The sequence below is a fragment of the Thioclava nitratireducens genome, assembly GCF_001940525.2.
In the GTDB taxonomy this organism is placed as follows: domain Bacteria; phylum Pseudomonadota; class Alphaproteobacteria; order Rhodobacterales; family Rhodobacteraceae; genus Thioclava; species Thioclava nitratireducens.
This window is the reverse complement of record NZ_CP019437.1, coordinates 589,232-644,295: the sequence shown is the minus strand read 5'-3', so window position 1 is coordinate 644,295 and position 55,064 is coordinate 589,232. Positions and strand designations below refer to the sequence as shown.

Here is a 55,064-nt window from a genome sequence, read left to right as displayed (position 1 = left end):
CACCCTCAACATGCCCGATGGCAGCCAGGCCTATACGCGGGCGGGTACATTCCAGCTGAGCCCCGAGGGACAGATCGTGTCCCTCGACGGCTACGAGGTCGCGCCCGGGATCAACGTCCCGGCGAACACTACGAATGTCGAGATCAACCAGCAGGGCCTCGTGATGGCTTATGTCGGCAAGGACCCGACCCCGGTTCAGATCGGCCAGCTGACGATGGCGACCTTCGTCAACGAGGCGGGGATGAAACCGCTTGGAAACAACCTCCTGCAGGCGACGACCGCGTCGGGCGATCCGACCGAGGCGCTTCCGGGCGATCCGGGCGTGGGCATCCTGCGTCAGGGTTATCTCGAAAGCTCGAACGTCAACATCATCCAGCAGATCACCGATCTGATCTCGGCGCAGCGCGCTTACGAGATGAACTCGAAGGCGATCGAGACGGCCGACCAGATGATGTCCACCTCGAACCAGATCAAGTGATGCCATGAGCCCGATACGCGCCTCCGCGACCGCCGTTCTCGCCACGCTCGCCGCCGCGCTTCTCGTCGTCCCCGCGAGCGCCGAATCCGTGCGCGTGCTGATCGCCGAGAAGGCGGAGCAGTCCTGGGGGCTGGAGATGCCGCCGAGCGGCCATTTCGAGATCACGCTGCAAGACAGCGACCCGGGCGACGCGGAGATGATAAGCGACTTCTGGATGGACCGCTCCACGGGGCAGTTCCTGGCGAATGCGGTGGAGGCCTCGGGCGACGTGCGCCGCCTTGCGGGGCTTGCGCTGCTCAACGTGCCCGTCCCGGTGCCGACGCAGCAGTTGCTTCCCGGCAAGATTCTTTCCGGAGATGATTTCCAGGTCGTCGACCTGCCCTACGGTCAGGTGGGCGCCTATGCGGTGACGCGGCTCGACCATCTGGAGGGGATGCAGGTGCGCCGCGTGCTCGCCCGCGGACGCCCGGTGATGAGCCAATCCATCACCGAGCCGGTCATCATCTCGCGCGGCGACCCGGTCTCGATCGAATATTCGAAAGGCGCCATGTCCCTGACCGCACCCGGCAAGGCGATCTCCGACGCCCATGCCGACCAGTCAGTGCGCGTGGTCAATCTCGTGAGCAACAAGATTGTCGAAGGCATCGCCAAGCCCGACGGCAAAGTGGAGATTCAGAAGTGAGACATCCGTTCTACATCCTGCCGATGCTCGCACTGGCCGCCTGCGGTTCCGGCACGGCCTTTGAGCGCGACCCAAAAGTGAGCGACATGGTGGTCGATGGCGACACGATCCCCGAGGTGAACCGGGTGAGCGTACCGATGCCGCCGCTCGAGCCCACGCGCATTCCGCAGCGGGCCGAGGCCGCGTCGCTCTGGCAGACCGGCTCCACCGGCTTCTTCGGCGATCAGCGTGCCGACAAGGTGGGCGATTTGCTGACAGTGGATATCAACATCAAGGACGAGGCGCAGCTTCAGAACGCGTCCCAGCGGAGCCGCGACGGCAGCCAGAGCGTCGGTTTTCCGACCTTCCTTGGCTATGGCGGCAAGATCGCCAAGATCCTGCCCGGCGTCAGCGAGAAGGACTTGCCCACCGGCAGCAACATCGTCGATCTCAGCTCGCAATCGACCTCCAACGGCAGCGGTTCGATCAAGCGCAACGAGACCATCAGCCTGAAGGTCGCGGCCCTCGTGATCCAGAAGCTTCAGAACGGGAATTTCGTGATCGCGGGACGCCAGGAGGTGAAGGTCAATCACGAGCTGCGCGAATTGCGTGTGGCCGGGATCATCCGGCCCGAAGACATCCGGATGGACAACACCATCCCCTACGAGAAGATCGCCGAGGCGCGCATCTCCTATGGCGGGCGCGGCCAGATCAGCAAGGTGCAACAGCCCCGCTACGGGGAAGACGCGCTCGACGTCGTCCTCCCCTACTGATCGTCTCCGATGCCGCGCTGGAGAACACTCGTACTGCTTGTCGTGGTGGTGCCGATCGTCGCGGCGGGGCTGGGCTATCTGGGCGGAAGCCAGATCGCGCCGCGACCTGCTGCCCCAGAAGCGCCGCCCGAACCCGCGCCGCGTGACGTCGCCTTGGGGCCTGTCACGGTGCCGGTCTACCGGGCGCGTACGATCAGCTATTTGAACGTCGACGTAACACTGGTGCTGAAGGGAGACGGGCTTCCCGATGGCCCCGCGCTGGTGCCGAAGCTGCGCGACGAGACACTCGACCTTTTGAGCAAGCTCGCGGATAACCGGATGTTCGATCCCGATACGGTCAAACCCGAGGACCTCGCCACCCTGCTAGAGCGCGGCCTCGCGGACCGAGTACCCGGCCTGCAAGCGGCCAAGGTGAACAGCGCCGAGCCGTTCAAGCAGGGATAGGAAGCCTCCCACCACGGATCGCGCCCGGTGCAGGCGTGTCAGCCCGACACCGCGACGATGAGCGAACTCGGCACTTCCTCGCCATTGCGAAGAACCAGCGATTGCCCCTGCGAAGAGAAGCGCACCTGCTCCACCTGCGTGCTGGGATAGGTGTCATACGAGACCGCATTGCCATCGGCGTCCTGCGCGTCGATCTCGACCCGGAACGTGTCATCCGGCACCGGCAATCCCGCAGAATCGCGCCCGTCCCATTTCAGCGCGATCTTCTCGCCCGCCCGTCCGGGCAGGCCAGTAATCCGGCGCAGTTCGGTCCCGTCTTCCGTCTTGATGATCGCGGTCACCTTGTCGGCGGGTGCGGCAAGCTCGTAGCTGGTGCTGGCCTGACCGTCGCGCAACTCGATCCGGTCGGAGGCGAGCGACACTGTCTTGCCCATCAGGGCCACATCCGACATCGCACCCATTGCGCTCAGCTTGGCATCGATGGTCTTGAGGTTGGTATTGGTCTGCACCGTTTGCTCGACCTGACTCAGCTGCGCCAGTTGCGAAACGAATTGCGTGGAATCCATCGGCTTCAGCGGATCCTGATTTCGGATCTGCGCCGTCAGAAGCTGCAAGAAGCTGTTGTAATCCGCCGAGATCTTTGACTGCGCCGGGTTCGCCTTGGCGTCGGCCGCGGTCGCAGCGGGATTGGTGCTTGTCGGTGAGATGCTCATCGGTGGCTCCTCAGGTCCTGATATCCAGTTGTCCGTCGAGAATGGTGGGCTGCCAGTCGGCGCCCAGCACGGGGATGTCTTCATCTGCGGTAACATGCGCGCCGGACGCGCGCTCATCGCCCCGTTCGCCGTGACCGCCGAACTGCTCGAAATCGAGCGCGCCGCTATCCATCTGCAGCCCCTGCCCGGCGAGGATCGCCGCCAAGGTCTCGCGATCGCCGCGCAACGCACTCAGCACCGCCGGGCTCTCGGCGCGCACGACCACGTTGACCTGACCACGCTTGTCGCGCTCCACGTCGATCTCGATATCGCCGAGCCCGCGCGGGGTCAGCGCCACGCGGGTGCGTCCTTCCTGCAAATCCGCGCGCCGAAGCTGCGTCGCGACGAAGGCCGCGAAGCGCGGCGAAGGTTGGGCCGCCGTCTGCGCCGATTGAGCAGCAGCGTCGCTGCGCGCAACGTGACTGGCGTCATGCTGCGTGAGCCGCGCCACCGCGGTTTCGGGCAAGACGCCTGCACGGGCGGCCTCGGCAAGAAACTGGGCGGGCTTGGGGTCGCCCTTGCTCTGCGCTGCAGGCAGAACCGCGGCTTGCGCCTCGACCTTGCCGGTGTTCGTGGCGCCGTTGGCGGCAGCTTCCAGCACGGCGCGCACCCGCGGGTCCATGTCGCTCTGCTGAATCTCCGCCGTGAGCGGCGCTGGAATCACCCCGGCAAGCCCCTGCGGAACGGCGATGATCGCCTGCGCCTGCGACTGCGTCTGCGTTGCCTCAAGCTTCGGCTGTGCCGCCGGAGAGGATAGATTGCCAGCAGAGTGCGCGGGCATGCGCCCCGCTACCGACGGGATCTGCGCACCACCCGTTTGCGGCGATGCCGTCCCAGATGGCTTCGCTTGCAGACCGAGCGAGACCAGAAGGCTCGCGAAGACCGCGTCAATCGTGTCGCTTTTGTCGCTCGCATGATCCGAGGCGGGCTTTGCCCCCGCGCCGTCAGTTTGCAGCCGCATACCTTCAAGTGCCCGCGTCAAACCTTGCTGCAGCTTCGTGCCATGCGCCGCGTCGAACTCCGTGAGGACCGTAGCCAGCGACGCGCCCAGCTTTTTGAGCACCTCGCTCATTGACTTGCCCTGCGCCAGCTCTGCCAGCGCGCCGTCGCGAACCGTTTGCAGCTTGCTGGCCAGCTCGGCCTGAAGCGCTGGATTGTCGGTCAAGGCGGACGCTGCGCCTGCGCCAGCCTCCGGCGTCGCGGCCGCCGTGGCAGCCCCCACGCCCGAAGCTGCAAGCCCATCCGCCGGCACGCCCTGCACGAGCGATCCGAAACCGGTCCCCTCTGTCGCGGATTTGCGCCCGGTGCCTGCGGCCGACGCCGTTACCTTCAGCAATGTCGCGGCTATCGCGTCCATCTCATCACCCTCGTCACACGAAACTCATACGCTTGCTCCGGGGCCTCGAGGCCGCCTGCCACGCCATGAACGGCGCGAACCAGTCGCGATCCTTTTCGTAGCCCAACTGCTCGAGCAGGTCGAACAGCACCGGGAAGCGCGAGAATTGATCGAAAATCCGCGCCCGATGCTCTTCGTCGAGCCACTTCGCACGCGCCTTTTCCACCGGGCGCACACCGTTGAGCGGGCCTTGCAACTCCTCGGGAATTTCGGCGGCGCCGAAATCGGAAAAATGCCCTTCGAATTGCAGACCGAGCGCATCGCGCAACTTCTGCTGAATCCTGTCGGGATCATTGACCAGGTCTTCGTATTTCAGGAGGAATACACCCTGCGGGAAAATGCCGGATCTCAGCACGGTCCCGATCGCCTCGTGAATCTGCAGGAACCCCGGCATCACCGGCGCGGGCGCATCCGGACCGCCGATGAAATACATCGCGTCCGCCGAGATGAAATAATCGTCCGGCACCGCCGAATGACGGCTCACGAGGATGTCGCGCGGGTCGCGCAGCGGCACGATCAGATCGATCCGCTTGCTACGGACATTCGCCCGCGCGACATTCGCGACCTGGAAAATATCGAGCGGCCGCTTGCTGACCCAGTCGCCCGGCTGCCCGATCGTGGAAAGCGCGCTGGTCTCGCGCGGCGGGATTTCGAAACCTTTGAGAGTCTCGCGCAGCATGTTGTAAAATAGCGTGGTGCCTGCGCGCCCGTGCCCTGCGATCATCAGATGACGTGCCATCGCCCTTCTCCTCAGTTCAGCATCGCGGGGCTGAAGCCGCGTTTTTCGAGACACCGCTTCAGCCGGAGGAGCGCACGCTTCTCGACCTGTCGGGCACGCTCACGGCTGATTCCAAGATCACGGGCCAGATCGTCGAGCGACTCCGGCGGTGTCTGCAATTTGCGCCGCAAAACGATCTCGCGATCCGGCGCGTCCAGATCATCCAGCGCACTGCTCAGCACCTCATGTGCAGCCTGCGCGGCGGAGGACGCCAGCGTCTGTTCCTCGGGTGTGAGATCGGGGCTGGGCATCATCTCCATCAGGTCGGCGTCACTGTCATCGAAGGATTTGGCGTCCAAAGCGACGAGACCGGTCAGAAGCTGGCTCGCCTCGGGGTTGTCGAGCCGCCCCATCCGCGCATCGAGATAGACCCGCGCCGGCACGTCGATCACCGTTTTGATCCGGGCGAGGGCGTTCAGCACGCAAGTCATCACCCACCAATGCGAGTAGGTCGAGAACCGGACATCCTGCGTCAGATCGAACCGTTCGGCGGCGCGCATCAGACCGATGATCCCTTCGGCCACGAGGTCTTCGAGCTCGACCGGATTGGACGCCCAGCGACGCGCCTGCGCGTAGGCCTGCCGGACATGCGACCGCAGCAGAATTTCAAGCGAGTTCTGATCTCCGTATTCCTGCCACCGGGAGATCGCCTGCCGCTCTTCTTCGACATCGAGAAACGGCGCATCAAGTGCAGCACGAAAGCTCAATGCAAACATTACCCGCCTCTATTCACTCTATTCTTGCTGAACAGAAGACCACGGCGCCCTGTTTGGAGAAAGCTTTACTTGATTAAAAGCGAGTTAATCGCGGTGTTTTCTGGTTAACCCTAGATTAACGCCCCAAAAGGCAGCGCCGCCCCAAGGGCGGCGCTTCGTATTTCCAACGATGTCGCGGTTGCACGGCCCACCCGCCGAGCAGCGCGTTCATACCGAGCTTTCGGCACTGTACTCACGTTCAGAGATAGCCGCCCATCGCGGTTGCGCTGCAATCGCGCGCATCTTCGTGCACCGAGAACTCGCTCCGGGGCCGCGACGCCATGGCCGGCAGGCGGAGGTTGATCGCGCGGTCCCCAAAACCATGCTTCACCTCCGCGGCATTCGCTGGCTCGATGACCACGAGGCTTCCATAAGGCACCTCGATACCCAGTTCTTCCACGAGCACGTCGCCAAGCGAAATACCCGGCAGAAGCTCTTCCGACTCGGGCAGCACGAGCAGGCTTGCTTCCTTGTGTGTCGAACGCAGCACCACGGTCTGCGCAGGCAGAAGCGCAGCCGCCACCAAACTTCCCTGAGAACCTGCTCCGGCTGACACTTGCTTCACCGAGCCTTCCCAAATTTGCGCTAACAAATTGTTACTTTTCATGGACATCCCTAATCCCCAAGTCCCCCAAAGTCAGTGGCTGCAGATTACCAGCGATTCCCTTTCCCGTAAGGTTAAGGATTGTTAAAACTGTAAGGCGAGTAAGGATAGTTCCTGCCCAAAAGGACAACTTGCCGCCGCGCCGAGTTATCCCCAGGCGAACCTCGAAAGAAGCGTCGATGACCCAATTTTTCATGGCCTCTTACGCTACAAGTTGTGGCTACAACTTCAATCATCCACAGCTTGTCGACGGTTCCGCTACAAATTGTGTACTCACGATCAATCGCTGAGATGTTAACAATTCAGCGCTTGACAGGCACTCTCTCGAAACCAGTTTCGGAGGATCGACGAATCAACCTTAGGTTGCAAAGTCTGAGGGCTTTCGCAGGGGAATTTCATAGAACGAGTATCCGGCGGATCGCACCGTTTCGACGACATATCGGTCGCCGAACGCATCGCGCAGCTTCTTGCGGATCTTGGTGATGTGAACGTCGAACTTCCGGTCGCCATAGACCCACATAGTGTTGTCGATGCGGCGCGAGAGCGCGTCGCGTGTCACGATTCGACCGCCGCTGCGGATAAGCTCGCACATGATCTCCCGCTCCATGGGAGTCAGCTGGACAGCTTCAGTCGCGTCCGGGCCGGTGAGCCGGTTTTCCTCGTCTATCTTGAGGCGCGCGACCCGCTTCTCTTCTCCCGGAAAACTGATGGGCAATCTGCTCCCCGCCCGAAGCCAGAGGCGCGCCGTCAACTCCCTGTCGGAATAGGGCTCCCGGAGCACGTCATCGGCGCCAGCGAGGATCATCTCGGCAGCGAACACTCCGTCGCTCGAGGGATCGACGAAAAGGATGAGGCTCTCGGGCGTACTGACACGCGAGGTGCGGATCAGATCCGCTGCGCCCTCGGGCTGCGCAAGACTGATCATCAACAGGCACGGATTGCCATGCAGCAGGATATACTGCTCCGCCTCCACCGCCGTCGCGAACGGTAAGGAACCCCAACCACAGCACGCAAGAAAGAAGGCAGCCAACTTGGCTTGCTTCGCGTTTTCTTCCGCTACGACGATAACGTTCTGTCTCCGCATGGCGCTCGAGCCAAACAAAAGGCAACTCCCCGTATCTCACTGCGCGTCGACGCGAACCTTAGGTTTCGCGCCGCCCCCATCGCGCAGCCCTTTTTTTGAATAGCGCAGCGCCAAGCTGAAGGAGAGAGCGTAAATCCGCCTGCCCCGGCATGTTCGCGTTTTCAAATTTTTTTACCTGCATTATGCAACTAATTTACGTGTTTACACCTGACAAGCCCGACCAGTCATTTGACATGGACCGCGCCTTCGTGACGTCTCGCGGGAAAAGTTGATTTCTTTGACCTAACTTTAAGAATTCCTTCAATCTTTCTCCCGTAGGACAAAAACATGTGAGGATAGACATGACGCAACATTCCCCGGACCGGTCCGGCGAGCCTGCGACGTCCCGCGTCCCTGCGGTGCCAATCTCGGAGAGCGTCCTACCAGACCGACTGATCTGTCTGGAAACGGGCCGCCCAATCAAGATGTTGAAGCGTCACCTCCAAAACCTACTCGGAATGACCTTCGAGGAATATCGCGCGAAATGGGGGCTTCCGCCGGATTATCCGACGACCGCGCCGAACTACCAATACGCCAAGCAGCGATGGCGCACAAAAGGCAAGCTCCATTGAGCAGCCACAGGACAGGCGAAGCACTCAGTGAAACAATCCTGTGCAGAAACAGTGTTTTCTCCGGAAACCCAAACACAGATTCACGCGTTCATTGACAGAAACGCGCCTCGCACTTAACTTTCTCTACTAATCCGGGGAGAGTGCAACTTTAAGCATTGGAGAGACCAGATGTCGAAGGACCGGCCCACGGATGCAGCAAACATTATCGCGACAGTTGCTGCGGCCTATGCCGCGCGTTCGGATGTGACGGCGGATCAGGTGGTCGACCTCGTGGCGAAACTCTCCGCGCAGTTCGGCGAGGATCTGCACAACGCGGCCGCCAATCACGCGGCAGAGGCGCCAACGGCTAGCTCCAGTCCCGCGCGGCCGCAACCGGCGCTGCCCGTGAAAGAGGCCGTCACCGAAGACAAGGTTTTCTGCCTGTGCTGCGGACGCGGCTTCAAGATGCTCAAGCGCCACCTGGGCTCGGAACACGGGCTCAGCGAAGACGAATATCGCGCCCTGTTCAACCTGCCTGCTGACATGCCCCTCGTCGCACCGAGCTACTCGGCCCGCAAAGCGGCCTATGCCAAGAAAGTCGGATTGGGCAAACACAGCCGCGACGACTACGAAGCATCTCTCCACGACGCCTGAGGAAGGGTCGGCGGGCACGAGTTCCGCCACTCTCGGCAGGATGCCAAAGCGGTCGGCCAGCATCTTTGTTTCCAGATCATGAACGATTATCGCCCTTTTTTGGCCCATTTTTAAGCCGACAACCCACACTCAAGGGCTGCAGAAAACGCATGCCCAGAGAAGACTGCTGGCTCCTGCCAGCGAGGTGGGAAAGGGCAACTCATGGCACGGTCGAATCAGGCGCCGATCATCGTGAAGCGGAGCGATGACGATCACGAATCCGAGCATCACGGCGGAGCGTGGAAAGTCGCCTATGCCGATTTCATGACCGCGATGATGGCCTTCTTCCTGCTGATGTGGATTCTCTCCGTTTCGGACGAGAACCAGCTCACGGGGATCGCCGATTACTTCGCCCCTGCGAAAGTCTCGATGCAGGCCCCCGGCGGCACCGGCCCCCTCGCCGGCGAGACGATCGGGCCGAAAGGGGTGCTGAACGCCTCGCGCGCCGACGACACGATTCCCGCCAATCCCGGCGCCGGGAGCGAGACAGCCCCCTCGACCGAGCTGGCCAACGCCTCCGGCGGCTCCAAGGAGGCCACGCCGGACGCGACGACGAATAAAGTCGCCGACGCGGTGCAGGCGACGGCAGAGGCAGGCGACACAACCGGCGCGAAGACTGCTGCAGCCACACCGCATGCCGTCGACGACGCCCGCTTCCAGACGCTTCAGACCCGGATCACGCAGGCGATCCAGCGCGTTCCGGACCTGCGTCCGCTGCAGCAGAACGTCCTATTCCGCCGCACGCCGGACGGGCTGAATATCGAAGTCGTGGATCAGGCGGGCAAAGCCATGTTCGCCTCGGGCAGCGCGAAGCTCGATGGGCCCACGCTGGCGCTGATGGATCAGCTCGGCCGCGCCCTCTCCGATCTGCCCAATGACGTGCTGATCGCGGGGCACACCGACTCGGTCCCCTATCAGAAAGCGGGCGGTACCTATGGGAACTGGGAACTGTCCTCGGACCGCGCCAACGCGACGCGCCGGGCGCTCGTGGCCGCCGGTGTCGCCCCGGAACGGGTCACCCGCGTCTCGGGCCTGTCGGATACCGATCCGCTGAAGCCGGCCGATCCGCGCGATCCGTCGAACCGTCGGATCACCGTCACCCTCGCCTATATTCAGCCCGAGGCCGACACGAAAACGCCGACCGAGGCAACGAGGCCGCGTCTCGAAGCGAATGCCGAGCAGACCCCGCCGGCCCCTGCGGTCGAGCAAGCGGCGCCCGAAATCGTCACACCCGCGGCGGCCACCCCGTCGGATCAGCCTCAGAAATACAGCTCGATCGCGATGGATGACCTGCGCAGCGCTCTGCAGTAAGCTTCTGGACACAAAAAAACGCCGGCGCGAACCCTATCGCGCCGGCGTTTTCTTATTCGGTGGAGGCGAAACTCAGATCAGACCGGCATGGACCATTGCCGCGTCGATCGCGGTCTTCGTCTCGGGCAGCAACTCGGTCAGCGGGAGGCGCACCTCGGCCGAGCACATGCCCAGCTTCGACATCGCGTATTTCGCACCCGCCACGCCCGGCTCGAGGAAGATCGCCATGTGCAGCGGCATCAGCTTGTCCTGATAGCTCAGCGCCTTGGCGTAATCGCCGGCAAGCGTTGCCTCCTGGAATTCCGCGCAAAGCTTGGGGGCGACGTTCGCCGTCACCGAGATACAGCCCACGCCGCCATGCGCATTGAAACCGAGCGCCGTCGCGTCCTCGCCCGAGAGCTGGATGAAATCGGACCCGCAGGTCGCGCGCTGCATCGAGACGCGCTCCAGTTTGCCGGTCGCATCCTTCACGCCGACGATACGCGGCAGCTTCGCCAGTTCGCCCATCGTCTCGGGGATCATGTCGACCACCGAGCGGCCCGGAATGTTGTAGATCACGATCGGCAGTTCGCAGGCATCGTGCAGCGCGCGGTAATGCTCGATCATGCCGCGCTGCGTCGGCTTGTTGTAGTAGGGCGTCACGACGAGCGCCGCATCGGCCCCGGTCTTGCCGGCGTGCTGGATCAGCCGCACACCTTCCGCCGTCGAGTTCGAGCCTGCGCCCGCGATGATCGGAATGCGGCCCTTCGCGGCTTTCACGACCTCGGTGATGACCGTCATGTGCTCGGCATGGCTCAGCGTCGGGCTCTCACCGGTCGTGCCGACCGGCACGAGGCCGTGGCTGCCCTGATCGATATGCCACTCGACAAGTTTCTTGAGCGTGTCCAGATCCAGCTCGCCGTCCTTGAACGGCGTGACCAGTGCGGGAAGAGACCCTTTGAACATGACACGCTCCTTTTTTGGTTGGGCCGGGGGGTTGAGTCGTCCCGGCGGAAATCGGCCGGGTTATAGGCGGTTGCGCGGCTGTTGCCAACTTGTGATTCATCCCCATCTGTGAGAGGCCCGTAGCAAAGGGACAAACCCGCGACCACGAGCAGCCATGATGATCCGACGCCAGTTCCTCGCCGCGCTTGCGGCTTCGAGTTTCGCGCTCTCGCCGGCCGCGCTTCGCGCTGCGAGTTCCGCGCTGTCCGATGCCTTCGCGGCGGCCAATTCCGGCGATTGGGACGAGGCCGAAAATCTCGCGCGTCGCGTGGGCCCCCTCGGCTTCGATGTCATCGAGTGGAAGCGCCTGCGCGATGGCGAGGGCGACTTCGCCGACTATCTCGATTTCGCCACACGTCGCGCGGATTGGCCCGGCATGCCGTGGCTGCGCGAGAAAGGCGAGGCCAAGCTCGACGGCATCCCGCCGCGCGAGGTGATCGCCTATTTCAAGCTCGGCCCGCCGCGGACCGGCACCGGCGCGCTGGCGTTGATTGGTGCGCATCTCGCCCTGGGGCAGAAGGCGCAGGCGGCCGAGGTCGCCAAGACCGCCTGGCGCCAACTGCCAATGGAGGAAGACGAGCAGGCGAAGTTTCTTGCCGACTATCCCTCGCTTATCTCCGCCGATCATGGCGGGCGGATGCAGAACATGCTCGATCGCGGTCACCTGTCGGATGCGCGCCGGATGATCGATCTGGTCACGCCCGGCACCAAGGCCGTCGCCGAGGCGCGGATCGCCCTGCAGGCGCGCGAGCAGGGCGTGGACGATCTCGTGGCCGCCGTCCCCGGCTACATGGTCGAGCGGTCCGCAGGGCTTGCCCGCGACCGCGCGATGTGGCGCTGGCGCGCCGGGCTGGAAGACGGCGCGGCAGAGCTGATCCTCGAGCGGTCGAAATCCGCGACCGATCTGGAAGATCCCGACCTTTGGGCCACGCTGCGCGGCTATCAGTCGCGCTGGGACCTGCGCGCGGGCAATACCCAGCGCGCCTATGATCTGGCTTCCTCGCACCACTTGGAACCGGGCGGGGCAGATTACGCCGATCTCGAATGGGTGGCGGGCTATGCCGCCTTGAAACTGGGCCGTGCCGACACGGCGCTCGGCCATTTTCACAATCTCGAGAAAGCGGTGGACGGGCCGATCTCGTCGTCGCGCGCGTGGTACTGGCAAGGCCGCGCGCTCGAGGTTCTGGGCCGCAGCGACGAAGCCAAATCCGCATGGCGCAAAGGCGCGGAAAATCAGGACGCCTATTACGGGCTTCTGTCGGCCGAGCGGCTGAACCTGCCCTTGCCAGCGAATTTCGCCAAGGGCCCCGACCTGCCCGACTGGCGACGCTACAAGCTGCGCCATTCTTCCGTCTTCAAGGCCGCGCAACTGCTTTACGAGGCGGGCGAAAACGAGCTGGGCGCGCGCTTCGTGCTGCACCTCGAGGAGAGCCTCGGCCCGGGCAATTTCGGCGCCCTGACCCAATACGCGTTGGAAGAGGATGACACCTATCTCGCGCTGATCATCGGCAAACGTGCCGCACTGAAGGGCGAGATCATCGCGCAGGCGCTCTGGCCGATCCCGGGCCTGACGAGCCATGACCTGGGCGTGCCGGAGGAACTGGTCCTCGCCGTCGCCCGCCGTGAAAGCCAGTTCGCGGTCGGCGTCGGCTCTCCGGTCGGCGCGCAGGGCCTGATGCAGCTGATGCCCGGCACCGCGAAGATGATGGCGGAGAAAACCGGCCTGCCCTACGAGAAGGCGCGGCTGACGACGGATGCGACCTACAACCTCAGGTTGGGCGGCGCCTATCTCGCGGAGCTGCGTGACGAGTTCGGCGCATCCTCGGTGCTTGTCGCCTCGGGCTACAATGCCGGTCCGGGCCGCCCGCGAAGCTGGATAGAGGATCGCGGTGACCCCCGCGTTGGGACTGTCGACGTGATCGACTGGGTCGAGATGATCCCCTTCACCGAGACCCGCAACTACGTCATGCGCGTCTCCGAGGCGATCCCGCCCTACCGCGCGCGGCTGGGCAAGGAGGAGGTGAAATTCACCGACATCCTGCGCGGTGACGTGAAAGATTGAGGCGCACTTCCCCTCGGCCTCACGGCCTCCCCCGGGATATTTGAACCAAAGCGAAAGAGGCGGTTAAGCCTCTTGGGCCACCCGCGCGCGCCAGAGGGTGAAGAGCCCCGCGCTGACCACGACCCCAGCCCCAATCACCACGTTCCATTCCAGCGCCTCGCCGAAGACGACGACGCCCAGGGTCGAGGCGAAGACCAGCTGGAGATAGGCGAAGGGCTGGATCGCGGAGGCCTCGGCCACCTCATAGGCCTTGATCAGCAGGAAATGCCCGGTCGCGGCGGTGAAGCAAAGCACGACCATCCACGCCCAATCGGATGGGATCATGTTTTCCCAATGCCATATGCCCACCACGGTGATTACCACGGCGCCGATCACACCGGTGTAGAAGAAGGAGACCGAAGCCGGATCGACCCGACCCACGTAGCGCGTCATCAGCGAGTAGAGCGCGAACAGTGTCGCCGCCGCCAGCGGGATCAGCGCATAGGGGGAGAAAACACCGAAACCGGGCTTGAGGATGATAAGCACCCCGATGAAGCCCACGCCGATCGCCGCCACGCGCCGCCAGCCGACCTTCTCGCCCAGCACCGGCCCGGAGAGACCCGCGACCAGAAGCGGGTAGCAGGCGAAGACCGCATGAGAATGGACGAGCCCGAGATAGACGAAGGCCTGCACCATCACGATCACCTCGGTGATCAGGACGACCGAGCGGAAGACCTGCGCCCAAGGCAGGCCAGAGCGCGTCGCCCGCTTGATCCCGCCCGGGCTGCGCGCCGCGATCGCAAGCACGAAGGCGGCGAAGAACCAGAACCGCACCATCAGCGCCATGTAGACGTTGTAGGTCTCGGCCAGGTGGCGCGAGATGCCGTCCTGGATCGCGAAGATGAAGGTCACCGCGACCATCAGCGCAATGCCGCGGCGGGTCGATTGTTCAACCATGTTTCACCCCGAGCGACATATGGCGTTTGCGCCCGAAACCCGGGCCACGGCTGACCTCGAAACCGGCGGCCTCGAGCGCGCGGCGCACGAAGCCCGCCGCCGTATAGGTCGCGAATGTGCCGCCCGGCACCGTATGCGCGCCGACCTCGGCCATCAGACCCTCGCCCCAAAGCTCGGGGTTTTTCGCGGGCGAGAACCCGTCAAGGAACCAAGCATCGGCAGCGCCGTCCCAAGCGGGAAGCGCCGTGCGCGCGTCACCTTCGATGATCTCCACCGCCACCGGACCGAGTTGAAACTGACGCTGTCCCGCAGCCCAGGCGTGCAGATAAGGACCGGCGACGGGCGCAACTTCCGGAAATGCATCCAGCGCCCGTGCGATCTCGTCCGCCTCCATCGGATAGGCCTCAAAGGAGGTGAAGCGGATCGGGCAGTCCTCGGGACAGGCCAGCCGCAACGCAAGCAGGTTCAGCCCCGTGCCGAAGCCCAGTTCTGCGATATGGAAGCCAGGCTGCAGCCGCGCAGGCAGATCGTTGCCTGCCAGAAAAACGTGCCGCGTCTCGTCCAGACCGCCTGCAAGGCTGAAATAGGGATCGTCGAACCGCCGCGAGACCGGCACAAGGTCATCGCGCCAATCGAGATCGGCTTTGCTCTGGTCAGGGGCGTTCATCGGGGATAGTCCACAGTCTCCGGCCCAGCCTTGAAGCAGGAGGCGCGAAATGACAAGCGGCAGACACGACATAACCGTGCGCGGCGGCGGCATCTTCGGCCTCGCGATCGCCTTCGTCGCGGCGAAGCGCGGCGCGAAGGTGCGGCTCATCGAACGCAGCCGCATCGGCGCGGGCAGCTCGGGTGGCCATGTCGGCGCGCTCGCCCCGCATGTGCCGGAGAACTGGAACCCCAAGAAACAGTTTCAATTCGAGAGTCTCCGAATGGCCGAGGATTTCTGGGGCGAGGTGCAACGCATCGGTGGCGGCGATCCGGGCTATGCGCGTCTCGGGCGGCTGCAGCCGCTGGCGGATGAGGCGCAGATCGCACGCGCCAAGGACCGCGCGGCGGGGGCGGCCGAGCTGTGGCAGGGCTTCGCCACATGGCGCGTGGCCGAGACTGCGGAGTTCGGCGCCTTCGCGCCCCCCTCGCCCACCGGGCTCGTGATCCATGACACGCTCACGGCGCGCGCCAATCCGCGCGCCGCCGGGGCCGCGCTGGTCGCGGCGCTCGAAGCGATGGGTGCGGAGATCGTGATCGGCGAGGCCGACGAGGTTGGTCCGGTCATCCACGCGACCGGCGCCGAAGGTCTGGCCGAGCTGAACGCGGTGGTCGGCAAGACCATCGGCAGCGGCGTGAAGGGCCAATCGGCGCTCTTGAGATACGCGGCTGGCGACGTGCCTCAGCTTTTCGCGGAAAGCCTCCACATCATCCCGCATTCCGATGGAACGGTCGCGATCGGGTCGACCTCCGAGCGCGAATTCGCCGCCCCAGACACGACCGATGCGCAGCTCGACGCGCTGATCGAGAAAGCCCGCGCGCTTTGCCCGCCCCTCGCCGAGGCCCCGGTGATCGACCGTTGGGCCGGGGTGCGCCCGCGCGCCAAATCGCGCGCGCCGATGCTGGGTGACTGGCCCGACCGTCCGGGCCATTTCATCGCCAATGGCGGCTTCAAGATCGGCTTCGGCATGGCGCCGAAAGTGGCCGAGGTGATGGTCGATCTGGTGCTGGAGGGGCGCGACACGATCCCCGAAGGCTTCCGCGTGACTGACAACCTGTAAGGGGCGCCGCCCCCGGCTTGCGGCCTCCCCCGGGATATTTCAGCAAGCCCGAAGAGGCAGACCGCGCGCTTTTTCGGGCTTGTCCAAATATCCCGGGGGGCGCGCGTCAGCGCGCGGGGGCAGCGCCCCCTCCGACATAACCCGCCCGCGAGACTTCGGCCTCGGTGATCCCGAAGCGCGGCGCGAATTTCTCCCGTGCCGCGATCAGGCGCGGATCATCGGGGCGCAGGCCGAGGGTCCGGATGAACTCGACGCGGCTTTGTGTCTTGAGCTGATCGCGCGAAATCGCGGTGCCCATCAGCCGGTCGATCACCTCGCCCCCTGCCGTGACGTGGAACCATTTCGAGAAGTCGCGGAAATGGTGCTGGTTGTGCAGCGTCGAGACATGCCGCTCGATCGCGGTCTTCTTCACCGTCACATGAGCGGTGGTGTGGAACCATTCATACGCGAGGAAGGTGGCGGCTCCACCCAGCGGCACGACGGCCACGGCGATGTCGAACGCATGGGGCGCGCCGATCAGCGCCAGCACCGCCCAGAGAAGCGCGGTATTGCCCACGAGCACCGGCACGATCACCGAGAGCGGCGCAAACAGAAGCGGCCAACAGGTCGGGAATTCGTGGTGTCCGTAATGCACCCGGTAGAGCCAGTTGAAGGCCCATTGCCGTTTCGGGGGCGTCATGTGGAAGATGTAGCGATGAAGCCCGTATTCGTTGAGCATCTGCGCCGGGATGCCGAGCAGCGCGACCGCCCAGAGCCACCACGGTCCCTGCGCGGTCCAGTAGAGCGCCGCAGCGACGACTGCGATCATCACCCAGATCGACAGATGGGACAGCATCAGCCGCATCCGCATCGCAAAAATCTCCCGAAATCTCCTCCGGAGATCAGCCTGCCACGGCTTACGCCCACGTCAAAGCATTTCGCGGCGTCAGGGCGTCAGTCGTTCTCGTGCGGGATGTTCTTTTCCCGCTCGACCGCCAGCTCGCCTTTCGAGGTATCGGCATCGGCGGTATGCACCGCCCAGTCGCCCTCGCCGGCGGGTTTCGGCAGTTTCTCGGGCGGCCAATCGCGGAAGATATTCGCCTTCGAGATGAAATGCGCCGTGATCGGGGCCGTCAGGAAGATGAAGATGGTGACCATCAGCTCGTGCAGGGTCACGTGGCCCTGCTTCACCGCGAACCAGACCATCGAGGCGATCAGGATCGCGCCCACGCCCAGCGTCGCGGCCTTGGTGGGCGCATGCAGCCGGGTCATCGGGTCGGGCAGTTTGACCAGCCCGAAGCTGCCGACGAGGCCGAAGATGCCACCGATCACGAGCAGCGCCGAAATCAGGATATCCCAGAACAGTTCCATCACGCCCTCACTCGATAATGTCGCCGCGCAGGATGAACTTGGCGAAGGAAACCGTCGCCACGAAGCCCGTCATCGCGTAGAGGATCGACGCCTCGAAGAAGAGCGCGGTCCCCTCCCAGATGCCGAAGAGCACGATCATCGCGATCGCGTTGATCGCCATCGTGTCGAGCGCCAGAACCCGGTCGGTCACGCCGGGCGCCTTGACGACCCGGAAGAGGTTGAACAGAAGCGCCATCGAATAGCAGGCGATGGCGAAGATCAGGGCATAGGTGATCATTCGAAAATCTCCTTCAGGCGGGCCTCGTAGCGGGACTTGATCTCGTCGCGCACCTCATCGGCATCCGGCGCGTGCAGCGCGTGGACCAGCAGCGAGTGACCGTCGGCGGCCAGTTCCGCCGTCAGCGTTCCGGGCGTCATCGTGATCGTGCCCGCCAGCACCGTCACCGCCTCGGGCGTGACAATGTCGAGCGGCACGGAGACCCAGGCGGGGTGCAGCTTGGAATTGGGCATGAAGAGGACGATCTTCGCCACCGTGATATTCGCGACGATGATATCCCAGATCACGATGAAGATGTACTCGATGATCTTCAGCGGCTTCGCGAAACTCGGGCGCGCGGGCCAGTAGGGTGCGGTGATCCACGGGATCACGAGCCCCACGAGGATCGCGAAGACCAGCGAGTTGAGCGTGTAGCTATTGGCCAGCATCAGCCAGACCATCACCAGCGTGACGGTCAGGTAGGGGTGGGGAAGGATCTTGCGGATCATATCTTTGCTCCCCTCAATGCGCCGCGGCGGGGGCATCCTGCCCCGTCTCGCTGTGGGTGTCGGTCTGACCGGCCGGTTGACCGTCGGCAGCGTGCGGGTCCGCGACACCGGTGTCGCCACCATGCCCGTCCTCCGCCTGCATCTCCTCGCTCACTTCCATATGGCCATGCTCATGCGCGCCGACCTTCGCCGCCTCCTGCGCGCGTTCTTCGGCGCCCGCGAGAACCGCGTCGATATATTGCGACGGCGTGAAGAGTTGCGCGGCGGTGCCCTGCAGCCAGTTGCTCGCAGGTCCGGCCAGCACGGTCAGCGCCACGGAGCCCGCCAGCAGGATACCGGTCGCGGTGAAGGCGAGGCCCGGCGCGCTCGCATCCTTAGGCCCGGGCGGCAGCTCGTCCTCCTCGGCCTCGACGGCGTAGGAACGCCAGAACACCTGGCTACCCGCCCGGGCATAGCCCACGATGGCGATCAGCGAGGTCACGAGAACCGTGGCCCAGAGCGCCCATTGGCCGCGCGTCGCGTCGAGGATCATCAGCTTGCCGAGGAAGCCCGACAGCGGCGGCATCCCCGCCATCGCGATCGCGCCCACGAAGAACATCCCGGCCATCAGCCCGTGGTTCTTCATCAGAGGCGCATCGGTATAGCCGAGCCCCCAACGGCCGCGCCGCTCGCGCACGAGATCGGCGATCAGGAACATCGCCGCGGCCACCAACGTCGAGTGAACCATGTAGTAGAGACCGGCCGAGGTCGCCCCTTGGGTGAACTGCGCGAAGCCCAGCATCATCGTGCCGACCGAACCGATCACCGCATAGGCGACCGTGCGACCCAGATCGCGCGCCCCGAAAATACCGATCATCCCGATCGCCAGCGTCAGGAACGCGGCGGGCAGCAGGATGTCATGCGCAAGCGTGCCGGTGGTGCCGGTGATCGGAAAGATCAGCGTGTAGACGCGAACGATCGCGTAGGTGCCCACCTTGGTCATGATCGCGAACAACGCCGCCACCGGGCCGGGCGCGTTGGTATAGGTCGCGGGCAGCCAGAATTGCAGCGGCACCAGCGCCGCCTTGACCGCGAAGACCACCATCAGCAGCGCCGCGCCGACCTTGATCAGCGCCGTCTGCTCGACCGGCATCTGCGCGACCTTCACCGCGAGATCCGCCATGTTGAGCGTGCCCGCCGTCGCGTAGATCGTACCCAGCGCGAACAGGAACAGCGTCGAGCCCGCGAGGTTGTAGACGACATATTGCACGCCCGATTTCAGCCGCGCGCGCCCGCCTCCATGGATCATCAGACCGTAGGAGGCGATCAGCAGAACCTCGAAGAAGACGAACAGGTTGAACGCGTCGCCCGTCAGGAAGGCACCGTTGATCCCCATCATCTGGAACTGCATCAGCGAGTGGAAATGCCAGCCGCGCTTGTCCCAGCCCGAGCCTATCGCATAGAGCACGATCACGAGGCCGAGGATCGAGGTCAGCAGCAGCATCAGCGCCGACAGCCGGTCGAGGACCAGCACGATGCCGTAGGGCGGCTCCCAGTTACCGAGGCGGTAGACCTCGGGCGGGTTCATCGAAGCCGAGGTCATGAGCACGATCGCCAGCACGACCAGCGCGGACATGCCGAGGATCGAGGCCACGCGCTGTGTGACCAGATCGTAGCGCATCCACAGCACGATCAGCGGTGCGAGCATCGCCGGGATCAGGACAGGCGCGATGATCCAATGTTCCATCATCGGCCGTCCTCCTCTTGCTCGAGGTCGATGCGGTCATTGCCCGCCTCGATGAAGGCGCCAAGCGCGAGCATAACGACCACCGCCGTCATCCCGAAGGAGATCACGATCGCGGTCAGCACCAGCGCCTGCGGGATCGGGTCGGTATAGGAAGTCACGCCCTCGCGCAGGATCGGCGGCTGGTTGATTACCAGACGACCGGTGGCGAACAGGAAGACGTTCACCGCGTAGGACAGCAGCGACATGCCCACCACCACGGGGAAGGTGCGCAGACGCAGGATCATGTAGATGCCGGCGGCGGTCAGCACGCCGATGGCCGATGCAACGAGCACTTCCATCAGTGATCGCCCCCGTGGTTCTTCTTGTTCTCGTGCACGATGTCACGTTCGTGCTGGGTGGCTTCGCGCGCGGCGCGGGCGGTCTTCCACCAGCGGCGGGGCACTTTGGCGTCCGGTGGATATGGCCCGGCCGAGAGTGGCGCGAGCACGCGGGCTTCAGGTTTCTCGGCGGCGATATGCGCACCGTCCTCGCCGCCTTCCTCACCCATAGCGGCACGGCGTGCGAGGCGCGACAAACCGCCAAGCGCCAGCATCACCGAGCCCACGACGCCAAGGAAGACGCCAAGGTCGAAGCCCGCCGCCGTCGCCAGCTCGAACTTGTCTAGGCCGGGCAGTTTCACGTAGCCGAAATCGGAGGTCAGGAAGGGCATGTCGTTGAAGAAGGCCCCTGCCCCGGTGATCCCTGCGACCAGCACGCCGGACGCGATCAGCACGTGGTAATAGACCTTTTGGCGCGCCTGCGTCCACGCAAAGCCCGAGGCCATGTATTGCGTGACCAGCGCGATCGCGATCACCAGACCGGCGATGAAGCCACCACCGGGCGCGTTATGGCCGCGCAGGAAGATATACAGGCCCACGACCAGTGCGATCGGCATCATCACCCGCGTCACGATCAGCAGCATCAGCGGGTGCTTGTCGCCGCCGCGCGGCACGTCGGGCCGCCATGCGATCAGCTTGCGCGACGAGGCGCCCTGCAGCAGCGCCTCGGTCAGCGCGAAGATCACCAGCGCGGCGATGCCGAGCACCGTGATCTCGCCAAACGTATCGTAGCCACGGAAGTCCACGAGGATCACGTTCACCACGTTATCCCCGCCCGCGAGGTTGTAGCTGTTGTCGAGCATGTAGCCGGACATCGTCGGGAAGGCGAAATCGCGGGTCAGCAGCGCGTAGATCAGCCCCGAAACCGCGACGCCCGCCACGACCGAGAGCACCACATCGAAGCTGATCTTCATCCGGCTCGACTCGATCGAGGTAATCTTCGGCAGGAAGTTCAGTGCCAGAAGCATCAGCACCGTCGTCACGACCTCCACCGAGATCTGCGTCAGCGCGAGATCGGGCGCGGACAGGAAGATGAAGGAGACCGAGACGGTCAGGCCGACGATCCCGATCAGCACCAGCGCGAGGATGCGGTTGTGATGGAAGGCGACGATGCACATCGTCGCGGTCAGCAACAGCAGCCACGAGGTTACCGCAGCTCCATTCACCGGCGTCAGCGCCCGCGTCTGGGGGCCCAGCGTGCCGCTCGTGAAGGCGTAAAGACCGACGCCGACCGAGGTGATCGTGAACAGCATCAGGTAACGCGCCATCGCACCGTTATGCAGCGCCTGCGTGATCCAGCCCGCCAGACCCTGCGCGCGCGCAATCACCCAGTCGAACATCGCCTTGGCCTCGGGACGCGGCGTGGTGTCCCAGAGGCGCTGGAAGGGACGATGCGCAGCAAGCAACGCGATACCGCCGGCGACCGCGATGGCTGACATGATCAACGCCGGCGTGACGCCATGCCAGATCTTCAGCTCGTGCATGTGATAGCCGCCACCGACGACCGCATTGGTCGCCATCTGGACATAACCGCCCGCCACCGCCATCGGAAACAGGCCGATCGCGATCACGAGGAAGGACAGGAAGGCAGGGCTGATCCACATGCCGAAAGGCGGATCATGCGGAGTCTTCGGCAGATCCTGAGGCGGCGGGCCGAAGAAGCCGTGGCTGATGAAGCGGAAGGCATAGGTGGCCGAGAACAGCGCCGCGACGGTCGCCAGAACCGGGATCAGCCAGACATTTTCGAGCCATTTGGTATGGGCGGCGGCTTCCAGCATCATCTCTTTCGACAAGAAGCCGTTGAACAGCGGAATCCCGGCCATGGACAGCGCGGCGATGGTCGCGATCACGAAGGTGATCGGCATCAGCTTGCGCAGCCCCGAGACGCGGGTCAGGTCGCGCGTGCCCGCCTCGTGATCGACGATGCCCGCCGACATGAAAAGCGCCGCCTTGAAGGTCGCATGGTTGATGATGTGGAAGACGGCGGCCAGCGCCCCGGCCTCGGTCCCCAGCCCCAGCATGAAGGTGATCAGACCAAGATGCGAGACGGTCGAGAAAGCCAGCAACGCCTTCATGTCATGTTTGAAGATCGCGATCTTGGCGGCGATCAGCATGGTGATCAGGCCCACGCTCGCCACGATGTAGAACCATTCCGGCGTGCCCGAGAGCACCGGCCACATCCGCGCCATCAGGAACAGCCCCGCCTTCACCATCGTCGCGGAATGTAGATAGGCCGAGACCGGCGTCGGCGCGGCCATCGCGTGCGGCAGCCAGAAATGGAACGGAAATTGCGCGGATTTGGTGAACGCACCGCCGAGGATCAGGAGCAGGGCCGGGATGTAATAGGGGCTCGCCTGAATGGCGTCCTTGTGCTGCAGGATCTCGGAGATGTCGTAGCTGCCCGCGATATTGCCGAGGATCAGCATCCCCGCGATCATCGAGAGCCCGCCCAAGCCGGTCACGGTCAGCGCCATGCGCGCGCCCTGACGGCCCGCGGGCAGGTGCTTCCAATAGCCGATGAGCAGGAAAGAGCTAAGCGAGGTCAGCTCCCAGAAGATCAGCAGCAGCAGGATGTTGTCGGACAGCACGATCCCCACCATCGCGCCCTGGAACAGAAGCAGGTAAGTGTAGAACTGGCCAACCGGGTCCCTGTTCGACAGGTAGAACCGCGCGTAGAGGATGATCAGCAACCCGATCCCGAGGATCAGTGTCGCGAAGAGCATCCCCAGACCGTCGATCCAGAAATTCACGTTCAGGCCCAGCCAAGGCAGCCAGTCGATCTTCGTCTCGACGACACCCCCCGCCATCACGGTCGGCAGGTTGAGCAACAACCCAAGCAGCGCAAGCCCCGTGAACAGGGCCGAAACCGCTGCGGCATTGGTGCGTCCGGTGCGGATCAGGATCGACGGCATGGCTGCGCCCAGGAAGGGCAAAGCGGCGATCAGGGCAGGCGACATCTTCTCTCCGGTCCGTTCTCTGGCGGGCCTTGGGGCGATGGATGCGACCGCACTCTCCCCCCGCGCAAGCTTTACTTTACCTGCGCACAGGGGACATGGCTGTCAAGCTTCACGAAGACGTTTCCTGACCAGAATCGCAAGGCATTGTGCCGGTGCCGCCCGAATGCGACAGCGACCCGCCCGCGCGGCGCCCTTTGCAGGCGCAGCAATCTGCGGCGGAAATGTCGCGGAATCGGCGGGAAATTGCGCTTTTCGATGCATGGATGGGCGGTGTTATGCGAGAATCGCATGGCTCGGCCCTGTCCGCCCCAGCGGCCTCGCTTCGCCTCTTGCAGTTTTTCAAGTCATGTGGATATGCAAATTGCAGCACGGCCCTTGTGAGGCCGTGCGAAGCGACTGTAATCGCAGGGAAACAGATGTCTCATTCCCGCACTGTGCAAGTGCCCCGCCTTTCCCGCCGTCAGCTCCTCGCCGCCGGTTCCGCTTTTGGCGCGCTCGGCGCGACGGGAGGCTGGCCGAACCATGCGCTCGCGCAAGATAGCGCCGCCCCGGCCGAGCCCTCGACCGCCCCTGCCCCGGCTCCCGCCGCACCGCAGCAATCGCCGTTTTCCTTCGACGATCTCGCGGCGCGGATGCAGAAAGCCGCCAAGGGCGAAGCTGTCCCGCCGGAAACCAGCTCGGCCGATTTCCTGAGCAAGCTGGATTACGACAGCTACCGGATGATCCGCTTCGACCCGGACAAGTCGCGCTTCGAGAATATCGAGGACACGCGTTTCGAGTTGCAGGCCTTCCATCTGGGCTGGCTCTTCAAGGAGCCGGTGCATCTCTCCAGCGTCGAGAACGGGCAAGCGCGCCCGATGACCTTCTCGACCGACGATTTCATCTATCAAAGCAAAGCGCGCAAGATCGTTCCCGAACATGCCGATCTGCCGGGAATCGCGGGCTTCCGGCTGAATACGCCGATCAACCGCCCCGATGTCATGGACGAGTTGATCGCGTTTCAGGGCGCATCCTATTTCCGCGCGCTCGGGCGCGGCTCGGCCTACGGGCTCTCCGCGCGCGGGCTGGCGGTGAATACCGGCGTCTCGGTCGCCGAGGAATTCCCGCGCTTCACCCAGTTCTGGGTCGAGACGCCGACCTCGGGCGCGAACTCGATCACCGTTTTTGCAGAGATGCATTCGGCCTCGCTGACGGGGGCCTACAAATTCGTCATCACGCCCGGCGAGGCGACCGCGGTCGACGTGACCGCACGCCTCTTCATCCGCGAGGATATCCAGCAGCTCGGCGTGGCGCCGTTGACCTCGATGTTCCTCTTCGGACCGCGCAACCGGCACGATTTCGACGATTACCGCCCGCGCGTGCATGACAGCGACGGGCTGGCGATCGAGCAGGCCGATGGCGACAAGCTATGGCGGCCGCTGCAGAATCCCGACACGCTCGCCTCCTCCTATTTCGCGGAGAGCGCGCCGAAAAGCTTCGGTCTCTATCAGCGCGAGCGCGAGTTCGATCACTATCAGGACGCTTCGGCCCGTTACGAGCGCCGCCCCTCGGTCCGCGTGACGCCGCAGGGCGACTGGGGCAAGGGCATGGTTCGCCTGGTCGAGATTCCCTCGAAACTCGAGGTGAACGACAATATCGTCGCGTTCTGGGTGCCCGAAGCTCCGGCAAAAGCAGGCGATGCGCTGGAATTCGCCTATCGCCTCGAATGGGGCGACCTTCCCCCCGATCCGAGCGATCAACGCGCCTATGTCGACCAGACATGGGCCGGAACCGGCGGCGTGTCGGGCGTCGAGAACACTAAGGGAACCCGGAAATTCGTCATTGATTTCAAAGGCGGAGAGATTTCGCGCCTCCCCGCATCGGCTGTCGACGAGATCAAGCCGGTCACCCACGCGAACAAGGGCAAGATCGTGACTCAAGCCCTGTCGAAGGTCGAGCAGGACAATGTCTGGCGTCTCGTTCTGGATATTTCCGCCGATGGCGAAGCGCCGGTGGAACTCTCTGCGACACTAGCCGGTTTTGGACGGAACCTATCCGAGACCTGGCTCTATCAGTGGACCAAAGCATGAAATCACACCTGAAGCTGCCGGCCGTGCCGGCGCTGACCGACCAGCCGAGCGCCCTGCGCCGACTGGCCCCCGAAGACCTCGTTGAGGGGCCCGCCGCGCTGCCGGTCGCCCCGATGTCCATGCCTGCGCAACAGATCGAACCCGATCTTCGGCTGAGTACCCGGCTCGCCCGGATGCTGACCCGCCGCCCGGTCGGGGAAGGCACCTGACATGTCCGCGCTAGCGCGCCCCCGTGGCGCATTGCTGATCGGCCTGCGCGCTCTGGCGCTCGGGCTTGCTGCGCTTGCGGGCATCGGCGCCTTCGTACTGTTCATCCAGTTCGGGCAGGCCGATGGGCTGCAGACGCTCGACGTGGTGCGCGCGCTGCTGATCCTGATCTCGACGCTCTGGCTCGCCTGGGGCGCTGTGCAGGCACTGATCGGCCTCACCTCGCGTGCAGAACCACCGCCGCGGGTGGACCCCCATGCGCGGATCCAAGGGCGCACGGTCGTGCTGGTGCCGGTCTATAACGAAGACCCGGTCTCCACCTTCTCGCGCGTGGCCGCGATGGATGCCTCGCTCGCCGCGACCGACGACGACGCGGAGGTCCATTTCGCGATCCTCTCAGACACCCGCAAGGACGACATCGCCCATCGCGAACTGCAGGTCTTCGCCCATCTCGTGGAAGAGCGCGACGCGCTTGGCCGGTTCTTCTATCGCCGCCGCACCAACAACGTGGGCAAGAAGGCGGGCAATATCGAGGATTTCATTACCCGTTCCGGCGCGGCCTATGATTTCACGCTGATCCTCGATGCCGACAGCCTGATGGAAGGCGAGACGATCCTGCAGATGATCCGTCGGATCGAGGCCGAGCCCCGCCTTGGCCTGCTGCAGACCCTGCCGAAAGTCGTGCGGGGTCGCTCACGCTTCGCTCGGGCGATGCAATTCTCGGCCAGCTTCTTCTCGCCCGTCTTCGCGCGTGGCCTGGCGATGCTGCAGGGCAAGACCGGCCCGTTCTGGGGCCACAACGCCATCGTGCGTACCCGCGCTTTCGCCGAAAGCTGCGGCCTGCCCGCGCTGAGGGGGCAACCGCCCTTCGGCGGGCATGTGATGAGCCACGACTATGTCGAGGCGGCACTTCTGGCGCGCAATGGCTGGCTTGTGCGGCTCGACGACGATCTGGAGGGCTCGTTCGAGGAAGGCCCGGAGAATATCGTCGATCACGCCAAGCGCGACCGCCGCTGGTGTCAGGGCAACCTGCAACATGCGCGCATCATCGGCGCGCCGGGGCTGCGTGGCTGGTCGCGCTTCGTATTTGCGCAGGGCATCATGGCCTATATCGCGCCTCTGTTCTGGCTGGGCTTTCTCGTGGCTTCGATCGCGGCACCGCTGTTCGTGCCGCCGCCAGATTACTTCCCCGAGCCCTATTGGCCCTTCCCCTATTTCCCGCCGTCGGAGGCCTCGAAGGCGATCGGCCTCGCCATCGGCATCTTCGGCCTGCTGCTGGTGCCGAAACTGCTGATCGCCGCGCGCGCCGCGATGAACGGCACGGCGCGCGGCTTCGGCGGCGGCAACCTCGCCTTCGCCTCGACGCTGAGCGAGCTGCTCTTCTCCTCGCTCACGGCCCCGGTGCTGCTGGCCTTCGCCACGCGCTCGGTCTTTCAGGTGCTGTTCGGAGCGGATGGCGGCTGGCCCACCAATAACCGCGGCGACGGACGGCTGAGCGTGGCCGACGGGTTCAACGCGGCGTGGTGGATCGTCGCCATCGGTGCTGCGGGCCTTGCCGTCACGTGGTGGCTCGCGCCCGGCCTGCTGTTCTGGCTGCTGCCGGTCGGTCTGCCGATGATCGCCGCGCCGTGGCTGATTTCGTGGTCGTCGCAACCCTCGGCCTCGCAGCTGATGCTGGTGCCTAGCGAGATCGACACGCCGCGCATCCTGCGTCTGCACGACGCGATCTTCACCCGCTGGGAAAACGCTTTCCCGGCCCCCGAGGGCGACCGCGCCGGTTTCGCGGACGCCCCTCACCGGAGCCCCGCACATGCGTAATATCGCGCTGATGAAACCCGGGCGCGACCTGCGGATCGACCTGTTCCGCGGCCTCGCGCTGGTGATGATCTATATCGATCACATCCCGGGCAATCTCTACGAGAACTTCACCTCCCGCAATCTGGGCTTCTCGGATGCGGCGGAGGGTTTCGTCTTCATGTCCGGCCTTGCCGCCGCGCTGGCTTACGGTCCGGCGCTGGCCAAGGGGCTGAGCTGGGAAGGCACGTCGCGACTTTGGGGCCGGGCGTGGCTCCTCTATCTCGTGCATATCCTGACTGCAGTCTGGGCGATCGCCATCGTCTCGGCCGCCGTGCAGTTCTGGGGCAACGAGGCGATGCTGTCCAAGAACGCGATGAAGATCTACGGCACGGACCCGTTTGGCTTCCTGATCGGGATCGCGACGCTGGGTCACCAGCTGGGCTATGTGAACATCCTGCCGATGTATATGGCGCTTCTCTTGATGGCGCCCGCGCTTATCCGGATCGGTCAGCGCAGCAAATTGGCACTGCTGGCGACCTCGGTCGGGCTTTGGGCGGCGACGGGGCTGTTCCGGCTGAACCTGCCGAACTACCCGATGGAAGGCGGCTGGTTCTTCAACCCGCTGGCGTGGCAACTGGTGTTCAGCCTCGGCATCCTGACGGGCCTTTCGCTGCGCCAAGGCAAGCGGCTCGTGCCTGTGAAAGGCTGGATCATCGCGCTTGCGGCGGGCTGGCTGGCACTGACCTTCGTGTGGATTCACAACGACTGGATGCTTAAGAATTTCGGCCACGCGGTCTGGCAGTTGCGCCAGTGGAACGTGCCCTTCTTCATCGCGGGCTTCGACAAGACATTCGTGTCGCTGCCGCGCCTGTCGCACCTGCTGGCGCTCGCCTACATCCTGTCGCTGCCGGGGATCGTCCCGGGCATCGCCGAGGCGCGCGTGCTGGAGCCGATCCGGATGCTGGGCCGCCACTCGCTGCCGATCTTCGCGCTCGGCACGGTGCTGGCGATCGCCGGTCAGACGGTGAAGCAGGTGCATCCGGGCGGGATCTGGCAGGACAGCGTTCTGATCTTCGGCGGGCTCGCGCTGCAATTCGCCTTTGCCTACGGGCGCGACAATTTCGGCGCGAAGGCTGTGGCCCGGCGCCGGAAGGCCCGCGACGAGACAGAGCCTGCGCCCGCTCCGGTCCGGCGGCTGCACGCCGCAGAATAGCTCAGTTCAGGATCAGACCGTCCGAGCGCGCCGCCTGTTCCTTGATCGCCTTCACGGCGGCCTGAACCTTCGGCGTCCGGTGCAGATCGACATGGGTCACCAGCCACAGGTTGGTGTCCCAGGTATCATAGGGCTTCACCACCTCTTCGAGCGTCGGATCGGCGCGCCCCATCGGCACGGTCAGGAAGCCCAAGCCCAGACCCGCCTTGATCGCATCGACCTGGCTCTCGTGCTCGTTCGCGCGGAACACGACCTGCTCGTCCGGGACGTTGTCGCGCAGCCAGCGGTAGAACGGCGCACGGCTGTCGCGGTTGTCGTTCGACACGAAGCGATGCTTTGCGAGTTCTTCCTTGGAGCGCGGAATCCCGAAGCGCTCGACATAGGCGTGGCTCGCATAGAGCGCATTCTGCATCCGGCCCAGCGACTGCACGACGTTGTCGGGCTCGGTCGGGCGGTTGCCGGCGCGGATCGCGACATGCGCCTCGCCATATTCCAGCCGGAACACGCGCTGATCGGTCAGATAGCGCAGCCGCAGCCCGGGATATTCGCCCAGAAGCTTTTCCATCGCGGGCAGCACTAGCACCGAAACCGCAGTCAGCGACGTCACGATCAGCTCGCCCGTGACTTCGTCGCCCGCGCCCGCGATCCGGGCGGCGAGTTGGCTGAACTGGTCCTCGGTCGCCTGCCCCACGGAGAGCAGTTGCTGCCCTGCTTCGGTCGGCGTGTAGCCGCGCGGATGGCGCTGGAACAGCTTCGTGCCCAGCTTGTCTTCCAACGCGTCGACATGACGGATCACCGTCGCGTGGTGAACGCCCAAAACCTCCGCTGCACCCGAAACGGTGCCGATCCGCGCCACGTGAAACGCGGTACGGATTTCATCCCAACTGTCAAAGCTCATGCTGTGCGCCCGTGAACATAATCTGCTCGATCATGCCCGTTGCGTTCTGGATTGCAAGGGACAAGTAAGGCGCAGAACGAAAATCACGACCCCACATCGAACACGTTTTACGGAGTCCTCCCCATGACCAAGACCCTTCGTATCGACAGCTCCATCAAAGGCGACGCGTCGATCTCCAAACGCCTCACGGACAAGATCGTCGAGCGGATCGGCGGCGACGTCACCGCCCGCGACGCGACCGCCATTCCCGCCATCGACGGTGCATGGATCGGCGCAGCCTATACCCCGGCCGACCAGCGCAGCGACGAGCAGAAAGAGCTGCTCGCCCTGTCCGACGAGCTGATCGCCGAACTCAAGGCCGCCGACACGATCGTCATTGGCTGCGGCGTCTACAATTTCGGAGTCACCGGCCCGCTCAAGCACTGGATCGACATGGTCTGCCGCGTGGGCGAGACCTTCCGCTACACCGATGCCGGCCCCGAAGGCCTCGCCGGCCCGAAGCGCGTCATCATCGCCTACTCCTCGGGCGGCGTGCCGCAGGGCTCCGCCTTCGATTTCGCGACGCCCTACATCAAGCAGGTTCTGGGCTTCATCGGCATCACCGACGTGACCGTGGTCGCAGCCGAAGGCGTGAACCTCGACGAGGCGGCGGCGATCGCCAAGGCCGAGACCCAGATCATCGAGCTGGCAGCCTGATCCCCCAGCCTGCAAAGACGTTCCCTACCTCTCCCGAATGGCCCCGTGGTTGACTCCGCGGGGCCTTTGTCATAGTTCACGCGAGATTTCCCCGGAGGACGAATCCCTCCGGTCCCGGCATGAGGTCGGGATCGCCACCAGTCAGCGCGTTGCGCCCACTGGTGCGCTTGTCGTTTGTCCCGGCCCCAATCACAGGAGGGTGGCCCATGTTCGAAAGTCTATCCGAGCGCCTAGGCGGCGTCTTCGACCGGCTGACCAAACAAGGTGCGCTTTCCGCCGATGACGTGAAAACGGCCATGCGCGAAGTGCGCGTCGCGCTTCTCGAAGCTGACGTTTCGCTGCCGGTCGCCCGTCAGTTCATCAAATCGGTCGAGGGCAAGGCCACCGGCGCCGCGGTCACCAAATCGGTCACGCCGGGCCAGCAGGTCGTCAAGATCGTTCATGACGAGCTGATCAAGATGCTCGCGGGCGAAGAGCCCGCCGATGCGCTGAAGATCGACAACCCGCCCGCGCCGATCCTGATGGTCGGTCTGCAGGGCTCTGGTAAGACCACCACCACCGCCAAGCTCGCCAAGCGTCTCAAGGACCGCGAGCACAAGCGCGTGCTGATGGCGTCGCTCGACACCAACCGCCCGGCGGCAATGGAGCAGCTGCAGATCCTCGGCACCCAGATCGGTGTCGACACGCTGCCGATCGTGAAGGGCGAAAGCGCCGTGCAGATCGCCAAGCGCGCCAAGCAGCAAGCGACGCTCGGCGGCTATGACGTCTACATGCTCGACACGGCGGGCCGTCTGCATATCGACGAAGTGCTGATGGACGAGGTTCAGGCGGTGCGCGATGTCGCAAACCCGCGTGAGACGCTCCTCGTCGTCGATGGCCTGACCGGTCAGGATGCCGTGAACGTCGCGACCGAGTTCGACGAGAAGGTCGGCGTCTCGGGCGTCGTGCTGACCCGGATGGACGGCGACGGTCGTGGTGGTGCGGCGCTCTCGATGCGCGCGGTCACCGGCAAGCCGATCCGCTTCGTGGGTCTGGGCGAGAAAATGGACGCGCTCGAGACCTTCGAGGCCGAGCGTATCGCGGGCCGCATCCTCGGCATGGGCGACATCGTCGCCCTCGTGGAGCGCGCACAGGAAACGCTGGAACAGGAACAGGCGGAGCGCATGGCCAAGCGCTTCCAGAAGGGCCTGTTCAACATGAACGACATGAAGAACCAGCTTGAGCAGATGATCAAGATGGGCGGGATGCAGGGCGTCATGGGCATGATGCCGGGCATGTCGAAATACGCCAAGCAGGCGGAAGACGCCGGGCTGAATGACAAGACGATCAGCCACCAGATCGCGCTCATCAACTCGATGACCAAGAAGGAGCGCGCCAACCCGCAGATCCTTCAGGCGAGCCGCAAGAAGAGGATCGCGGCGGGCGCGGGCCTCGAAGTGTCCGATCTCAACAAGCTGCTGAAGATGCATCGCCAGATGTCCGACTCGATGAAGAAGCTCTCGAAGATGGGCAAGGGCGGCATGATGAAACAGGCGATGAAGATGATGGGCGGCAAAGGCGGCGGCGCGCCGGATCTGGCAAACATGGATCCCTCCGAGGTCGAAGCCGCCGCCAAGGCGATGGGCGGCAAGATGCCCAAGGGCGGCATGCCCGGCCTGGGCGGCGCGTTGCCGCCGGGCCTGTCGGGCTTCGGCAAGAAGAAGTGATCGAGATGACCGTCGCGCTGTCCCCCACGCCTGTTCTCGAGACCGAGCGTCTCGTGCTCCGCGCCCCGAAGGCTGCGGATTGGGCGGCATGGCGCGATTTCTACATGTCCGAGCGCAGCCACTGGTTTCGGCCGGTGAAAGAGCCGACCCCCGAAGCCGCATGGCGCAGCTTCGCGGCGATCGCCGGCCATTGGGTCCTGCGCGGCTGGGGCATGTTCGTGATGACCGAGCGCGGCTCGGATCAGGGTTTCGGGGCGCTCGGCCCCTGGATGCCCGAGAGCTGGCCCGAGGCCGAGATCGCCTGGTCGGTCTGGTCGCAGGAGGCCGAGGGCAAGGGCTACGTGGCCGAGGCTGCGCGCGCGGTGATCGCTCATGCGTTCCGCGACCTGAAATGGTCCACCGCTGTCAGCTATATCGACCCGAACAACACCCGTTCGACCGCGCTGGCCGAGCGTCTGGGCGCGCGCCCCGACCCGCAGGCCGCCTATCCCGGGGAGCCGCCGATCGTCGTCTGGCGTCACCCCGCCCCGAAGGAGGCCGCCGCATGAGCGATGCAACCACCCGTGCCGCTGAGTTGCTGAAAGAACATCGCGAGAGCATCGACCGGCTCGATGCGGTGATGATCTACACGCTGGCCGAACGTTTTGCCCAGACGCAGGCCGTCGGCAAGCTGAAGGCAGAGCACGACCTTCCGCCCTCCGATCCCGATCGGGAGGCCAAGCAGATCGCCCGGCTCGAAAAGCTGGCGAGCGATTCCGGGCTCGACCCGGAATTCGCGAAGAAGTTCCTCAATTTCGTGATTTCGGAAGTCATCCGGCATCACGAGAAATTCCAGAAATGACGGGCCATCCGGCCCATCACCAGCCATCCAAAGGAGACAACTGACATGGCTATGAAAATCCGCCTCGCCCGTGGGGCTCCAAGAAGCGTCCGTTCTATTCGATCGTCGCTACCGACTCGCGCATGCCGCGTGACGGCCGCTTCCTCGAGAAGCTGGGCACCTACAACCCGCTGCTCCCGAAGGACAGCGAAGACCGCGTAAAAATGAACATCGAGCGCGTGAAGTACTGGCTCGACCAGGGCGCACAGCCGACCGACCGCATTGCGCGCTTCCTCGAAGCCGCTGGCGAGCGCAGCAAGGCGACCCGCGCCAACATGAAGAAAGCCGTTCCGGGCAAGAAAGCCCAGGAGCGCGCCGAACAGCGTGCCGCCAAGGCCGCCGAGGCGAACGCCGAAGAAGCACCCGCCGAAGAATAATCGGCAGCTATGGATGGCTGGTGGGCCGGGCGCGATATGTGCCCGGCCCCTGCCCCATCCGATCTAGCACAGAGGATCGCATCATGACCCAACCCGAACGCGTCTGCGTGGGTGCCATTGCCGGAGCTTTCGGCGTGCAGGGCGAAGTGCGCCTCAAGAGTTTCTGCGCCGAACCCGAGGATATCGCAGGCTATGCCCCGCTTTATACCGAAGACGGCGCACGCCAGTTCGACGTAACGCTGACGCGGGGCCTGAAGAACGGGCTTGGCGCACGGCTGTCGGGCGTGGCCACGAAGGAAGAGGCCGATGCGCTGCGGGGCACGACCCTCTGGGCCGACCGCGACAAGCTGCCCTCGCTTCCTGACGACGAATTCTATCATGCCGACCTGATCGGGCTGACGGTGGTGGACACCGGCGGCGCCAAGATCGGCACCGTGCGCGCGGTCCACAATCACGGCGCGGGTGACATTCTCGAAATCTACGCGCCCGGGCGCAAACAGGCGCTGCTACTGCCCTTCACCAAGGCCATCGTGCCGACCGTGGATCTCGCCGCGCAGCGTATCGTCGTCGATCCGCCCGAGGATCTGTAATCGGATGCGTGTGATCGTCCATCCGGGCTTTCACAAGACCGGCACCTCCACGATCCAGACCGGACTGCGCGAAGTCAGCGCCCATCTGCCCGATTGGGTGATTGCGCTGCGCGAAGACATTCCCGACGCGGCCGCCGCTGCCCGCGCCTATTCGCTGACGCGGGACCCGTTCGAGTTGGGACTCTATCAGGCCGCGCTCGCCAGTTGGGCCGATGCCATCCCCGAAGACACCAGGCAAGCCGTGATCTCGATCGAAGGGCTCGCAGGCCACATGCCGGGGCGCGATGGCGTGCTGGACTATTCCGCAACGCCAGCCCTGATGGGCGCGCTGGCCGAGATGTTCCGCGCGAAATACGAAGACGCGTTGGAGTTGCAGCTGTTTCTGACCACCCGCGAGAAGACCGCATGGATCGACAGCCTGCATTGGCAGCACGTGCGCAGCGGCATGCTGACGGACTCGCTCGACACCTTTCGCACTCGACTGTCGGGCTTCGATCTCGCCCCCGTTCTGCGTGAGATCGTAAGCGCCGTGGCGCCTTTCCCGGTGAACTGGGTCATGCTCGACGAAGCCCGCGATAATCCTCACGGCCCGCTGACGCCGCTTCTTGATCTGATGGGCGTGCCCCCCGAAATTCGCGCGTCGCTTGGCGTCGGGACCACGGCCAACGCGCGCCCGCGGCGGGTGGATCGGGCGGCGCTGGCCGACCAACTCGCTGCGATCAACGCCGAAGGGTTGCCGCGCGAGGCCACAAAAGAGAAAAAGCGCGCCATATTGCGAGCGGCATGGCGCGAAGAGGCAGAGGCGAAATCCGATGAGTGACGACAAACCCAAGCTCGCGACCAAGTCGCATGGCCGCCTGACGATCTCGCCGACGCGCAAGCCCAGCTCGCTGATGGACGAGCCGCTGCGGCTGAAAGGCGCGTGGACCGCGAAGATCGTCACGCTCTTCCCTGAGGCCTTCCCCGGCACGCTGGGCCTGAGCCTTCTGGGCCGCGCCCGCGATCTGGGTCTCTGGGCGCTTGAGACGATCGACCTACGCCCCTTCGGCATTGGCAAGCACCGCAATGTCGACGACACGCCCGCCGGCGGCGGCGCTGGGATGGTGCTGCGCGCCGATGTGGTGGGCGAGGCGCTCAAGCAGGCCGCCCGCGGCACGCCGGATGACCGCGCGCGCTGGCCGGTCGTCTATCTCTCGCCGCGCGGCAAGCCGCTGACGCAGGAGATGGCGCGCCGCTTCGCCGAGGCCGATGGCATGACCCTTTTGTGCGGGCGGTTCGAGGGCGTGGACGAGCGTGTGCTTGAACATTTCGGCGTCGAGGAAGTCTCGATCGGCGATTTCGTCCTGACGGGTGGCGAGGTGGCCGCCCAAGTGCTGATCGACGCCACCGTGCGGCTGCTGCCGGGCGTTCTGGGCAATGCCGAGAGCGCGGTGGAGGAAAGCCATTCCAGCGGATTGCTGGAGCACCCCCAATACACCCGCCCCGCCGAATGGGAAGGCCGTTCGATCCCCGAAGTGCTGACCTCGGGCAACCACAAGAAGATCGAAGACTGGCGCCGCGAGATGAGCGAGAAACTCACGCAGGAACGACGGCCGGATTTGTGGGAGAAGCGAGGGGAGTGAGGGCCAGTTGAAGGCCAAGGCGCACCTAGAAGCCTCGCACCCCTTGGCTCAACACTTTGAATCTAGACCTAAATACAGACATTATCGGTCCGGCTTTGTGTAATCCGAAGTGTAGATTTTTTCCCGATTTCCTGACATTTCAACTCCGCCGCCTCTGGCGTCATTAGATCACCGGTGGCTGTCGAGCCTATTATCACAGGGCCGGAATTCAGGGATGGCGTACAACCGACCGCTGCGATTGGTAGCACGCATACAAGCAAGATAAGTCCTTTTGGTTGCACTGTATGTTCCTCCCGGCTTTTGTTTGCTTTCCAATCAGATTTTCGCAGGCGCCTAGGTCCGTCGAACCTCAGGTTCTCAAATGATACCAGATGTTCGCCTCGTCCGCATAGCGAACCTCGCCACCCCCACTTCCCCCTTGATCCGTTACCCATTTCCCCGTAATACGCGCGGGTCCGGAGCCGGAATCGGCCCTCGGACCCTTTTGCTGTCGCCAAGCGGAGCCTTCTTCGGTCCGCGTCACGGCACCGGCGAAGGGCGCAAAAAGCGAAAGACGACCTGAAATCTCCCGCGGGCGCGACCCTGAAAAGGCGACCGGACCCGATGAAGACGCGGAGCTCTGAGGCGGCGAAACCTTCACGGGACAAACCGTGAGCATGTGAAAGGACGTTGCGATGAACCTGATCGCACAGCTCGAGGCGGAACAGATCGCCGAGCTCAACAAGACCATCCCGGATTTCAAAGCCGGTGACACCATTCGCGTCGGCTACAAAGTGACCGAAGGCACCCGTTCGCGCGTGCAGGCCTATGAAGGCGTCTGCATCTCGCGCAAGGGCGGCGACACGCTTGCGGCTTCGTTCACCGTGCGCAAGATCTCCTTCGGCGAAGGCGTGGAGCGTGTGTTCCCGCTCTATTCGACCAACATCGACTCGATCGAAGTGGTCCGCCGTGGCCGCGTGCGTCGCGCCAAGCTGTACTACCTGCGCGCCCGTCGCGGTAAGTCGGCTCGTATCGCCGAAGACACCCACTACAAGCCCAAAGCTGCGAAATAAGGAGCGGGACCATGAAAGCCGATACCCATCCCGACTACCACACGATCACCGTCAAGATGACCGACGGGACCGAATACCAGACCCGCTCGACCTGGGGCTCCGAGGGCGACACCCTCACCCTCGACATCGACCCGACCTCGCACCCGGCGTGGAACGGCGGTTCGTCGCGCCTCATGGACACCGGTGGCCGCGTGTCGAAGTTCAAGAACAAGTATGCCGGCCTCGGCTTCTGAGCCTGAGCTGCATGACTGTTACGGAAAAGGGCGCCTCGCGGGCGCCCTTTTTCATGTGTGTCGTCATGTGCATAGCCGCGAGGGTCACCGCCCCCCGCGATAGACCTTGCGCAGTTCCGGCACGGCGATGACGATCAGCAGCGCCGCCGCCAGCGCGAAGACCATCGGGCCGATGCGCTCATATCCCAGCACGCCTGCGATGCCGCCCGCGAAGAACGAACACAGCGTCGCGACATGCAGCAGGAGCCGCGATCGCAGCACCTGCCTGGTCTCCGCATCGCGCGCACCCGGCAACAAGGCGGCCAGCTCCAGCCCCAGATCGGTCGCGATGCCGGACACGTGGCTCGTGCGCACCCGCCCGTCCGAGATTTTCGTGCTCGCCGCGTTCTGCAGCCCCATCAGGAAGCTGAGGCCGATCATCATCAGATGCTCGCTCATCGCCGCGGCCCAGACCATGTCCAGGATCGTCAGCACGATCAGCAGTCCAGCTTCCAGAAGGATCGACAGCGCGTAGATCCCGTGCAACCGCCGGCGCTGCCCCACGTCGATCAGCACGCCAGACGCAAAGGCGCCGAAGACGAAGGCCAGAAGCAGCAGCAGGAACCAGATCGCCGTGCCGAACCGCCCCAGCGCGAGCAGGTCGGTCGCGGTCGAGACATTCCCGGTCATGTTGGCCGAAAAATAGCCGAGCGCCCGGAACCCGGCCGCATTCACCGCACCCGCGACCAGCGACAACCAGACCGCCAGCGCGAGGTCGATCGAAACGCTCCGATCGTCTCCGGCATGTATCAGCACCGCCTGCCCCCACGCTTTTGCACTCTCGCCCCGACTATCGACGCCACCCGCGCAAAAGCAAGCCTTGGACGCGCTCGCCCTCTTTGCACTCGCCTTTTATCAGCGCGCCGGCACCGAGACATGACGCGAAACCGATGGCGCAATCGGCAAGGTCTACACCCTCGACTGATCGCAAAGCCGCAAGCGGGCGCGTCTCGGCGCTCCCCCCTAGCCCTTCGCATGATTCCCTAGTAAACCCGCGCCCAAACGCTCCACAGCAAGAGGGTCCTACATGGCGCGCCATCTCATTACCTCGGCCATTCCCTATATCAACGGCATCAAGCACCTCGGCAATCTCGTGGGCTCGCAGCTGCCGGCTGATCTCTTCGCCCGCTACCAGCGCGCGCGAGGCAACGAGGTGATGTTCATCTGCGCCACCGACGAGCACGGCACCCCCGCCGAACTGGCCGCAGCGAAAGCGGGCAAGCCGGTCGCCGAGTATTGCGCCGAGATGCACGAGGTGCAGGCGAAGATCGCGGAAGGCTTCCGCCTCAGCTTCGATCACTTCGGGCGCTCGTCGAGCCCGCAGAACCATCGCCTGACGCAGCATTTCGCCGTGAAGCTGGCCGAGGCCGGGCTGATCCGCGAAGTCTCGGAAACCCAGATGTATTCCAAGGCCGACGGGCGCTTTCTGCCCGACCGCTATATCGAAGGCACCTGTCCCAATTGCGGCTTCGAGAGCGCGCGCGGCGACCAATGCGACAACTGCACCAAGCAGCTCGATCCGGTCGACCTGATCAACCCGCATTCGACGATCTCGGGTTCGACCGATCTGGAGATGCGCGAGACCAAGCACCTCTTCCTGCGCCAGTCGGCGATGAAAGATCAGCTCGATGCGTGGATCGACAGCAAGACCGACTGGCCGGTGCTGACCACCTCGATCGCGAAGAAATGGCTCCATGACGGCGACGGGCTGCAGGATCGCGGCATCACTCGCGATCTCAGCTGGGGCGTGCCCGCGCAATTCGAAGGCGCGCCGTGGTCGGGCATGGAAGGCAAGGTCTTCTACGTCTGGTTCGACGCGCCGATCGAATATATCGCCGCGACCGAGGAATGGACCGAGAAGACGGGCGGCGATTGGGAGCGCTGGTGGCGCACCGACAAGGGTGCGGAGGACGTGACCTACACGCAGTTCATGGGCAAGGATAACGTGCCCTTCCACACGCTCTCGTTCCCCGCGACGATCCTCGGCTCCGGCGAGCCGTGGAAGCTCGTCGATTACATCAAGTCGTTCAATTACCTGAACTACGATGGCGGCCAGTTCTCGACCTCGCGCGGTCGTGGCGTCTTCATGGATCAGGCACTGGAGCTTCTGCCCGCCGATTACTGGCGCTGGTGGCTTTTGTCCCACGCGCCCGAAAGCGCGGACGCCGAATTCACCTGGGAGAATTTCCAGGTCTCGGCGAACAAGGACCTTGCCGACGTGCTGGGCAACTTCGTCAGCCGTATCACCAAGTTCACCCGCTCGAAATTCGGCGAAGCGATCCCCGAAGGCGGCAGCTGGGGCGAGCAGGAAGCGGCGCTGATCGAGGAACTGACCACCCGCATCCGCGCCTACGAGACGCATATGGAAGAGAAGGATATCCGCAAGGCGGCGATGGAGCTGCGCGGGATCTGGGTCGCGGGCAACGAATACCTGCAGGCGTCGGCACCGTGGTCGGTGTTCAAGACCGATCCCGATCAGGCGGCAGCCATCGCAAGGCTCGCACTGAACCTTATCCCGATCTACGCGGTGCTCTCGGCGCCCTTCATTCCCGATGCGGCGAAGATCATGCTCGAGGCGATGGGCGACGAGGATCGCGACTGGCCGGGCGATGTGAAGACCGCGCTAGAGGCGCTGCCCGCGGGCCATGCCTTCACCACGCCCGAGGTGCTCTTCCGCAAGATCACGGATGAAGAGCGCGAAGAGTGGCAGGAGCGGTTCGCGGGCACCCGCGACTGAGGCCATCAGGGGGTGCTGCCCCTCTAAGCTTTCGCGAATTCATCCCGGGATCTTTGGGCAAAAGCGAAGACGGACAACGCGCTCGTCTTCGCTCTTTCGAAATATCCCGGGGGGGGTCACAGGGCGCGGGGGCAGCACCCCCTACCCGTTCTGTTTCTCGCCAGACCGCCACGCCGAAAGCGCCGCGTTTTCCTCGTCCGGAGGAGTCGCGAGCTCTGCGGGAGGCACCGCCGGCACCTTCTTCATTCGGAAGTAATGCGCCTCGCGCGCGCCGAAATAGAAACTGACCACCGCGCCGAGAAGCCACCAAAGCGGCTCGGGTACGTAGCCTAGGCCCACCATCCGTTGCGCGAAGCCGACCGGGTCGAGCATCGCATAGACGAAGAGCCCCACGATCCCGAAAGCGAGCACCGGGCGCGGCAGGCGGTTGAGGCCGTTCACGATGCGATCGAAGCGACCGGGTCGGATATATTCGAACTCCGCGCCGTGTTCCTGCAGCGCCGCAAGATAAGCGGTCTGTGCGGCTTCGAGCTTCTTCGTGGCATTGGGCACGAATACCTCCGCGACGGAACTGGCGGCCTCGCCTGCTGCCTTCACCGTGCCCGCACCGCCGAGCAGTTTTTCGATCAAGCCCATTTCGCCACCCGCTTGCGATGCTCGCCCTCGGTCAGGTGATAGCGTGGGGAAATGAATTCCTCGGCGCGGCGGATCCAGCCGCCCTTCGCGCCCGCTCGTGTCGTGGCGTATTTGCGGCTGGCGGGGCGCACATCGGCGAGCCGGTAGTAGTAATTGCGCCGCGCGATCCCGTAGGCATCGGCGAAATAGCCGGGCGCGGCCGCATCTGCGAGTTCGGCGGCCGCGATGGTCTGCGGGCCGATGATCCCGTCGACCACGACACGCTGACCCATGTCGCCCAGCAGACGCTGCAGGATCACCACCGCATTGCCGCCTGCATTCACATACATGTCGAAGACCGAGGCCTGCACCGTGGGTGGCAGCCGGTCGATACGCGGACCCTTGTAGTAATGCTCGATGAAGATCTCGGCAGCCTGCGCGGGGTCGAGCGCGCGGACATCCATCTCGTCCACCCGGCCATCGCCGGTCAGATCGCGCCCCAACCGGCGCAGGGTTCCGAGCGTGACGCCGTGCTTGGTCGCGCCGCCCGGATCGTCCGGATCATCGACATAACCGCCTTCGCGCGCGACGATCTCCGCCGCGATCTGGGTGACCGATTTCATGGCCTGCCTCCGTTGATGACAACGTCAGGCAGGCTCGGGCCGTGCGGTTAACAGTGCTGCAAGCGAGCGTTCGCCGGGGTGGGGATCAGGAGGACGGGCCCTCGTAGACGCCCTGCTCCTTCAGCGCGTCGACGACTTCCTTGGGCATGTAGTTCTCGTCATGCTTGGCGAGGATTTCCGAGGCCAGGAACGTATCCCCTTCCATCTTGCCTGTGCCGATCATGCCCTGTCCCTCTTTGAAGAGGTCCGGCAGGACGCCCGCGAATTTCACCGGGACGGTCGCGCCGCCATCGGTGACCTTGAATTCGATGACCTCGCCCTGACCGCGCTTGAGCGAGCCTTTCTCGACCAGCCCGCCGAGACGGAAGACTTCGCCGGGCTGCGGCGGTTCGGTGGCAAGCTGCGAAGGTGCACGGAAGAAGTTGATGCCGCTCCGCATCGAGTACCCGATCGTGCCGGTCGCTATCACCAAGGCCAGCGCCGCCACGCTGAGCACCTGGATACGACGTTTCTTCTTCAGACTCTTCATCTCTTCGCCTCCTGAGATGCCGTTTCGTCTACCTCACCGCGCCGGCCTTGCCATTGACGCGGATCAAGGGAAGACGGGGGCGAGCATCAGCCCTTCGCTTTCCTCCAGCCCGAGCATCAGGTTCGCGTTCTGGATCGCCTGTCCCGACGACCCCTTGCAGAGGTTGTCGATCGCGACGACCACGAGCGCGCGCCCGGGAATTCTGTCTCCTGATACACCAATATGGGCATAATTGGAGCCAGTTACAGACCTGGTGGACGGAACTGCGCCGAAAGGTAGCATTTCGATGAAGGTTTCTTCCGCATAGCGGTCGGCCAGCGCCTTGTAGACGGCCTCGGGCTCGCCCTTCACATAGGCGGAGGCAAGGATGCCGCGATTGAACGGCGCCAGATGCGGGGTGAACTGCACCATCACGGGGCGGCCCGCCAAGGCGCTGAATTCCTGATCGAATTCACCCAAGTGACGGTGCTTGCCGCCCTGCGAATAGGGCGCGACACCGCCCGACAGCTCTGCGTGCAGCAGGTTTTCCTTCAGCGACCGGCCCGCGCCGGAGACACCGTTCTTCAGATCGAGGATGATGTCGTCGAGATCAATCACGCCAGCTTCGATCAGCGGACGGATCGCAAATTGGCCCGCAGCGGCATTGCAGCCCGTGCCCGCCACCAGTCGCGCTTCGCGAATCGCATCGCGGTAGAACTCGGTCAGCCCGTAGACCGCCTCTTTTTGCAGCTCGACCGCAGCATGAGGCTTGCCGTACCACTTCTCGTATTCCGCAGGATCGCGCAGCCGGAAATCGGCCGAAAGGTCGACGATCTTCAGATCGCGCGGCAGCTCCTTGATGACTGCCTGCGAAGTCGCATGCGGCAGTGCGCAGAAGGCCAGATCGACATTCGAGAAGTCGATCTCTTCGATTTTCACCAGATCCGGCAGGCCCAGATGGCGCAGATGCGGGAACACGTCACCCATTGCCATGCCCGCCTTACGCTCGCCCGAGAGGGCCACGATGTCCATGTTCGGATGGGTGGCGATCAGCCGGACGAGTTCGGCGCCGGTATAGCCCGACGCGCCCAGAATCGCGATTTTCTTGGTCATTTGGTCCTCCGCGCTTGTCGCTCGGCTCTCCCTTACCCTAAGCTCACACTCAAATAAACTCCGTGTGAGACGGGTCGACGACCGACAGTGAACGAGGCAGGCCGTGGCAGAGCAGTGGTATTACGCCGATGGGAAGGATCCCGTCGGCCCGTTCCCCCGGAACATATGATGGATATGGTGCGGGGAGGTCGTATCAAGCCCGAAACGATGGTTTGGCAAGACGGAATGGAGGGATGGGAGCCTGCGGGCGATCACTTCTTCCGGCGGCCGCCCGACACCTCGGCAGCCAGCACCGATCCGCATAGCGGCGCGACGAATTACGCCGCCCGCATCGCACAGCGCCATCAGCAGGAGGGCAAGCTTTCCTCCGCCGATCCGCGTGCCTATGCCGAGGCCTCGATCGAACGCGACCGGACGCAGCGCGGGATCGGCTCGGACGGGCTTTACGAGGGGGCCCCCTCGCGCAGCTTCGTCGAGGCGATCAAGGTCTGTTTCCGGAAATACGCGACCTTCAAGGGTCGGGCGAGCCGTTCGGAATACTGGTGGTTCGCGCTCTTCGTCATGCTGGCGAGCATCATCGGCGCCATGGCCGAAGGCTCGATGGGCGAGGACGGCACGGCGATCAGCGCAGTGATTTCCATCGCGACGTTCCTGCCATCGATCTCGGCGCAGATTCGACGCCTGCACGACACCGACCGCTCGGGCTGGTGGGTCGGCGGCTACCTTCTAGCGAGCGTGTTCGGCGGCCTCGTGATCGGCCTGACGGTCATGTCCTACGGCGTGCAGGACCCGGCAGCCATGGCAGGCATGTCCGCAGCGCTTCTCGCGATCTGGGGGATCGTGATGCTGGTCTGGGGCATCGCGCTCTTCGTGTTCATGGTACAGCGCGGTACGCGCGGGCCGAACCGGTTCGGCTGAGGGCCACGACGATCAGGCGCCTCAGGCGGCCTCGAAGCGGATCGCGTAGCGCAGGAATTGCGTCGCGTGGCTCGAGACCGAGGCCGGATCGCCGGTGGTCAGGAATTTCGATTCCGTCCCCGCACCTTTGAACTCGGGTCGACGCTCCAGATAATCCGCGAGGCTCTCGGCCACGAGGTTGGCCTGGCTGTAGACGTCGACGTTCGGCCCCAGTGCTTCCTGGAAGGTCTTTTGCATCAGCGGGTAATGGGTGCAGCCGAGGATCGCTGCCTCGGGTTTCGGCATCCGACGCTTGAGCGCTTCGACATGGGATTTCACCAGCGCCTCGGCGAGGATTTCGTCGCCAGTCTCGATCGCATCGACCACGCCGCCGCAGGGCTGCGCCTCGACATCCACGCCGATCGCGCGGAAGGCCAGTTCGCGCTGGAAAGCGCGCGAGGCCACCGTCGCGGGCGTCGCGAACAGCGCCACGTGCTTCACCGCAACTTCGCGCGGCGGGGAGTTGTCGCCCCATTTGCGTTCGGTCAACGCTTCGATCATCGGCACGAAGACGCCCAGCACGCGCTTGCCCTCGGGGATCCAGGTTTCCTGCATCCGCTTGAGCGCGGCGGCCGAAGCCGTGTTACAGGCGAGGATCACCAGATCGCAGCCCTCTTCCCACAAACGCTCCACGCCCGCGCAGGTCAGGTTGAAGATGTCATCGGCGTCGCGCACGCCGTAAGGCGCATGGGCGTTATCGCCGTAATAGCAAAAGGCCATATCCGGCAGCCGCCTGGCGCAGGCATCATAGACCGTCAGTCCGCCCAGACCTGAATCGAAAACGCCTACCGCCATGCTCGCGCCCCTTGCCCGTCCGGGCCGCGCACGGACACCGGTCAGTTTCTGTATTTCGCCTCGAACTCGAAGCCATAGCCGTAGGACTTCAAGGGAGTCGGCGACAAGTCATACGTCGCACGGCGCAGGAAATCCATCATCTGTTTCGGACGCTCACGCAGCGGTGCGAGATCGGCCTGCGGGACCGGCTCACCCACGCAGAGCCGCACCGGACGATTGGCGTGACGTTTGAACTCGCGGATCATCAGCCCCATGCGCAGGCTGTAATGTAGATGGCTCGCCAGCTGGAACAGGCGACTGTTATGGCCCTCGAAGAAGACCGGCACCACGGTCGCATCGGATTTCGCGATCATCTTGGCGGTGAAATTGCGCCAGCCCGGATCCATCGGTGCCCCGAAGGGCTTAGCGGCGGTCGAGACCGTGCCGCCCGGAAACACACCGATCGCACCACCTTCGCCGAGGTAGCGCAGCGCCTCGGCGCGGGTGCGCAGGTTGGCCCTCGCGGCCTCTTTGGTTTCGGAGAAATCCACCGGCAGGATGACCCGGTCGATCTCTTCGGCACGCTTGAAGACGTTATGGGCGAGGATACGGAAATCGCCGCGAATGCGCGACAGCAGCAGGCCCATGATCAGCCCGTCGAGAATGCCGTAAGGGTGGTTCGCGATCAGCACCAATGGCCCGGTCTGCGGGATATTGGCGAGCGCGCCGCGGGTCACCTCGATCTGCAGCCCGTAGCGCTCGGCCATCACCTGCCAGAAATCCGCACCTTGCGCGATGTCATGCTCGTAGCCGCGTGCTCGCCGGATCAACCCGATCCGCCCGGTCGCGTTCTCCATCGCGCGGATCAGCATCCGCGCGCCTTTCGAGCGCGCGGACCAAGCATATGAGATTTCCTGTGTGGCGTGGCGGACAGGCATCCGGGGGGCCATCGGGGTGGCGGTCATCTCGTACCTCCGCAACATGGGCTGGCTTCACTCTGCCAGCGCCATGTCACGAAGGTACGACACTCAGATGACAGCCCTCACTCGGCGGCCATTTTCTGCGGAGCGCCACCTGCGCGGAAAGCGGCGAGCAGTTCCTCGCGCCGCTTCGCCGCCATTTGCTCGGCCTGCGCCTTGACCGGGCCGAAACCGCGGATCGTCAGCGGCAATTCGGCCAGTTCGCGCGCGATCTCCATCGTGTCTGGCGTGACCTTGGGTAGCACTTCGGCCATGTCGGCCTCGTATTGCTTGATCAGCGCCCGCTCCATCTTGCGCTCCTCGGCATAGCCGAAAGGATCGAACGGCGTGCCGCGCAGCCCTTTCAGCTTCGCCAGAAGACGGAAGCCACGCTCCATGCCGGGGCCGAATTCACGCTTCTTCGGACGTCCGTCCGGGCCTTCCTTGGACAGGATCGGCGGGGCGAGATGGAAATGCATCTCGAAATCGCCCTCGAACTCGGCCCGCGCCTTTTCTGCCGTCGACAGATGCAGACGCGCGACCTCGTATTCGTCCTTGTAGGCCAGGAGCTTGTGATAGCCCTTCGCGACGGCCTCACGCAGCTCCGACGGCGCCTCGTCCACCAGCTTGCGGAAACGCTTGGCGAGCCGCTTGTTCTGGTAGTCGACGAGATGGTTGGCCCGGAACTCGACCGGATCGACCGGGGCCTGCACGACCTCCGCCGCCATCGCCTTCGCAGCCTCCTCCGGATAGGCCATCGCCCAGCGCCCCAGATTGAAGGCGCGCTTGTTCTCCTCGGGCTTTGCGCCGTTCAACTCGATCGCCCGGAAGATCGCCTCGAGGGTCAGCGGCACGTAGCCTTGCTGCCAGGCAGCCCCCAGCACGACCATGTTCGAATAGATCGAGTCGCCCAGCATATGCCGCGCGAGTTCCGACGTGTCGGCAAAGGCCACCCGGTCCTTCAGCCGCGCCTTGAGGCTCAGCCGAAGCTGTTCGCCCGGCAGGCGGAAGTCGCGGTTGCGGGTGAACTCGCCGGTGACGATCTCGTGGCTGTTGATCACGGCGCCGGTGCGGCCCGTCGTCATGAGCCCCAGCGTCTTGGCACCGGCGGAGACCACCAGATCGCCCCCGATCACGCAATCGGCCTCGCCCACCGCGACGCGGATCGCCGAGATATCCTCGGGCTTGTTCGCGATGCGCAGGTGGATATGCACCGCCCCGCCCTTCTGGGCGAGACCGGCCATCTCCATCATGCCTGCGCCCTTGCCGTCGATATGGGCGGCCATCGCCAGCACCGCGCCGATGGTCACGACGCCCGTGCCGCCGACGCCGGTGATCACCACGTTATGGGTGCCGTCGATCGCGGGCAGCGTGGGCTCCGGCAGGTCCGGCAGGTCGAGCGCCTGCGCTTCCGCCTTCTTCACCTTCGCGCCGTGCAGCGTCACGAAGCTCGGGCAGAACCCGTCGAGGCAGCGGAAGTCCTTGTTGCAGGACGACTGGTCGATCGCGCGTTTGGTGCCCAGTTCGGTCTCTTCCGGCACGATGGAGACGCAGTTCGACTGAACCCCGCAATCGCCGCAGCCTTCGCAGACGTCGGTGTTGATGAAGACGCGCTTGTCCGGATCCGGGAACTTGCCGCGCTTGCGGCGGCGGCGTTTCTCGGCGGCGCAGGTCTGAACATAGATCAGCGCCGAGACGCCTTTCGTCTTCGCCAGCCGCTTCTGCACGTTCATCAGCTCGGCCCGTTCGACCTTCTCGACGCCAGCGGGGAAGGTGGACAGGTCCAGCTCTTCCTTCTCGTCATAGACCACCACGACCGGCTTCACGCCCATCGCCACGATTTCCGCCGCGATCTGCTGCGAGGTCAGGTCGCCCTCGTTCTCCTGCCCCCCGGTCATCGCGACCGCATCGTTGAACAGGATCTTGTAGGTGATGTTGGTGCCGGCTGCCAAAGCCGCCCGGATCGCCTGCGCGCCCGAGTGGTTGTAGGTGCCGTCGCCAAGGTTCTGGAACATATGCTCACGCGTCGAGAACGGGGCCTCGCCGACCCAGTTCACGCCCTCGCCGCCCATATGGGTGAAGCCTTCCGTGTTCCTGCCCATCCACTGCACCATGTAGTGACAGCCGATCCCGGCATAGGCGCGCTCGCCCTCGGGCACCTTGGTCGAACTGTTATGCGGGCAGCCCGAGCAATACCATGGCGTACGGGTCGCGATCTCAGGGGCGTTGTCGGCGCGTTGGGCGGCTTCGATCTTGGCGATACCCGCCTTGATCGCGTCGGTCCCGCGGCCTTCCTCGATGAAGATATCGCCCAGCTTGCGCGCGATCATCACCGGGTCGAGCGCGTAGCGCGTCGGGAACAGCTCCACCTGGCGGCCGTTCTTCCATGTGTCGCCCTTGTGCCAGCCATAGACGCGACGGCCACGACGGTCGTCGAAGATCGCTTCCTTGACCTGCACCTCGATCAGCTTGCGCTTTTCCTCGACGACGATGATCAGCTCCAGCCCCTCGGCCCATTCGTGGAAGCTCTCCATGTCGAGCGGGAAGGTCTGGCCGATCTTGTAGGTGGTAATGCCGAGCCGTTCGGCCTCGGCCTCGTCGATCCCCAGCAGCGAGAGCGCATGGGTCAGGTCGAGCCAATTCTTGCCCGCAGCGACCAGACCGATCTTCGCGCCGGGCTTGCCCCAGACGCGGTTGTCGATGCGGTTGGCGCGCGCGAAAGCCTCTGCCGCGTAGCGCTTGAAGTCGATCATCCGCGCTTCCTGAGCCACCGGAGTGTCGCCCAAGCGAATGTTCAGCCCGCCTTCGGGCATCTTGAACTCGGGGATCACGAAGTGTTGACGGAAGGGATCGCCATCGACGACTGCAGTCGCCTCGACCGTATCCTTCATCGTTTTCAGACCGACCCAGACCCCGGCAAAACGGCTCAATGCATAGCCATAGAGCCCGAAATCGAGGATCTCCTGCACGCCCGCGGGCGACAGCACCGGCATGTAGGCATCGACCATCGCCCAGTCGGACTGATGCAGCACGGTCGAGGACTCACCGGTATGGTCGTCGCCCATCGCCATGAGGACGCCGCCGTGTTTCGACGTGCCCGCCATATTGGCGTGACGCATCACGTCGCCCGAGCGATCTACGCCCGGACCTTTGCCGTACCAGAGGCCGAAAACGCCGTCATACTTGCCTTCGCCACGCAATTCCGCCTGCTGCGAGCCCCACAGCGCGGTGGCCGCGAGGTCTTCGTTCAGGCCCGGCTGGAAGCGAACGTCGCTCTCTTCGAGCACGGTCTTGGCGCGCGCCATCTGCAAATCGACAGCGCCCAGCGGCGAGCCGCGATAGCCTGTCACATAGCCGGCCGTATGCAGCCCCGCCGCCTTGTCGCGTGCGGCCTGAGCCAGAACCAGACGCACCAAAGCCTGCGTCCCGTTCAGCAAAACCGGAGATTTCGTTAGGTCGAACCGATCCGCTAGGGATATTTCTTGCCTTCCCATTAAGCACCTCCCCTTGCTAACTGGGCATGAAGACATGGTAGGTCATAATATCTGACCTAGAAAGCGGAAAATTGTTACTTAGCGGTTTCGTAAATCCTCGAGATTAATGTAAAGAAACTTGCGCGGAACAGCAGATGATACAGCGAAAGTGACCTTGATGGATTGGGACAAGCTCAGAATCTTCCACGCAGTGGCCGATGCGGGGTCTTTGACTCATGCCGGCGATGCGCTGCACCTGTCTCAATCTGCCGTGAGCAGACAGATCCGGGCGCTCGAAGAGGCGCTTGGAACGACTCTGTTTCACCGTCATGCCCGCGGACTGATTCTCACCGAGCAGGGGGAGTTGCTGTTCGAGGCCACCTCCTCGATGGCGAAAAAGCTCGACAGCGCCTCCGCACGCATCCGTGACAGCGAAGAAGAAGTCTTCGGCGAGCTGCGCGTGACGACCACGACGGGCTTCGGCACGCTCTGGCTCGCGCCGCGCCTGACGAAGCTTTACGAGAAATATCCCGATCTGAAGATCGACCTCATGCTGGAGGAGCGGGTGCTCGACCTGCCGATGCGCGAGGCCGACGTCGCCGTTCGCATGAAAGAGCCCGCGCAGGCCGACCTGATCCGCAAGCGTCTGCTGAACATCCGTATGCGGCTTTACGCGACCTCCGAGTATCTCGCGAAATGGGGTGCCCCCGAGAAGATCGAAGATCTTCGCAAGCATCGCCTGATCTGCCAGACCCCGCGTACACCGCAGGTACAGGCCGGTGCCCAGCTTGCGCGGCAGGTGCTGGCCTTCGATCAAAGCTCGACGCTGACGGTGAACAACTACTTCGGCGTATTGCAGGCCGTGCTGAACCATATCGGCATCGGCATCCTCCCCGACTACCTGACCGCCGATTTCAACGATCTGCAGCGCGTGCTGCCTGATCTGGAATCGGTCGAGATTCCGATCTTCCTCGCCTACCCGGAAGAGCTGCGCTCCTCGCGCCGCGTGACCGCGTTCCGCGACTTCATTCAGGAAGAGATCACCAACTATCGGCGCTTCCAGGCAGGCGATTCAGCCTAGGGTTGCAGCGCGACTTTACCGCAACGCATACCGGCCATGATGCATTCGCAGCATGTTTTCCCTTGATGCGTTAACAAACTGCCCATAAATGAGGCTCAGAAGGGTTGGCCGTGCCGAAAGGCGCAGCACCTTCTACCTCCCTGTTGGACTTTGGCCGAGCTTTGCTCGGCCTTTTTTTTGCCCGACGCCTAGATGCGGTTTTCACGCACGGCGCGAGAGCCCCCGACATCAGCCTCGGTCTCACGAAATTTCACGCTGACGCGACCGCGCAAGCCCCGCGTTACGCACAGCTATCCCCTTCGGTTCATTTAAAAATCCGCGATGTCACTCACAATTATTTCAGTGAACTTTCGACGATTCCACCCCGTTTCCTCCCCGACGCCGATAACGGCGCAGGATTTGGTAACCAGTTGAAAGGATACTGATATGACCACGACGAAAAACATCTTTGCCGCTTCGACCGCTCTTCTGGGTGCGATGACCATCGCAGGCTCGGCTTCGGCCCTCGACCTGACGAAGATCCCGTCCACCAACAACAACGACGGCCAGTATTACGGTATCGCCGATTATCGCACCGGCACCGTTCCGGGAGAGACTTCGTCGATGGGCACCCCGCCCGCCGTCACCTCGTCGAACACCTACGCATCGACTGATCAATACGGCATCACCGACGTGAAGACCGGCACCGCCGAGTTCGCGAACACCTCGATGGGGTCGGACATGATTCCCGCGCAGCGCCAGCTGACCGATCAAGCCGGCATCACCGGCCTGAAGACCGCGGCCAACGCGGAGGACAAGGCGATGAGCGCCGATGGTAACGTGATCGGCATGATCGAGAAGGTCGAGTCGCATGACGGCTACGACACCATCTATGTCCGCACCTCGCCGAAGCTCGACACCACCGTGTCGCTCTTCAAGGTCAACGTGCCGAAGGACGCCGCTGCGAACGGCGAGGTCAAGCTCGGCTGGACCGTCTCGGAACTGCTGACCAACCTCGAGACGCAAGTGGACATGCGCTCGTAAGCCGGACGTACCACGACAAGACGCTTTCACGACGCGGGGCCTTCGGGCCTCGCGTTTTTTCTTTCCGCAACGTCCGGCCTCTCTTTTCCCCCTGCACATATTGGCCTAATAGGGGCGGCGAAGCCGATGCCGGAGGATCCTCATGAACGAGCCGCAGATCACGCCTGATCTCATCGCAGCCCATGGCCTGAAACCCGACGAGTACGACCGGATCCTCGAGATCATCGGACGCGAGCCGACTTTCACCGAACTCGGGATCTTCTCGGCGATGTGGAACGAGCATTGCTCCTACAAGTCGTCGAAGAAATGGCTGCGCACGCTGCACACCAAGGGCGATCAGGTCATCTGTGGTCCGGGCGAGAATGCGGGTGTCGTCGATATTGGCGACGGGCAGGCCGTGGTCTTCAAAATGGAGAGCCACAACCACCCCTCCTACATCGAACCGCACCAAGGCGCCGCGACTGGCGTCGGCGGCATCCTGCGCGATGTGTTCACCATGGGCGCGCGTCCGGTGGCCGCAATGGACAGCCTGAGCTTCGGTATGCCCGACCACCCGAAAACCTCCCATGTCGTCAAAGGCGTGGTCGAGGGCGTGGGCAGCTACGGTAACTGCTTCGGCGTTCCGAATGTGGGCGGCGAAGTGCGTTTCCATCCCTCCTATAACGGCAACTGCCTCGTGAACGCCTTCGCGGCGGGCTTGGCCGATGCTGACAAGATCTTCTACTCCGCCGCGTCCGGCATCGGCATGCCGGTCGTCTACCTCGGTGCGAAGACGGGTCGCGACGGCGTCGGCGGCGCGACGATGGCCTCGGCCGAGTTCGACGACACGATCGAGGAAAAGCGCCCCACCGTTCAGGTCGGCGACCCCTTCACCGAGAAATGCCTGCTGGAGGCCTGCCTCGAGCTGATGCAGACCGGCGCGGTGATCTCGATTCAGGACATGGGGGCCGCGGGCCTGACCTGTTCTGCGGTCGAGATGGGCGACAAGGGCGGCCTCGGCGTACAGCTCAACCTCGACGCGGTGCCGCAGCGCGAAGCCGCGATGACCGCCTACGAGATGATGCTGTCGGAGAGCCAGGAGCGGATGCTTATGGTCCTCAACCCCGAGAAGGAAGACATCGCCCGCGAGATCTTCGAGAAGTGGGATCTCGATTTCGCCATCGTCGGCGAGACCATCGCGGAAGACCGGTTCCTGATCGTGCATGGCAACGAGGTGAAAGCCGACGTGCCGCTGTCGAAACTGTCCTCGGAAGCGCCCGAATACGATCGTCCCTGGGTCGAGACGCCCGTCGCGACCGCGGGCGAGGCGCTGCCCGAGATCGGTGCTATCGATGCGCTCAAGAAACTGATCGGCTCGCCGAACTACGCGCACAAGTCCTGGGTCTATGAGCAATACGACACGCAGGTGATGGGCGACACGGTGCGCCGCCCGGGTCTCGGCGCAGGCGTCGTGCGCGTGCACGGCACCGACAAGGCGCTGGCCTTCACCGCCGACGTGACCCCACGCTACGTAAAGGCGAACCCGTTCGAGGGCGGCAAGCAGGCGGTGGCCGAAGCCTACCGCAACCTGACGGCCGTGGGCGCGAAACCCCTCGCCTCGACCGACAACCTGAACTTCGGCAACCCGGAGAAGCCGGAGATCATGGGCCAGTTCGTGGGTGCGATCAAAGGCATCGACGCCGCCGTGCGCGCACTCGACATGCCGATCGTGTCGGGCAACGTCTCGCTTTACAACGAGACCGACGGCACCGGCATCCTGCCAACCCCGACCATCGGCGCGGTCGGTCTGCTGAGCTCGCTCGACGAGTTGATCGCGGGCCTACCGACGGCGGGCGACGTGGCGATGGTGATCGGCGAAACCAAGGGCCATCTCGATCAATCCGCGCTCGCCTTCGAAGCCTTCGGGATCGAGGCGGGTGACGCGCCGGCAGTCGACCTCGACGTCGAGAAACGCAATGGCGAGTTCCTCCGCGAGAACCGCGCGCTGGTCAAAGGCGCAAGCGATCTCTCGGACGGAGGGCTCGCGCTCGCGGCTTTCGAGATGGCAGAGGAAGCCGGTCTGGGTGTCACGCTTGAGGCTGGCGACATCGCGACGCTCTTCGGCGAGGATCAGGGGCGTTACCTCGTGGCCTGCTCCTTCGATCAGGCCGAGGCGCTGATGGTCGCCGCCCGCCGCGCCGAGGTGCCGCTTTACACCGTGGGTCGTTTCGGCGGGGACACGGTTAGCTTCGGCTCGGAGAGCGCCCCGCTGGAGGAGCTGTCGACCCTCTATCGCAGCGCGTTCAAAGCGGCGATCGACGCCTGAGTTCTGTGATCTGACGCAGAACGGGCATGCACGCCGGGCGGTTTCTTGCCGCCTGCGCACAGACTAGTATCGCCGCGACACACCGATTTCAGGTTCCCGCTTTGACCAGCTCCACCCTTGCCTATGCCGCCCGGCTGTTCCTCGCCGCGACGCTCGCCCTGACCGTTGCGCGGTTGCTCGGGCTGACCAACGTCTACTGGGCGGCGATGCCGGTCTGGGTGGTAATCCAGCCCCATCGCGAAGACATGGCGCTGCGCGCGGTGCTGCGGGTTGTGGGCACCTTGGTGGGGGCAGCAATCGGGATCGCCGCGCTCCGCTGGCTGCCAGTGCCGGGAATCGCGCTGACCGTGGCGCTGACGGCGGCCGTGGGCGTGGGGATCGCCTACCGGATCGGGACGCATTGGGCCTATGGCTTCACGCTGATGGCGATCACGGTCGGCGTTGTGGTGATGCCCGCGCTCGGCATGGGGGCGGAGGCAATCCCGCTCGCACTCGACCGGGTCGCCTGCACGCTTCTGGGCGTCATCTCGGTGACGGCGGTGAACTGGCTCTTCACGCCCGCCCGTCGCGCGCCGATGCCGCCGCGCCCGAACCCGCATTTTATCCAGCAGCTTTGGCTGCGCATGGCGGCGGTGGCGGCGCTCACGGGCGCGGCCACGCTGATCGACGCCCATTTCACCCACCCCGCCGCGACGGCAGCTGCATTGTCGGTGATCGTCTTCTCCTCGGTGCTGGGCTCCATGCCGAATCCGCGCCCCGCCGTGCGCTTCCTGGTGCCCGGCGTCGCGCTTGGCGTCCTCGCCGCCGTCGCCTATCGCGGGCTGACCCACCTGTCGGGCGGCGATCAGACCGAGTTCCTGATACTCGCCTTCGCCTTCATCGCGGGCGGTGCGCTACTGCGCGCCCATCCCCGGACCACGCTGTTGGGGATCGACATCAACATGTGTTTCCTACTGGCCGGAGAAGTCGGCGCGCCGGGTCATTCCCTGCAAGTGACCGCCGCCGGAGCCGCCGCGATGTTCACCGGCAGCGTCGTCATCGCGACGCTCATGTTCTACCTGTCGCGGCTGCACCCGCCAGCGGCCACCGCATAAGCTCGCACCGCCCCGCGCATCCCCTTGCAGCCAGCCGCCGCGCCACTTAAGTTTGCGGCAAAGGACGAGGAGCCCTATTTATGGCAATGGAAGCCCATGACATCGAAGCCCTGATCCGGGCCGAATTCCCCGATGCCAAGATCACGATCACTGATCTCGCCGGGGATGGAAATCATTGGGCAGCGGAGGTCATTGACGAGAGCTTCCGCGGCAAGAACCGAGTCCAGCAACAGCGCGCGGTCTATGCCGCGCTCAAAGGGGCGATGGACGGGCCGAACGGGGTGCTGCACGCGCTCGCACTGACCACCAAGGCGCCCGAGTGATTTCACACGCGTCCCGAGCCGGGACGGAGAAAGGATTAAGCGATGAACGCGCAAGACCAGATCGCCCAGCAAATCTCCGAGAATGACGTCGTTCTCTTCATGAAGGGCACCAAGGACATGCCGCAATGCGGGTTTTCGAGCCGCGTCGCGGGCGTGCTCAACTTCATGGGCGTGACCTACAAGGACGTCAACGTGCTGGCGGATCAGGACATCCGTCAGGGCATCAAGGACTATTCGGACTGGCCGACCATCCCGCAGCTCTACGTCAAAGGCGAGTTCGTCGGCGGCTGCGACATCATCACCGAGATGACCCTCTCGGGTGAGCTGGATCAGCTCTTCGAGACCAAGGGCGTGAGCTTCAACAAGGAAGCTGCCGAGCAGATCCGCGCCGCCAACGCCTGAGCGCGGATCAAAGACCTATCGAAAGCCCCGCCAGTGGCGGGGCTTTCGCGTTTCAGCGTCGGTCTGAGTTGGGTGCCGCCCGGCGGCCCTGAAACTCCGTCTCACTTGCGTCCGATGAAGCGGTCGAACCAACCCTTCGCACCTTCCTCGGCATCGTCCCAGGCTTCGCCCGCCTCCTCGAAAAGCGGATCGATCGAGCGCTGACGGAACTGCCGCCACATCGCGCGGATCGTCAGGACGATGATGACGAGCAGCGTCAGGATGACGATATTCGCCCAAGGGATAATGCGCGTATCGGGAGCGGGCACGACCTTCAGTCCGACCGCATTCGGAAAGATCGTCAGCCAGCGCGAGCGCCAGCCATAGCGCGTGACCGACACCCAGATCGGATCGGCCGAGGTCGAGATCAGCGACTCGGCCTGTGCCTGCAAATCCGAACTGTCGAGCTTGAAATAG

57 protein-coding genes and 1 pseudogene (2 of these 58 running past the window's edge) are annotated in these 55,064 nt (G+C 64.2%); 32 read left to right on the top strand and 26 right to left on the bottom strand.

Annotated elements, in window-relative coordinates:
• The 4 genes in view from flgG to BMG03_RS03240 are tightly spaced (at most 9 nt apart) and all read left to right on the top strand, a layout consistent with a single transcriptional unit that may run on beyond the window.
• A protein-coding gene (flgG, locus tag BMG03_RS03255; protein WP_075775839.1) for a flagellar basal-body rod protein FlgG crosses the window boundary here: on the top strand, positions 1 to 478 show its 3' portion. 308 nt of this gene lie to the left of the window's left edge; only the last 478 of its 786 coding nucleotides appear in the window; the start codon falls outside the window, past its left edge; the stop codon is at positions 476 to 478.
• Between the two features lie 4 nt (positions 479 to 482).
• Positions 483 to 1,160, top strand: a complete 678-nt coding sequence (gene flgA / locus BMG03_RS03250) for a flagellar basal body P-ring formation chaperone FlgA (RefSeq protein WP_075775838.1) — start codon at positions 483 to 485, stop codon at positions 1,158 to 1,160.
• On the top strand, positions 1,157 to 1,912 hold the full coding sequence (flgH, locus tag BMG03_RS03245) for a flagellar basal body L-ring protein FlgH (protein WP_341865721.1): 756 nt from the start codon (positions 1,157 to 1,159) through the stop codon (positions 1,910 to 1,912). Before flgA ends, flgH begins: the two co-directional genes overlap by 4 nt.
• A 9-nt stretch (positions 1,913 to 1,921) precedes the next feature.
• Positions 1,922 to 2,356 (top strand): hypothetical protein, encoded by a 435-nt coding sequence (locus tag BMG03_RS03240; RefSeq protein ID WP_075775837.1) that lies wholly within the window; start codon positions 1,922 to 1,924, stop codon positions 2,354 to 2,356.
• A 38-nt stretch (positions 2,357 to 2,394) separates the two neighbouring features.
• Here BMG03_RS03240 and BMG03_RS03235 read toward each other — a convergent pair whose 3' ends face one another.
• The 6 genes from BMG03_RS03235 to BMG03_RS03210 form a co-directional block, all read right to left on the bottom strand.
• Positions 2,395 to 3,069, bottom strand: coding sequence for a flagellar hook assembly protein FlgD (locus tag BMG03_RS03235; RefSeq protein WP_075775836.1), 675 nt, complete (start codon positions 3,067 to 3,069; stop codon positions 2,395 to 2,397).
• Positions 3,070 to 3,079: 10 nt separating this feature from the next.
• The gene (locus tag BMG03_RS03230) at positions 3,080 to 4,465 is read right to left on the bottom strand and encodes a flagellar hook-length control protein FliK (RefSeq protein WP_075775835.1); all 1,386 of its coding nucleotides are present in this window, start codon (positions 4,463 to 4,465) and stop codon (positions 3,080 to 3,082) included.
• Between the two features lie 13 nt (positions 4,466 to 4,478).
• Positions 4,479 to 5,243, bottom strand: coding sequence for a sulfotransferase family protein (locus BMG03_RS03225; RefSeq protein ID WP_075775834.1), 765 nt, complete (start codon positions 5,241 to 5,243; stop codon positions 4,479 to 4,481).
• An 11-nt stretch (positions 5,244 to 5,254) separates the two neighbouring features.
• The gene (locus tag BMG03_RS03220) at positions 5,255 to 5,998 is read right to left on the bottom strand and encodes a sigma-70 family RNA polymerase sigma factor (RefSeq protein ID WP_075775833.1); all 744 of its coding nucleotides are present in this window, start codon (positions 5,996 to 5,998) and stop codon (positions 5,255 to 5,257) included.
• Positions 5,999 to 6,236: 238 nt separating this feature from the next.
• Entirely contained in the window at positions 6,237 to 6,650 is a 414-nt protein-coding gene (locus tag BMG03_RS03215; protein WP_141104932.1) for a hypothetical protein, read from the bottom strand.
• 349 nt (positions 6,651 to 6,999) lie between these two features.
• Positions 7,000 to 7,743 carry a response regulator transcription factor gene (locus tag BMG03_RS03210; RefSeq protein WP_075775831.1) on the bottom strand — a complete coding sequence of 248 codons (744 nt, stop codon included), beginning with the start codon at positions 7,741 to 7,743 and terminating at the stop codon, positions 7,000 to 7,002.
• A 323-nt stretch (positions 7,744 to 8,066) separates the two neighbouring features.
• On the opposite strand from BMG03_RS03210, the gene BMG03_RS03205 reads away from it, so the two are divergent.
• The 3 genes from BMG03_RS03205 to BMG03_RS03195 all read left to right on the top strand — a co-directional run bounded on the left by BMG03_RS03205 (position 8,067) and on the right by BMG03_RS03195 (position 10,319).
• Positions 8,067 to 8,336: a MucR family transcriptional regulator gene (locus BMG03_RS03205; protein ID WP_075775830.1), complete on the top strand. Its 270-nt coding sequence runs from the start codon at positions 8,067 to 8,069 to the stop codon at positions 8,334 to 8,336.
• A gap of 168 nt (positions 8,337 to 8,504) precedes the next feature.
• Positions 8,505 to 8,969 (top strand): Ros/MucR family transcriptional regulator, encoded by a 465-nt coding sequence (locus tag BMG03_RS03200; RefSeq protein ID WP_075775829.1) that lies wholly within the window; start codon positions 8,505 to 8,507, stop codon positions 8,967 to 8,969.
• A gap of 201 nt (positions 8,970 to 9,170) precedes the next feature.
• Positions 9,171 to 10,319: a flagellar motor protein MotB gene (locus BMG03_RS03195; RefSeq protein WP_075775828.1), complete on the top strand. Its 1,149-nt coding sequence runs from the start codon at positions 9,171 to 9,173 to the stop codon at positions 10,317 to 10,319.
• Positions 10,320 to 10,391: 72 nt separating this feature from the next.
• On the opposite strand, the gene dapA is transcribed toward BMG03_RS03195, so the two are convergent.
• Positions 10,392 to 11,264, bottom strand: a complete 873-nt coding sequence (dapA, locus tag BMG03_RS03190; protein ID WP_075775827.1) for a 4-hydroxy-tetrahydrodipicolinate synthase — start codon at positions 11,262 to 11,264, stop codon at positions 10,392 to 10,394.
• 154 nt (positions 11,265 to 11,418) lie between these two features.
• Here dapA and BMG03_RS03185 point away from each other — a divergent pair, with 154 nt between their 5' ends.
• Positions 11,419 to 13,365 carry a lytic transglycosylase domain-containing protein gene (locus BMG03_RS03185; RefSeq protein WP_077701079.1) on the top strand — a complete coding sequence of 649 codons (1,947 nt, stop codon included), beginning with the start codon at positions 11,419 to 11,421 and terminating at the stop codon, positions 13,363 to 13,365.
• Positions 13,366 to 13,428: 63 nt separating this feature from the next.
• On the opposite strand, the gene BMG03_RS03180 is transcribed toward BMG03_RS03185, so the two are convergent.
• Complete coding sequence (locus tag BMG03_RS03180) at positions 13,429 to 14,301, bottom strand: DMT family transporter (RefSeq protein ID WP_075775826.1); 873 nt, start codon at positions 14,299 to 14,301, stop codon at positions 13,429 to 13,431.
• A complete protein-coding gene (mnmC2, locus tag BMG03_RS03175; RefSeq protein WP_075775825.1) occupies positions 14,294 to 14,968 on the bottom strand; it encodes a tRNA (5-methylaminomethyl-2-thiouridine)(34)-methyltransferase MnmC2 in 675 nt (224 codons plus the stop codon). The genes BMG03_RS03180 and mnmC2 overlap by 8 nt, the downstream gene beginning before the upstream one ends.
• A gap of 49 nt (positions 14,969 to 15,017) precedes the next feature.
• On the opposite strand from mnmC2, the gene BMG03_RS03170 reads away from it, so the two are divergent.
• Positions 15,018 to 16,067 (top strand): NAD(P)/FAD-dependent oxidoreductase, encoded by a 1,050-nt coding sequence (locus BMG03_RS03170; RefSeq protein ID WP_075775824.1) that lies wholly within the window; start codon positions 15,018 to 15,020, stop codon positions 16,065 to 16,067.
• 106 nt (positions 16,068 to 16,173) lie between these two features.
• On the opposite strand, the gene BMG03_RS03165 is transcribed toward BMG03_RS03170, so the two are convergent.
• The 7 genes from BMG03_RS03165 to BMG03_RS03135 form a co-directional block, all read right to left on the bottom strand.
• Positions 16,174 to 16,917 carry a sterol desaturase family protein gene (locus BMG03_RS03165; RefSeq protein WP_075775823.1) on the bottom strand — a complete coding sequence of 248 codons (744 nt, stop codon included), beginning with the start codon at positions 16,915 to 16,917 and terminating at the stop codon, positions 16,174 to 16,176.
• Between the two features lie 83 nt (positions 16,918 to 17,000).
• Positions 17,001 to 17,417 carry a Na+/H+ antiporter subunit G gene (locus BMG03_RS03160; protein ID WP_075775822.1) on the bottom strand — a complete coding sequence of 139 codons (417 nt, stop codon included), beginning with the start codon at positions 17,415 to 17,417 and terminating at the stop codon, positions 17,001 to 17,003.
• Positions 17,418 to 17,424: 7 nt separating this feature from the next.
• Complete coding sequence (locus tag BMG03_RS03155; protein WP_075775821.1) at positions 17,425 to 17,694, bottom strand: K+/H+ antiporter subunit F; 270 nt, start codon at positions 17,692 to 17,694, stop codon at positions 17,425 to 17,427.
• Positions 17,691 to 18,182, bottom strand: a complete 492-nt coding sequence (locus BMG03_RS03150; RefSeq protein ID WP_075776007.1) for a Na+/H+ antiporter subunit E — start codon at positions 18,180 to 18,182, stop codon at positions 17,691 to 17,693. Before BMG03_RS03150 ends, BMG03_RS03155 begins: the two co-directional genes overlap by 4 nt.
• A 13-nt stretch (positions 18,183 to 18,195) precedes the next feature.
• Positions 18,196 to 19,908 carry a monovalent cation/H+ antiporter subunit D gene (locus tag BMG03_RS03145; protein ID WP_077701353.1) on the bottom strand — a complete coding sequence of 571 codons (1,713 nt, stop codon included), beginning with the start codon at positions 19,906 to 19,908 and terminating at the stop codon, positions 18,196 to 18,198.
• Positions 19,908 to 20,246 carry a Na+/H+ antiporter subunit C gene (locus BMG03_RS03140; RefSeq protein WP_075775819.1) on the bottom strand — a complete coding sequence of 113 codons (339 nt, stop codon included), beginning with the start codon at positions 20,244 to 20,246 and terminating at the stop codon, positions 19,908 to 19,910. The genes BMG03_RS03145 and BMG03_RS03140 overlap by 1 nt, the downstream gene beginning before the upstream one ends.
• A complete protein-coding gene (locus BMG03_RS03135) occupies positions 20,246 to 23,242 on the bottom strand; it encodes a monovalent cation/H+ antiporter subunit A (RefSeq protein ID WP_075775818.1) in 2,997 nt (998 codons plus the stop codon). The genes BMG03_RS03140 and BMG03_RS03135 overlap by 1 nt, the downstream gene beginning before the upstream one ends.
• Positions 23,243 to 23,658: 416 nt before the next feature.
• Between BMG03_RS03135 and BMG03_RS03130 the strand changes: the two genes are divergently transcribed.
• Genes BMG03_RS03130 through BMG03_RS03115 form a run of 4 tightly spaced genes read left to right on the top strand, consistent with a single transcriptional unit; the run spans position 23,659 to position 28,528 of the window.
• Entirely contained in the window at positions 23,659 to 25,311 is a 1,653-nt protein-coding gene (locus BMG03_RS03130) for an OpgD/OpgG family glucan biosynthesis protein (protein WP_075775817.1), read from the top strand.
• Entirely contained in the window at positions 25,308 to 25,520 is a 213-nt protein-coding gene (locus BMG03_RS03125; RefSeq protein ID WP_075775816.1) for a hypothetical protein, read from the top strand. Before BMG03_RS03130 ends, BMG03_RS03125 begins: the two co-directional genes overlap by 4 nt.
• 1 nt (position 25,521) lies before the next feature.
• Positions 25,522 to 27,336, top strand: a complete 1,815-nt coding sequence (mdoH, locus tag BMG03_RS03120) for a glucans biosynthesis glucosyltransferase MdoH (RefSeq protein ID WP_077701078.1) — start codon at positions 25,522 to 25,524, stop codon at positions 27,334 to 27,336.
• Complete coding sequence (locus tag BMG03_RS03115) at positions 27,329 to 28,528, top strand: OpgC family protein (protein WP_075775815.1); 1,200 nt, start codon at positions 27,329 to 27,331, stop codon at positions 28,526 to 28,528. Before mdoH ends, BMG03_RS03115 begins: the two co-directional genes overlap by 8 nt.
• A 1-nt stretch (position 28,529) precedes the next feature.
• Here BMG03_RS03115 and BMG03_RS03110 read toward each other — a convergent pair whose 3' ends face one another.
• A complete protein-coding gene (locus BMG03_RS03110; protein WP_075775814.1) occupies positions 28,530 to 29,426 on the bottom strand; it encodes a LysR family transcriptional regulator in 897 nt (298 codons plus the stop codon).
• A gap of 123 nt (positions 29,427 to 29,549) precedes the next feature.
• On the opposite strand from BMG03_RS03110, the gene BMG03_RS03105 reads away from it, so the two are divergent.
• The 10 genes and pseudogenes from BMG03_RS03105 (at position 29,550) to rpmE (ending at position 36,582) form a co-directional block, all read left to right on the top strand.
• Entirely contained in the window at positions 29,550 to 30,122 is a 573-nt protein-coding gene (locus BMG03_RS03105) for an FMN-dependent NADH-azoreductase (protein ID WP_075775813.1), read from the top strand.
• 206 nt (positions 30,123 to 30,328) lie between these two features.
• Positions 30,329 to 31,828 (top strand): signal recognition particle protein, encoded by a 1,500-nt coding sequence (gene ffh / locus BMG03_RS03100; RefSeq protein ID WP_075775812.1) that lies wholly within the window; start codon positions 30,329 to 30,331, stop codon positions 31,826 to 31,828.
• A 5-nt stretch (positions 31,829 to 31,833) separates the two neighbouring features.
• Positions 31,834 to 32,376: a GNAT family N-acetyltransferase gene (locus BMG03_RS03095; protein ID WP_075776005.1), complete on the top strand. Its 543-nt coding sequence runs from the start codon at positions 31,834 to 31,836 to the stop codon at positions 32,374 to 32,376.
• Positions 32,373 to 32,669 carry a chorismate mutase gene (locus tag BMG03_RS03090; protein WP_075775811.1) on the top strand — a complete coding sequence of 99 codons (297 nt, stop codon included), beginning with the start codon at positions 32,373 to 32,375 and terminating at the stop codon, positions 32,667 to 32,669. The genes BMG03_RS03095 and BMG03_RS03090 overlap by 4 nt, the downstream gene beginning before the upstream one ends.
• A gap of 45 nt (positions 32,670 to 32,714) precedes the next feature.
• Positions 32,715 to 33,085, top strand: a pseudogene (gene rpsP, locus BMG03_RS03085) (30S ribosomal protein S16).
• A gap of 83 nt (positions 33,086 to 33,168) precedes the next feature.
• Complete coding sequence (gene rimM, locus BMG03_RS03080) at positions 33,169 to 33,675, top strand: ribosome maturation factor RimM (RefSeq protein WP_075775809.1); 507 nt, start codon at positions 33,169 to 33,171, stop codon at positions 33,673 to 33,675.
• A gap of 4 nt (positions 33,676 to 33,679) precedes the next feature.
• Complete coding sequence (locus BMG03_RS03075) at positions 33,680 to 34,495, top strand: hypothetical protein (RefSeq protein WP_075775808.1); 816 nt, start codon at positions 33,680 to 33,682, stop codon at positions 34,493 to 34,495.
• Positions 34,488 to 35,297 (top strand): tRNA (guanosine(37)-N1)-methyltransferase TrmD, encoded by an 810-nt coding sequence (trmD, locus tag BMG03_RS03070; protein ID WP_075775807.1) that lies wholly within the window; start codon positions 34,488 to 34,490, stop codon positions 35,295 to 35,297. The genes BMG03_RS03075 and trmD overlap by 8 nt, the downstream gene beginning before the upstream one ends.
• Positions 35,298 to 35,971: 674 nt before the next feature.
• Positions 35,972 to 36,349, top strand: coding sequence for a 50S ribosomal protein L19 (gene rplS / locus BMG03_RS03065; RefSeq protein ID WP_075775806.1), 378 nt, complete (start codon positions 35,972 to 35,974; stop codon positions 36,347 to 36,349).
• 11 nt (positions 36,350 to 36,360) lie between these two features.
• The gene (rpmE, locus tag BMG03_RS03060; RefSeq protein ID WP_075775805.1) at positions 36,361 to 36,582 is read left to right on the top strand and encodes a 50S ribosomal protein L31; all 222 of its coding nucleotides are present in this window, start codon (positions 36,361 to 36,363) and stop codon (positions 36,580 to 36,582) included.
• 84 nt (positions 36,583 to 36,666) lie between these two features.
• Here the strand turns inward: rpmE and BMG03_RS03055 are convergent, their stop codons facing one another.
• Complete coding sequence (locus BMG03_RS03055; protein WP_075775804.1) at positions 36,667 to 37,377, bottom strand: YoaK family protein; 711 nt, start codon at positions 37,375 to 37,377, stop codon at positions 36,667 to 36,669.
• Between the two features lie 271 nt (positions 37,378 to 37,648).
• Here BMG03_RS03055 and metG point away from each other — a divergent pair, with 271 nt between their 5' ends.
• Complete coding sequence (gene metG / locus BMG03_RS03050) at positions 37,649 to 39,358, top strand: methionine--tRNA ligase (RefSeq protein ID WP_075775803.1); 1,710 nt, start codon at positions 37,649 to 37,651, stop codon at positions 39,356 to 39,358.
• A gap of 141 nt (positions 39,359 to 39,499) precedes the next feature.
• Here the strand turns inward: metG and BMG03_RS03045 are convergent, their stop codons facing one another.
• From BMG03_RS03045 to argC, 4 genes are all read right to left on the bottom strand, one after another.
• The gene (locus tag BMG03_RS03045; protein WP_075775802.1) at positions 39,500 to 39,994 is read right to left on the bottom strand and encodes a holin family protein; all 495 of its coding nucleotides are present in this window, start codon (positions 39,992 to 39,994) and stop codon (positions 39,500 to 39,502) included.
• Positions 39,985 to 40,596: a holin-associated N-acetylmuramidase gene (locus BMG03_RS03040; RefSeq protein WP_075775801.1), complete on the bottom strand. Its 612-nt coding sequence runs from the start codon at positions 40,594 to 40,596 to the stop codon at positions 39,985 to 39,987. Before BMG03_RS03040 ends, BMG03_RS03045 begins: the two co-directional genes overlap by 10 nt.
• Positions 40,597 to 40,681: 85 nt before the next feature.
• Entirely contained in the window at positions 40,682 to 41,125 is a 444-nt protein-coding gene (gene ccmE, locus BMG03_RS03035) for a cytochrome c maturation protein CcmE (RefSeq protein ID WP_075775800.1), read from the bottom strand.
• 63 nt (positions 41,126 to 41,188) lie between these two features.
• Positions 41,189 to 42,217 (bottom strand): N-acetyl-gamma-glutamyl-phosphate reductase, encoded by a 1,029-nt coding sequence (gene argC / locus BMG03_RS03030; RefSeq protein WP_075775799.1) that lies wholly within the window; start codon positions 42,215 to 42,217, stop codon positions 41,189 to 41,191.
• A gap of 87 nt (positions 42,218 to 42,304) precedes the next feature.
• On the opposite strand from argC, the gene BMG03_RS03025 reads away from it, so the two are divergent.
• On the top strand, positions 42,305 to 43,135 hold the full coding sequence (locus tag BMG03_RS03025; protein ID WP_341865720.1) for a DUF805 domain-containing protein: 831 nt from the start codon (positions 42,305 to 42,307) through the stop codon (positions 43,133 to 43,135).
• A gap of 21 nt (positions 43,136 to 43,156) precedes the next feature.
• Here the strand turns inward: BMG03_RS03025 and murI are convergent, their stop codons facing one another.
• From murI to BMG03_RS03010, 3 genes are all read right to left on the bottom strand, one after another.
• On the bottom strand, positions 43,157 to 43,969 hold the full coding sequence (gene murI / locus BMG03_RS03020; protein WP_075775797.1) for a glutamate racemase: 813 nt from the start codon (positions 43,967 to 43,969) through the stop codon (positions 43,157 to 43,159).
• A gap of 41 nt (positions 43,970 to 44,010) precedes the next feature.
• Positions 44,011 to 44,913, bottom strand: a complete 903-nt coding sequence (locus tag BMG03_RS03015) for a lysophospholipid acyltransferase family protein (RefSeq protein WP_077701077.1) — start codon at positions 44,911 to 44,913, stop codon at positions 44,011 to 44,013.
• Positions 44,914 to 44,990: 77 nt separating this feature from the next.
• Positions 44,991 to 48,401: an indolepyruvate ferredoxin oxidoreductase family protein gene (locus tag BMG03_RS03010; protein WP_075775796.1), complete on the bottom strand. Its 3,411-nt coding sequence runs from the start codon at positions 48,399 to 48,401 to the stop codon at positions 44,991 to 44,993.
• 157 nt (positions 48,402 to 48,558) lie between these two features.
• Between BMG03_RS03010 and BMG03_RS03005 the strand changes: the two genes are divergently transcribed.
• From BMG03_RS03005 to grxD, 7 genes are all read left to right on the top strand, one after another.
• Positions 48,559 to 49,461, top strand: coding sequence for a LysR family transcriptional regulator (locus BMG03_RS03005; RefSeq protein ID WP_075775795.1), 903 nt, complete (start codon positions 48,559 to 48,561; stop codon positions 49,459 to 49,461).
• A gap of 110 nt (positions 49,462 to 49,571) precedes the next feature.
• Entirely contained in the window at positions 49,572 to 49,886 is a 315-nt protein-coding gene (locus BMG03_RS20850) for a hypothetical protein (protein WP_167733381.1), read from the top strand.
• A gap of 1 nt (position 49,887) precedes the next feature.
• A complete protein-coding gene (locus tag BMG03_RS03000; RefSeq protein WP_075775794.1) occupies positions 49,888 to 50,484 on the top strand; it encodes a hypothetical protein in 597 nt (198 codons plus the stop codon).
• 142 nt (positions 50,485 to 50,626) lie between these two features.
• Positions 50,627 to 52,789 carry a phosphoribosylformylglycinamidine synthase subunit PurL gene (gene purL / locus BMG03_RS02995; protein ID WP_075775793.1) on the top strand — a complete coding sequence of 721 codons (2,163 nt, stop codon included), beginning with the start codon at positions 50,627 to 50,629 and terminating at the stop codon, positions 52,787 to 52,789.
• A gap of 101 nt (positions 52,790 to 52,890) precedes the next feature.
• Positions 52,891 to 53,883, top strand: coding sequence for an FUSC family protein (locus BMG03_RS02990; protein ID WP_075775792.1), 993 nt, complete (start codon positions 52,891 to 52,893; stop codon positions 53,881 to 53,883).
• Between the two features lie 80 nt (positions 53,884 to 53,963).
• Positions 53,964 to 54,206, top strand: a complete 243-nt coding sequence (locus BMG03_RS02985; protein WP_075775791.1) for a BolA/IbaG family iron-sulfur metabolism protein — start codon at positions 53,964 to 53,966, stop codon at positions 54,204 to 54,206.
• 42 nt (positions 54,207 to 54,248) lie between these two features.
• Entirely contained in the window at positions 54,249 to 54,608 is a 360-nt protein-coding gene (gene grxD, locus BMG03_RS02980; RefSeq protein ID WP_075775790.1) for a Grx4 family monothiol glutaredoxin, read from the top strand.
• A gap of 101 nt (positions 54,609 to 54,709) precedes the next feature.
• On the opposite strand, the gene BMG03_RS02975 is transcribed toward grxD, so the two are convergent.
• On the bottom strand, positions 54,710 to 55,064 hold the 3' portion of the coding sequence (locus BMG03_RS02975) for a DUF1523 family protein (RefSeq protein WP_075775789.1). The gene runs 269 nt beyond the window's last position; only the last 355 of its 624 coding nucleotides appear in the window; its start codon lies off the right edge, out of view; it ends in the stop codon at positions 54,710 to 54,712.

Excerpts from the sequence above, each read along its gene's own strand:
- flgA (WP_075775838.1), top strand. The coding sequence starts at position 483 with ATGAGCCCGATACGCGCCTCCGCGACCGCCGTTCTCGCCACGCTCGCC.
- BMG03_RS03240 (WP_075775837.1), top strand. The coding sequence starts at position 1,922 with ATGCCGCGCTGGAGAACACTCGTACTGCTTGTCGTGGTGGTGCCGATC.
- BMG03_RS03235 (WP_075775836.1), bottom strand. The coding sequence starts at position 3,069 with ATGAGCATCTCACCGACAAGCACCAATCCCGCTGCGACCGCGGCCGAC.
- BMG03_RS03230 (WP_075775835.1), bottom strand. The coding sequence starts at position 4,465 with ATGGACGCGATAGCCGCGACATTGCTGAAGGTAACGGCGTCGGCCGCA.
- BMG03_RS03225 (WP_075775834.1), bottom strand. The coding sequence starts at position 5,243 with ATGGCACGTCATCTGATGATCGCAGGGCACGGGCGCGCAGGCACCACG.
- BMG03_RS03220 (WP_075775833.1), bottom strand. The coding sequence starts at position 5,998 with ATGTTTGCATTGAGCTTTCGTGCTGCACTTGATGCGCCGTTTCTCGAT.
- BMG03_RS03215 (WP_141104932.1), bottom strand. The coding sequence starts at position 6,650 with ATGTCCATGAAAAGTAACAATTTGTTAGCGCAAATTTGGGAAGGCTCG.
- BMG03_RS03205 (WP_075775830.1), top strand. The coding sequence starts at position 8,067 with ATGACGCAACATTCCCCGGACCGGTCCGGCGAGCCTGCGACGTCCCGC.
- BMG03_RS03200 (WP_075775829.1), top strand. The coding sequence starts at position 8,505 with ATGTCGAAGGACCGGCCCACGGATGCAGCAAACATTATCGCGACAGTT.
- BMG03_RS03195 (WP_075775828.1), top strand. The coding sequence starts at position 9,171 with ATGGCACGGTCGAATCAGGCGCCGATCATCGTGAAGCGGAGCGATGAC.
- dapA (WP_075775827.1), bottom strand. The coding sequence starts at position 11,264 with ATGTTCAAAGGGTCTCTTCCCGCACTGGTCACGCCGTTCAAGGACGGC.
- BMG03_RS03185 (WP_077701079.1), top strand. The coding sequence starts at position 11,419 with ATGATGATCCGACGCCAGTTCCTCGCCGCGCTTGCGGCTTCGAGTTTC.
- BMG03_RS03180 (WP_075775826.1), bottom strand. The coding sequence starts at position 14,301 with ATGGTTGAACAATCGACCCGCCGCGGCATTGCGCTGATGGTCGCGGTG.
- mnmC2 (WP_075775825.1), bottom strand. The coding sequence starts at position 14,968 with ATGAACGCCCCTGACCAGAGCAAAGCCGATCTCGATTGGCGCGATGAC.
- BMG03_RS03170 (WP_075775824.1), top strand. The coding sequence starts at position 15,018 with ATGACAAGCGGCAGACACGACATAACCGTGCGCGGCGGCGGCATCTTC.
- BMG03_RS03165 (WP_075775823.1), bottom strand. The coding sequence starts at position 16,917 with ATGCGGATGCGGCTGATGCTGTCCCATCTGTCGATCTGGGTGATGATC.
- BMG03_RS03160 (WP_075775822.1), bottom strand. The coding sequence starts at position 17,417 with ATGGAACTGTTCTGGGATATCCTGATTTCGGCGCTGCTCGTGATCGGT.
- BMG03_RS03155 (WP_075775821.1), bottom strand. The coding sequence starts at position 17,694 with ATGATCACCTATGCCCTGATCTTCGCCATCGCCTGCTATTCGATGGCG.
- BMG03_RS03150 (WP_075776007.1), bottom strand. The coding sequence starts at position 18,182 with ATGATCCGCAAGATCCTTCCCCACCCCTACCTGACCGTCACGCTGGTG.
- BMG03_RS03145 (WP_077701353.1), bottom strand. The coding sequence starts at position 19,908 with ATGGAACATTGGATCATCGCGCCTGTCCTGATCCCGGCGATGCTCGCA.
- BMG03_RS03140 (WP_075775819.1), bottom strand. The coding sequence starts at position 20,246 with ATGGAAGTGCTCGTTGCATCGGCCATCGGCGTGCTGACCGCCGCCGGC.
- BMG03_RS03135 (WP_075775818.1), bottom strand. The coding sequence starts at position 23,242 with ATGTCGCCTGCCCTGATCGCCGCTTTGCCCTTCCTGGGCGCAGCCATG.
- BMG03_RS03130 (WP_075775817.1), top strand. The coding sequence starts at position 23,659 with ATGTCTCATTCCCGCACTGTGCAAGTGCCCCGCCTTTCCCGCCGTCAG.
- BMG03_RS03125 (WP_075775816.1), top strand. The coding sequence starts at position 25,308 with ATGAAATCACACCTGAAGCTGCCGGCCGTGCCGGCGCTGACCGACCAG.
- mdoH (WP_077701078.1), top strand. The coding sequence starts at position 25,522 with ATGTCCGCGCTAGCGCGCCCCCGTGGCGCATTGCTGATCGGCCTGCGC.
- BMG03_RS03115 (WP_075775815.1), top strand. The coding sequence starts at position 27,329 with ATGCGTAATATCGCGCTGATGAAACCCGGGCGCGACCTGCGGATCGAC.
- BMG03_RS03110 (WP_075775814.1), bottom strand. The coding sequence starts at position 29,426 with ATGAGCTTTGACAGTTGGGATGAAATCCGTACCGCGTTTCACGTGGCG.
- BMG03_RS03105 (WP_075775813.1), top strand. The coding sequence starts at position 29,550 with ATGACCAAGACCCTTCGTATCGACAGCTCCATCAAAGGCGACGCGTCG.
- ffh (WP_075775812.1), top strand. The coding sequence starts at position 30,329 with ATGTTCGAAAGTCTATCCGAGCGCCTAGGCGGCGTCTTCGACCGGCTG.
- BMG03_RS03095 (WP_075776005.1), top strand. The coding sequence starts at position 31,834 with ATGACCGTCGCGCTGTCCCCCACGCCTGTTCTCGAGACCGAGCGTCTC.
- BMG03_RS03090 (WP_075775811.1), top strand. The coding sequence starts at position 32,373 with ATGAGCGATGCAACCACCCGTGCCGCTGAGTTGCTGAAAGAACATCGC.
- rimM (WP_075775809.1), top strand. The coding sequence starts at position 33,169 with ATGACCCAACCCGAACGCGTCTGCGTGGGTGCCATTGCCGGAGCTTTC.
- BMG03_RS03075 (WP_075775808.1), top strand. The coding sequence starts at position 33,680 with ATGCGTGTGATCGTCCATCCGGGCTTTCACAAGACCGGCACCTCCACG.
- trmD (WP_075775807.1), top strand. The coding sequence starts at position 34,488 with ATGAGTGACGACAAACCCAAGCTCGCGACCAAGTCGCATGGCCGCCTG.
- rplS (WP_075775806.1), top strand. The coding sequence starts at position 35,972 with ATGAACCTGATCGCACAGCTCGAGGCGGAACAGATCGCCGAGCTCAAC.
- rpmE (WP_075775805.1), top strand. The coding sequence starts at position 36,361 with ATGAAAGCCGATACCCATCCCGACTACCACACGATCACCGTCAAGATG.
- metG (WP_075775803.1), top strand. The coding sequence starts at position 37,649 with ATGGCGCGCCATCTCATTACCTCGGCCATTCCCTATATCAACGGCATC.
- BMG03_RS03045 (WP_075775802.1), bottom strand. The coding sequence starts at position 39,994 with ATGGGCTTGATCGAAAAACTGCTCGGCGGTGCGGGCACGGTGAAGGCA.
- BMG03_RS03040 (WP_075775801.1), bottom strand. The coding sequence starts at position 40,596 with ATGAAATCGGTCACCCAGATCGCGGCGGAGATCGTCGCGCGCGAAGGC.
- ccmE (WP_075775800.1), bottom strand. The coding sequence starts at position 41,125 with ATGAAGAGTCTGAAGAAGAAACGTCGTATCCAGGTGCTCAGCGTGGCG.
- argC (WP_075775799.1), bottom strand. The coding sequence starts at position 42,217 with ATGACCAAGAAAATCGCGATTCTGGGCGCGTCGGGCTATACCGGCGCC.
- murI (WP_075775797.1), bottom strand. The coding sequence starts at position 43,969 with ATGGCGGTAGGCGTTTTCGATTCAGGTCTGGGCGGACTGACGGTCTAT.
- BMG03_RS03015 (WP_077701077.1), bottom strand. The coding sequence starts at position 44,913 with ATGACCGCCACCCCGATGGCCCCCCGGATGCCTGTCCGCCACGCCACA.
- BMG03_RS03010 (WP_075775796.1), bottom strand. The coding sequence starts at position 48,401 with ATGGGAAGGCAAGAAATATCCCTAGCGGATCGGTTCGACCTAACGAAA.
- BMG03_RS03005 (WP_075775795.1), top strand. The coding sequence starts at position 48,559 with ATGGATTGGGACAAGCTCAGAATCTTCCACGCAGTGGCCGATGCGGGG.
- BMG03_RS03000 (WP_075775794.1), top strand. The coding sequence starts at position 49,888 with ATGACCACGACGAAAAACATCTTTGCCGCTTCGACCGCTCTTCTGGGT.
- purL (WP_075775793.1), top strand. The coding sequence starts at position 50,627 with ATGAACGAGCCGCAGATCACGCCTGATCTCATCGCAGCCCATGGCCTG.
- BMG03_RS02985 (WP_075775791.1), top strand. The coding sequence starts at position 53,964 with ATGGCAATGGAAGCCCATGACATCGAAGCCCTGATCCGGGCCGAATTC.
- grxD (WP_075775790.1), top strand. The coding sequence starts at position 54,249 with ATGAACGCGCAAGACCAGATCGCCCAGCAAATCTCCGAGAATGACGTC.